Annotated in this window: 55 protein-coding genes (1 of these 55 running past the window's edge); 22 read left to right on the top strand and 33 right to left on the bottom strand. The window is 52.6% G+C overall.

All coding sequences use genetic code 11. The features are described from left to right. Positions 1–55: the end of a flavin reductase family protein gene (locus GKC03_03060; GenBank protein ID NYT11517.1), read on the top strand. The gene continues 485 nt to the left of window position 1, outside the view; the window shows 55 of its 540 coding nt (coding positions 486–540); its start codon lies off the left edge, out of view; its stop codon occupies positions 53–55. Here the strand turns inward: GKC03_03060 and GKC03_03055 are convergent. After that, positions 49–522, bottom strand: a complete 474-nt coding sequence (locus GKC03_03055; protein ID NYT11516.1) for a hypothetical protein — start codon at positions 520–522, stop codon at positions 49–51. The genes GKC03_03060 and GKC03_03055 overlap by 7 nt on opposite strands. 98 nt (positions 523–620) lie before the next feature. On the opposite strand from GKC03_03055, the gene GKC03_03050 reads away from it, so the two are divergent. Then, a complete protein-coding gene (locus GKC03_03050) occupies positions 621–1,157 on the top strand; it encodes a flavin reductase family protein (GenBank protein NYT11515.1) in 537 nt (178 codons plus the stop codon). After that, positions 1,154–2,221, top strand: a complete 1,068-nt coding sequence (locus tag GKC03_03045) for a pyridoxal phosphate-dependent aminotransferase (protein ID NYT11514.1) — start codon at positions 1,154–1,156, stop codon at positions 2,219–2,221. The genes GKC03_03050 and GKC03_03045 overlap by 4 nt, the downstream gene beginning before the upstream one ends. Here the strand turns inward: GKC03_03045 and pheA are convergent. The 21 genes from pheA to GKC03_02940 form a co-directional block, all read right to left on the bottom strand. Next, entirely contained in the window at positions 2,209–3,051 is an 843-nt protein-coding gene (pheA, locus tag GKC03_03040; protein NYT11513.1) for a prephenate dehydratase, read from the bottom strand. The two genes, GKC03_03045 and pheA, sit on opposite strands and share 13 nt — an antisense overlap. Continuing rightward, a complete protein-coding gene (locus GKC03_03035; GenBank protein NYT11512.1) occupies positions 3,044–4,420 on the bottom strand; it encodes an aspartate kinase in 1,377 nt (458 codons plus the stop codon). The genes pheA and GKC03_03035 overlap by 8 nt, the downstream gene beginning before the upstream one ends. Further along, the gene (locus tag GKC03_03030) at positions 4,417–5,076 is read right to left on the bottom strand and encodes a histidinol phosphate phosphatase domain-containing protein (protein ID NYT11511.1); all 660 of its coding nucleotides are present in this window, start codon (positions 5,074–5,076) and stop codon (positions 4,417–4,419) included. The genes GKC03_03035 and GKC03_03030 overlap by 4 nt, the downstream gene beginning before the upstream one ends. Next, the gene (locus tag GKC03_03025; GenBank protein NYT11510.1) at positions 5,073–5,675 is read right to left on the bottom strand and encodes a bifunctional phosphoribosyl-AMP cyclohydrolase/phosphoribosyl-ATP diphosphatase HisIE; all 603 of its coding nucleotides are present in this window, start codon (positions 5,673–5,675) and stop codon (positions 5,073–5,075) included. The genes GKC03_03030 and GKC03_03025 overlap by 4 nt, the downstream gene beginning before the upstream one ends. Beyond that, positions 5,672–6,427 (bottom strand): imidazole glycerol phosphate synthase subunit HisF, encoded by a 756-nt coding sequence (gene hisF, locus GKC03_03020; GenBank protein ID NYT11509.1) that lies wholly within the window; start codon positions 6,425–6,427, stop codon positions 5,672–5,674. The genes GKC03_03025 and hisF overlap by 4 nt, the downstream gene beginning before the upstream one ends. Before the next feature lies 1 nt (position 6,428). After that, positions 6,429–6,977, bottom strand: coding sequence for an imidazoleglycerol-phosphate dehydratase (locus GKC03_03015; protein ID NYT11508.1), 549 nt, complete (start codon positions 6,975–6,977; stop codon positions 6,429–6,431). Then, positions 6,974–7,684, bottom strand: a complete 711-nt coding sequence (gene hisA / locus GKC03_03010; protein ID NYT11507.1) for a 1-(5-phosphoribosyl)-5-[(5-phosphoribosylamino)methylideneamino]imidazole-4-carboxamide isomerase — start codon at positions 7,682–7,684, stop codon at positions 6,974–6,976. Before hisA ends, GKC03_03015 begins: the two co-directional genes overlap by 4 nt. Beyond that, the gene (hisH, locus tag GKC03_03005) at positions 7,681–8,280 is read right to left on the bottom strand and encodes an imidazole glycerol phosphate synthase subunit HisH (GenBank protein ID NYT11506.1); all 600 of its coding nucleotides are present in this window, start codon (positions 8,278–8,280) and stop codon (positions 7,681–7,683) included. Before hisH ends, hisA begins: the two co-directional genes overlap by 4 nt. Continuing rightward, positions 8,271–9,308: a histidinol-phosphate transaminase gene (gene hisC, locus GKC03_03000; protein ID NYT11505.1), complete on the bottom strand. Its 1,038-nt coding sequence runs from the start codon at positions 9,306–9,308 to the stop codon at positions 8,271–8,273. The genes hisH and hisC overlap by 10 nt, the downstream gene beginning before the upstream one ends. A gap of 27 nt (positions 9,309–9,335) precedes the next feature. After that, entirely contained in the window at positions 9,336–10,199 is an 864-nt protein-coding gene (locus tag GKC03_02995) for an ATP phosphoribosyltransferase (protein NYT11504.1), read from the bottom strand. A 565-nt stretch (positions 10,200–10,764) separates the two neighbouring features. After that, positions 10,765–11,499 (bottom strand): UPF0280 family protein, encoded by a 735-nt coding sequence (locus GKC03_02990; protein NYT11503.1) that lies wholly within the window; start codon positions 11,497–11,499, stop codon positions 10,765–10,767. Position 11,500: 1 nt separating this feature from the next. Next, positions 11,501–11,908, bottom strand: a complete 408-nt coding sequence (locus GKC03_02985) for a 4Fe-4S dicluster domain-containing protein (protein ID NYT11502.1) — start codon at positions 11,906–11,908, stop codon at positions 11,501–11,503. Beyond that, on the bottom strand, positions 11,905–13,017 hold the full coding sequence (locus GKC03_02980; GenBank protein NYT11501.1) for a hypothetical protein: 1,113 nt from the start codon (positions 13,015–13,017) through the stop codon (positions 11,905–11,907). Before GKC03_02980 ends, GKC03_02985 begins: the two co-directional genes overlap by 4 nt. A 58-nt stretch (positions 13,018–13,075) precedes the next feature. After that, positions 13,076–14,140 carry an aspartate-semialdehyde dehydrogenase gene (asd, locus tag GKC03_02975; protein NYT11500.1) on the bottom strand — a complete coding sequence of 355 codons (1,065 nt, stop codon included), beginning with the start codon at positions 14,138–14,140 and terminating at the stop codon, positions 13,076–13,078. Continuing rightward, a complete protein-coding gene (locus GKC03_02970; GenBank protein ID NYT11499.1) occupies positions 14,137–15,213 on the bottom strand; it encodes a prephenate dehydrogenase/arogenate dehydrogenase family protein in 1,077 nt (358 codons plus the stop codon). Before GKC03_02970 ends, asd begins: the two co-directional genes overlap by 4 nt. Continuing rightward, positions 15,206–16,282: a chorismate synthase gene (gene aroC, locus GKC03_02965; protein NYT11498.1), complete on the bottom strand. Its 1,077-nt coding sequence runs from the start codon at positions 16,280–16,282 to the stop codon at positions 15,206–15,208. The genes GKC03_02970 and aroC overlap by 8 nt, the downstream gene beginning before the upstream one ends. Then, positions 16,279–17,547, bottom strand: a complete 1,269-nt coding sequence (gene aroA / locus GKC03_02960) for a 3-phosphoshikimate 1-carboxyvinyltransferase (GenBank protein ID NYT11497.1) — start codon at positions 17,545–17,547, stop codon at positions 16,279–16,281. The genes aroC and aroA overlap by 4 nt, the downstream gene beginning before the upstream one ends. After that, a complete protein-coding gene (locus GKC03_02955) occupies positions 17,544–18,386 on the bottom strand; it encodes a shikimate kinase (GenBank protein ID NYT11496.1) in 843 nt (280 codons plus the stop codon). The genes aroA and GKC03_02955 overlap by 4 nt, the downstream gene beginning before the upstream one ends. Then, complete coding sequence (gene aroE, locus GKC03_02950; GenBank protein ID NYT11495.1) at positions 18,383–19,825, bottom strand: shikimate dehydrogenase; 1,443 nt, start codon at positions 19,823–19,825, stop codon at positions 18,383–18,385. The genes GKC03_02955 and aroE overlap by 4 nt, the downstream gene beginning before the upstream one ends. Then, the gene (locus GKC03_02945) at positions 19,822–20,844 is read right to left on the bottom strand and encodes a 3-dehydroquinate synthase (protein ID NYT11494.1); all 1,023 of its coding nucleotides are present in this window, start codon (positions 20,842–20,844) and stop codon (positions 19,822–19,824) included. The genes aroE and GKC03_02945 overlap by 4 nt, the downstream gene beginning before the upstream one ends. Positions 20,845–20,863: 19 nt before the next feature. Beyond that, a complete protein-coding gene (locus GKC03_02940) occupies positions 20,864–21,634 on the bottom strand; it encodes a class I fructose-bisphosphate aldolase family protein (GenBank protein ID NYT11493.1) in 771 nt (256 codons plus the stop codon). A gap of 277 nt (positions 21,635–21,911) precedes the next feature. On the opposite strand from GKC03_02940, the gene GKC03_02935 reads away from it, so the two are divergent. Beyond that, positions 21,912–22,409, top strand: a complete 498-nt coding sequence (locus GKC03_02935; protein ID NYT11492.1) for a hypothetical protein — start codon at positions 21,912–21,914, stop codon at positions 22,407–22,409. A gap of 10 nt (positions 22,410–22,419) precedes the next feature. Beyond that, positions 22,420–23,328 (top strand): DMT family transporter, encoded by a 909-nt coding sequence (locus GKC03_02930; protein NYT11491.1) that lies wholly within the window; start codon positions 22,420–22,422, stop codon positions 23,326–23,328. Here the strand turns inward: GKC03_02930 and carB are convergent. After that, a complete protein-coding gene (gene carB / locus GKC03_02925) occupies positions 23,279–26,506 on the bottom strand; it encodes a carbamoyl-phosphate synthase large subunit (GenBank protein ID NYT11490.1) in 3,228 nt (1,075 codons plus the stop codon). The genes GKC03_02930 and carB overlap by 50 nt on opposite strands. Further along, a complete protein-coding gene (carA, locus tag GKC03_02920) occupies positions 26,503–27,582 on the bottom strand; it encodes a glutamine-hydrolyzing carbamoyl-phosphate synthase small subunit (protein ID NYT11489.1) in 1,080 nt (359 codons plus the stop codon). The genes carB and carA overlap by 4 nt, the downstream gene beginning before the upstream one ends. A 186-nt stretch (positions 27,583–27,768) precedes the next feature. On the opposite strand from carA, the gene GKC03_02915 reads away from it, so the two are divergent. The 5 genes from GKC03_02915 to GKC03_02895 all read left to right on the top strand — a co-directional run bounded on the left by GKC03_02915 (position 27,769) and on the right by GKC03_02895 (position 33,343). Further along, positions 27,769–28,806 carry an mRNA surveillance protein pelota gene (locus GKC03_02915; protein ID NYT11488.1) on the top strand — a complete coding sequence of 346 codons (1,038 nt, stop codon included), beginning with the start codon at positions 27,769–27,771 and terminating at the stop codon, positions 28,804–28,806. Positions 28,807–29,190: 384 nt separating this feature from the next. Beyond that, entirely contained in the window at positions 29,191–30,381 is a 1,191-nt protein-coding gene (gene nifV, locus GKC03_02910) for a homocitrate synthase (protein ID NYT11487.1), read from the top strand. A gap of 4 nt (positions 30,382–30,385) precedes the next feature. After that, positions 30,386–31,639 (top strand): 3-isopropylmalate dehydratase large subunit, encoded by a 1,254-nt coding sequence (locus tag GKC03_02905; protein ID NYT11486.1) that lies wholly within the window; start codon positions 30,386–30,388, stop codon positions 31,637–31,639. Beyond that, a complete protein-coding gene (locus GKC03_02900; protein NYT11485.1) occupies positions 31,636–32,130 on the top strand; it encodes a 3-isopropylmalate dehydratase small subunit in 495 nt (164 codons plus the stop codon). The genes GKC03_02905 and GKC03_02900 overlap by 4 nt, the downstream gene beginning before the upstream one ends. Positions 32,131–32,143: 13 nt before the next feature. Then, a complete protein-coding gene (locus tag GKC03_02895; protein NYT11484.1) occupies positions 32,144–33,343 on the top strand; it encodes an isocitrate/isopropylmalate dehydrogenase family protein in 1,200 nt (399 codons plus the stop codon). A 98-nt stretch (positions 33,344–33,441) separates the two neighbouring features. Here the strand turns inward: GKC03_02895 and GKC03_02890 are convergent, their stop codons facing one another. Beyond that, a complete protein-coding gene (locus GKC03_02890; protein NYT11483.1) occupies positions 33,442–34,440 on the bottom strand; it encodes a phosphate uptake regulator PhoU in 999 nt (332 codons plus the stop codon). 257 nt (positions 34,441–34,697) lie between these two features. On the opposite strand from GKC03_02890, the gene GKC03_02885 reads away from it, so the two are divergent. The 6 genes from GKC03_02885 (at position 34,698) to GKC03_02860 (ending at position 39,434) form a co-directional block, all read left to right on the top strand. Further along, positions 34,698–35,597, top strand: a complete 900-nt coding sequence (locus GKC03_02885; protein ID NYT11482.1) for a phosphate ABC transporter substrate-binding protein — start codon at positions 34,698–34,700, stop codon at positions 35,595–35,597. A gap of 197 nt (positions 35,598–35,794) precedes the next feature. Beyond that, positions 35,795–36,661: a phosphate ABC transporter permease subunit PstC gene (gene pstC / locus GKC03_02880; GenBank protein NYT11481.1), complete on the top strand. Its 867-nt coding sequence runs from the start codon at positions 35,795–35,797 to the stop codon at positions 36,659–36,661. Continuing rightward, a complete protein-coding gene (gene pstA / locus GKC03_02875; GenBank protein ID NYT11480.1) occupies positions 36,658–37,524 on the top strand; it encodes a phosphate ABC transporter permease PstA in 867 nt (288 codons plus the stop codon). Before pstC ends, pstA begins: the two co-directional genes overlap by 4 nt. A gap of 3 nt (positions 37,525–37,527) precedes the next feature. Then, positions 37,528–38,283 (top strand): phosphate ABC transporter ATP-binding protein, encoded by a 756-nt coding sequence (locus GKC03_02870; GenBank protein ID NYT11479.1) that lies wholly within the window; start codon positions 37,528–37,530, stop codon positions 38,281–38,283. Then, a complete protein-coding gene (gene phoU, locus GKC03_02865) occupies positions 38,284–38,985 on the top strand; it encodes a phosphate signaling complex protein PhoU (protein ID NYT11478.1) in 702 nt (233 codons plus the stop codon). Between the two features lie 308 nt (positions 38,986–39,293). Next, positions 39,294–39,434, top strand: coding sequence for a hypothetical protein (locus GKC03_02860; GenBank protein NYT11477.1), 141 nt, complete (start codon positions 39,294–39,296; stop codon positions 39,432–39,434). Between the two features lie 148 nt (positions 39,435–39,582). On the opposite strand, the gene GKC03_02855 is transcribed toward GKC03_02860, so the two are convergent. From GKC03_02855 to GKC03_02835, 5 genes are all read right to left on the bottom strand, one after another. Further along, complete coding sequence (locus GKC03_02855) at positions 39,583–40,257, bottom strand: NAD(P)H-dependent oxidoreductase (GenBank protein NYT11476.1); 675 nt, start codon at positions 40,255–40,257, stop codon at positions 39,583–39,585. After that, on the bottom strand, positions 40,254–40,814 hold the full coding sequence (locus tag GKC03_02850; GenBank protein NYT11475.1) for a flavodoxin family protein: 561 nt from the start codon (positions 40,812–40,814) through the stop codon (positions 40,254–40,256). Before GKC03_02850 ends, GKC03_02855 begins: the two co-directional genes overlap by 4 nt. Before the next feature lie 118 nt (positions 40,815–40,932). Next, the gene (locus tag GKC03_02845; protein NYT11474.1) at positions 40,933–42,567 is read right to left on the bottom strand and encodes a phosphoenolpyruvate carboxykinase (GTP); all 1,635 of its coding nucleotides are present in this window, start codon (positions 42,565–42,567) and stop codon (positions 40,933–40,935) included. Between the two features lie 224 nt (positions 42,568–42,791). Next, a complete protein-coding gene (locus tag GKC03_02840; protein NYT11473.1) occupies positions 42,792–43,892 on the bottom strand; it encodes a radical SAM protein in 1,101 nt (366 codons plus the stop codon). A 45-nt stretch (positions 43,893–43,937) separates the two neighbouring features. Continuing rightward, positions 43,938–44,123, bottom strand: coding sequence for a hypothetical protein (locus GKC03_02835; protein ID NYT11472.1), 186 nt, complete (start codon positions 44,121–44,123; stop codon positions 43,938–43,940). 302 nt (positions 44,124–44,425) lie between these two features. Between GKC03_02835 and GKC03_02830 the strand changes: the two genes are divergently transcribed. Beyond that, positions 44,426–44,755 (top strand): hypothetical protein, encoded by a 330-nt coding sequence (locus GKC03_02830; GenBank protein ID NYT11471.1) that lies wholly within the window; start codon positions 44,426–44,428, stop codon positions 44,753–44,755. A gap of 126 nt (positions 44,756–44,881) precedes the next feature. Here GKC03_02830 and GKC03_02825 read toward each other — a convergent pair whose 3' ends face one another. Both GKC03_02825 and GKC03_02820 read right to left on the bottom strand, forming a co-directional pair. After that, positions 44,882–46,066, bottom strand: a complete 1,185-nt coding sequence (locus tag GKC03_02825) for a citrate (Si)-synthase (GenBank protein ID NYT11470.1) — start codon at positions 46,064–46,066, stop codon at positions 44,882–44,884. Between the two features lie 81 nt (positions 46,067–46,147). Continuing rightward, on the bottom strand, positions 46,148–47,281 hold the full coding sequence (locus GKC03_02820) for a zinc ribbon domain-containing protein (GenBank protein NYT11469.1): 1,134 nt from the start codon (positions 47,279–47,281) through the stop codon (positions 46,148–46,150). A 656-nt stretch (positions 47,282–47,937) separates the two neighbouring features. Here GKC03_02820 and GKC03_02815 point away from each other — a divergent pair. The 3 genes from GKC03_02815 (at position 47,938) to GKC03_02805 (ending at position 52,036) form a co-directional block, all read left to right on the top strand. Then, positions 47,938–48,387, top strand: a complete 450-nt coding sequence (locus tag GKC03_02815) for a CBS domain-containing protein (protein ID NYT11468.1) — start codon at positions 47,938–47,940, stop codon at positions 48,385–48,387. Positions 48,388–48,392: 5 nt separating this feature from the next. Further along, positions 48,393–49,913 (top strand): metallophosphoesterase, encoded by a 1,521-nt coding sequence (locus tag GKC03_02810; GenBank protein NYT11467.1) that lies wholly within the window; start codon positions 48,393–48,395, stop codon positions 49,911–49,913. 206 nt (positions 49,914–50,119) lie between these two features. Then, positions 50,120–52,036, top strand: coding sequence for a cation-translocating P-type ATPase (locus GKC03_02805; protein NYT11466.1), 1,917 nt, complete (start codon positions 50,120–50,122; stop codon positions 52,034–52,036). Here GKC03_02805 and GKC03_02800 read toward each other — a convergent pair. Next, the gene (locus GKC03_02800) at positions 51,992–52,600 is read right to left on the bottom strand and encodes a hypothetical protein (protein NYT11465.1); all 609 of its coding nucleotides are present in this window, start codon (positions 52,598–52,600) and stop codon (positions 51,992–51,994) included. The genes GKC03_02805 and GKC03_02800 overlap by 45 nt on opposite strands. Positions 52,601–52,750: 150 nt before the next feature. On the opposite strand from GKC03_02800, the gene GKC03_02795 reads away from it, so the two are divergent. Further along, the gene (locus GKC03_02795) at positions 52,751–54,796 is read left to right on the top strand and encodes a 4Fe-4S dicluster domain-containing protein (protein NYT11464.1); all 2,046 of its coding nucleotides are present in this window, start codon (positions 52,751–52,753) and stop codon (positions 54,794–54,796) included. Between the two features lie 325 nt (positions 54,797–55,121). Continuing rightward, the gene (locus GKC03_02790; GenBank protein ID NYT11463.1) at positions 55,122–57,500 is read left to right on the top strand and encodes a hypothetical protein; all 2,379 of its coding nucleotides are present in this window, start codon (positions 55,122–55,124) and stop codon (positions 57,498–57,500) included. The last annotated feature ends 171 nt before the right edge of the window (positions 57,501–57,671 follow it).

Genomic DNA, 57,671 nt, shown 5'->3' with positions numbered 1-57,671 from the left:
GGGAGGCGAGTACTGGTCACTTGGAGAGGTCATCGAGAGCACTATCAATTACTGATCGCTCGTCCTTTTCGCACTTTCCTTTTTCTTCGCCTTCTCCTTTTTCTTAGTGCTGTAAAGGAGAAGTGGGTATGCCGTCACAGAACCAACAACACCCATAGCCAGGGTTTCCGGAGCATCGTCCTTGAGATGTCCAACCGGATCTTCCTTTGGGTCTATTCGGTCCACATGTACGGCGTAGTAATCCCCCATATCATGCATGTGCAACCTCCCCTTTCGGTATGAAGCCTTGCTTCCCTCGTGAGGGATGGCAATAATGGCTTTGTTCCAGCCGATTAGGGGTTCTTCGATCTCACCTTTATAGATGAATATTTCCTCACCTGGCTTAAGGTTCTTTGCTCTCTCCTCAATGACCCCCATTGGATCCACCAAACATCTGTCAATCTCAGTCCATGTGAGATAAATGTATCCATTCGAAATCGAGTCCGTTTCTCGATTGAACACCTGAAAAACATCGAAGTCCATTACTCTAGAACATATTTCGTAGCAATTCAGCGAAATAGCAAATTATTCGTTTCTTACAGATGTTAGAACAGAAAGAATTTTGAATGGTTCAATTTATCATGAATTGGGATTTCATGGGACAGAAAAACGAGGTCAATCCAGTTGAAGGCATCAAGAAGTTCCCTTCATTTCCGGTGGTACTAGCAGCCGTTGGGGGAGAGGACAAGAATGTCATCACCCTCGGTCTTATGCATGTCTTCTCGTTCCGACCCACCATCATAGGTGTAGGTATTTCGCCTTCAAGGTACAGCCACGAACTGTTCCATTGTTCACCAGACTTTACGGTCAATGTACCCACGAAGGACCTGGTTGAGGAGGCGATTTTCTGCGGGGTAAGTTCGGGCAGGAACACAGACAAGTTCCTAGAATCCGGATTGTCCATACAAGAAGGGGTAGAAGTGACCTCGCCCATAATCCTGGAGTGTCCTGTCAACTTCGAGTGCAGAAAAACCGATGTCGTGGACATTGGGGACCATACCTGGTTCTTTGGGGAAGTTGTTCACGCTTGGGTAGACGCTGATTATGACCGGGAGAGGCTGCTCATGTACTGGGGCGGCGACTTCAGGACGGTGGGGGACATCATCCGGAGGAGATGATGAGGTTCGAACCTCTTGGACTCGAGGAATGGTTCCACAAGTGGAGAGGGGTGGGTACCAACCTGGATGTGAGCGGGGCTCCCGCACCATATGATGATTTCCACCCAGAATTCGAGGAAGGATCGGACCTGGTGGAATTAGAGGAGGAGCTAGTAGAGTTGCTCTCCCGCCTTTACGGTGTGGGAACCGAAAGGATAGCCCTCACCTTCGGTGCTCAAAACGCCAATTCGCTGGTGCTCATGACCCAGCTGAACGAGGATGACATGATAGCGGCAGAGCACCCCATATACGAACCGATGCTGAAAGTAGCGCAGCAGGTATGCCGTATACGAAACCTGCCTCGGACGCTGGAGAACCAGTACCGGCCTACCATGGATCAGCTTAACGATGTTCTCACCAGCGGGTCGAGAATGGTGATGATTACAAACCTCCACAATCCTAGCGGCGCTGCCCTCGATGATGAGGAATTGAAAGCCATCCTGAACGTCGCAGAGGATAAAGGAGCGATGGTGCTCTGTGATGAGATTTACCGGGAAATGTGTTACTCCCAGCCACCCAGGGGTGCATTCGAGCTTGGAGAGAATGCGATAGTAACCAACGGTATGACCAAGCTCTATGGATTAGGTGACCTGCGTGTGGGTTGGGTCATAGGCCCGGAGGATGTGGCTAGGGAAGTTGAGCTGTGCAGGCTGGCCATCTTATCTCACCTGCCAGCCTACTCACTGGCCGTCACGATCCAGGCTTTGGAGAGGAGACAGTGGTTCAGGGACAGAATGCTTTCAATAGCCCAAGAGAATCTGGAAGTCCTTAGTGATTGGGCAAGGATTGAGACGCGCGTAACCTTCATGATGCCCGAAGGGGGGTTCATGTTTCTCCTTCCCCTGCCGAAAGGGGTCGATGACATCGAGTTCAGCGAGTTCCTGTTAAGGGATCTTGATACCGCGGTGTGCCCTGGAAGATACTTTGGAGTTGAAGGCCAGATAAGGGTAACTTTCTCCTGTCCTCCAGAGGAGTTTGCCAGGGGATTACGAAACATATCATTGGCTCTGAATCACTTCTCATAGGGGCGTTCAGCACCCTTGTAGGAGCCGAGCACCTTGACGAACGCAGCCCTTCTTACCAGATCTGCCAGCGCCTTGCTGATCGTCTCGTCATCAGCATGTCCATCGATGTCAACGAAGAAGACGTATTCCCAGAAACGATCCCTCCGGGGTCGGGACTCCAGTTTGGTCATGTTCACGCCGCGCTCCGCGAAAGCACCAAGGCAATGGTGAAGGGCTCCAGGAAGATCTTTTGTGGCGAAAATGAGCGAGGTCTTGCCCCCTTCCTCCAGGAACGAGGCCCTTTTCTCCAGAACAAAGAATCTAGTGTAGTTGCGATCGCTGTCCTGGATCCCCTCCCTGAGAACCTCCATATCATATGCGGAGGCAGCTCTGCTGCTAGCCACCGCAACTTCATCCTTCTGTCCCCGTTCCTTGAGCTGCTTAACAGCCCCGGCGGTATCATATGCTGGTATCTTCTCCCAATTGGGATGTTTCTCTAAGAAGTTGCGACACTGGGCCAGCGCCTGCGGGTGGCTGTATACTTTCCTGATATCCCCCTGTGATGTACCCGGGTGTCCGATGAGGCAGTGGACAACCTGGATGATCTCCTCTCCCACCACGGTGAGGTCATTGTCAAGAAGCAGAGCATTCACCTGACTCACGCTTCCTTCCAAGGTGTTCTCCACCGGGACAATTCCGAAATCGACCTCGCCTCGGGCAACCCGGTTGAAGACCTCGTTGAACTCAGCGCATGGGACTGGTTCGACCCCATTGCCGAAGTATCGGTAGGCGGCATCCTCACTGAAGGCGCCTGGAACGCCCTGGAATGCCACGGTCACCTTTTCACTCATGATCATCACCGAAGAATTCGGAATGGATTGCTAGAGTCGCCTCATCAATATCTTTCTTCTTCACGATAAAGCAGTAGGCTACCATGGATGCACCGGCTGAGATCATGCTAATGTTTACACCCTTCTCGGCCACAGAATTGCATACCCTGGCTGCCACTCCTTGACTGTATCCAATACCCTCTCCTACCACGCACACCAGTGCCATATCCTCGATTATCTCGAACCGATCAAGCACTCCTCGGGTCAGTGTTGAAAGGAAACCTCTCACTCTTTCAATATCATTGCTATCAATAAGAAGGGAAACGCAGGTCTGAGATGTGGCGGCGGAGTATATGTTGACCCTTAGGTCGCGGAGGACTCCGGATAGCTCGGCCATGACCCCGTACCTCGCCCCTATTCCCACGCCGTACGCCTTGATGATTACCATGTCCTCCATGCACGAGATGCTCTTTATGGTGTTCGGGATGTACTCTGCTCTGCCATGGATGACTGTACCTCCGCCTCCTGGTGCGAACACGTTCATCAGCCTGATCTTAATTCCCGCCTCTCTCGCAGGTTCTACAGTACGAGGGTGAAGGACCCTCGCTCCGAAATATGATAACTCGGCGGCCTCCTCATAGGACAGCTCCGCTATCGGAACGGCCTCTGGTATAACCCTTGGGTCAACGCTCATGAAGCCGTCAACATCCTTCCAGATCTCCACATCGTCCGCCTCGATGGCGTACCCGATTACGCTGGCGCTATAGTCAGTCCCGTTTCTCCCGAACACCGTGACGTGCCCGTCCTCGGTCACTCCGAAGAAACCGGTGACCACAGGAACCTCATTCTTCTCTATCATTGCCCTGATCTTTCTACCCACATTTTCCCGGGTGGCCGTCAGGTTCGCACTAGCGGAGCCATAGTGGCCGTCTGAAATGATTCCTATTTCATCTGCCATGATAGGAACCGCGTTAACACCCATGTCCTGGAGCATCGCGGAAACAAGTATCACGGAGAGCCTCTCCCCGAAGCTCTGGACCAAGTCCATGGTCCTGGGGGTGAGCTCCTCTAAGTAGCAGATCCCGTAGAGGACCCTCTCCAGCTTGACCAGCTTCTCCATCAACAGGGAGATGGTCTCCTGTTTGGTCCCCATGCTGGTGGAAATATCACGGAGAAGGGAGACGTGCTTATCCTTCAATTGTCGAAGGAATTCCTGGATATCCTGCTCCGAACGCATCTCCGAGACGAAGTTGATGAGCATGTCCGTCACTGATTGGACAGCGCTTACCACCACTACCTTTGGCTCTGGATCCGAGGTGACGATCTCGCCGACCCTGAGCATGGCCTCGGCGTCCTTCAAGGATGACCCACCGAACTTCATTATCTTCATCGGCCCCGGATCCTCCGCAGTATCTCTTGTGGATTGTCTATGACCGCCCGCTTCACTTCATTCTCGGATAGTCCTGCACCTTTGGCTACTAGCTCTGCCCTCTCCTGGGTTATGAGGTCGGAGTAGCTATGGGCGTCGGTATTCACGACCATTCCGGCTCCTACCTCGAGCGCCCGAAGCGCAACATGCCCATTGGTCAGGCAGTGTCCTCTCCTGGAGGAGATCTCAAGGGTAATACTGTTGTCCTTGGCAAGCTGTGCTTCCTCAATTGTGATGAGACCAGGATGTGCAAGGATATCGACCTCGGGGTTCTTCACAGCCATCAGGTTGGTCCCTGGTTCAGTGGGCTCTGCCAATGATTCCCCGTGGACCACCACAAGTTCCGCCCCCAATCTTCGGGCTCTGGAAACCAGGTCATCGATCCTGTTCGCCGGGACATGGGTTATCTCCACTCCAAGAACGGTCTCTATATCCCATGATTCAGCCAGTTGGCAGTCCTTGGCCGTCTCCTCGATCACCCTGTCGATGGTCGAGAGTGAGACATGGTCGGTGAACGCTATTCCCTTAATGCCCTTTACATCAGCCCTCCTGGCCAGTTCTATTGGAAGCAGGTCTCCATCGCTGAGCAGGGTGTGTGTATGAAGGTCGATTCTCATTTTCTTCTCTCCGATAACTTCTCGAATACTTTCTCCAGGGGAACGTCCTTGCCCTCAAGAAGCACAAGCAGGTGGTATATGAGGTCAGCGGTCTCCCAGGCTATCTCCTCTGGATTATCACCCTTGGCGGCGATGGCCAGCTCACCTGCCTCCTCTATGACCTTCTTCAGCATCTTATCCTCGTCCTTGAACAGCTTGCATGTGTAGCTGCCCTCGACTGGATTCTCCTTCCTGTCCTTTATGACCCTCATCAACTCAGGGACTATTGCAGCGGTGTCCTTGATATCCCCATATAGGATCTCGGCGAAACAGGAATGGCGTCCGGTGTGACACGCGTGTCCCGTTTGATCGACCCTCACCAGAAGGGTATCCTGGTCGCAGTCCGTCTGAATGGAGGCTATATCCTGGACATTACCAGAGGTCTCACCCTTCATCCACAGCTCCTCTCTTGAGCGCGACCAGAAGTGAGTCTTCCCGGTCTCCAGCATGAGGTCAAAAGCCTCCTGGTTGGTGTATGCATGCATAAGGACCTCGTTGGTGTGCATATCCTGGACGATAACTGGTATGAGACCCTTCTCATCGAATTCCAGCATGGTCATGGCCTAACCCTCACCCCTCTATCCTTGAGATACTCCTTGACCTCACCTACAGTGTGGGTGTCGTAGTGGAATATAGAAGCCGCCAGGGCGGCGTCCGCCCGGGTCCTGGCGAACACCTCGTAGATGTGTTCGATGCTCCCGCAGCCACCGGAGGCGATGACGGGTATGTTGACCTCGTCCGCGACCGCCGCCGTGAGATCGATGTCGTATCCGTTCTGGGTTCCGTCGGCATCCATTGATGTCAGCAGGATCTCCCCTGCTCCCAGGTCTTCCACACGGCCGGCCCATTCAACGGCATCTATTTCAGTGCGTCGGGTGCCTCCATGTGTCCAAACCTTCCAGGAGTCTCCCTCTCTCTTGCCATCTATGGCGATTACCACACACTGGCTGCCGAAGTCCTCAGCGCAGAGGGGAATGACCTCTGGCTCCGCGACCGCGAATGAGTTTATGGAAACCTTGTCGGCTCCCGCGTTCAAAGCATCCCTCATATCCTCTTTACTTCGGATACCGCCTCCCACAGCAAGGGGTACGAAAAGCTTCTCAGCGGTCCTCTCGACGACCTTGAGCATGGTCCCCCTCTTCTCCAGGGAGGCAGAGATGTCCAGGAAAACGATCTCGTCCGCTCCCTGTTTCTCGTACTCAACAGCCCTTTCAGCAGGATCGCCCACTCCCTTGAGGTTCTTGAACTTGATCCCCTTGACCACCTTGCCATCCTTCACATCCAGGCAAGGGATTATCCTTTTGGTTAGCATATTAATTTCTCCTGACTTCTGGGGCATCCTTAGTGCTGAGTAACTCATCCCTTGGAGCCAGGGCTTCTTTAAGGGCCAAGCCTAGAGCCTTGAATGTGGCCTCCACGACGTGATGTTCGTCGAAACCCCTCTCGTGGATGGTGTGAATAGTGATGCTCGAGGACATCGCGAAGCTCCTGAAGAAGTGGATATACAAAGCATCGGGACACTCCACGTCAACGTAGGGGCGATCGATAAGGTCCACTGCCACTGTGACCAGGGCGTCATCCATGGGAACCATGGCGTGTGAGATCCTCTGGATGGGCGTGTCACCCATAGCATCCCTGAGAGTCTTTCCCAGGACGATGGCCACGTCCTCGATCAAGTGGTGATCGTTGTCCCCAACCGCGCTGACGCTCAGGTCAAAGGACGCGTATTTGGCCAGCGTCTCTAGCATGTGTCTGAGGAACTGGTCCTCACACTCGATATCCGTTTCTCCCTTGCCGTCCAGGACGAGGGAGATATCAATGTTGGTCTCCCGGGTCCTTCTGCTCATCTCAGACTTCCTCATGGTCTTTCACCCCACAGTTGTTCTGGGTCCAGCTTTCCCGTGTAGAGGGCTATCCCGATTACCACGGCCTCTGCGCCCATTTCCTCCAAAGTCGACAGATCCTCCATGCTGGAGATGCCGCCAGAGGCGATCACTTGGAAGGGACACCTTCGGATGAAATCCGCAGTCTCCTGGGAGGCTATCCCTTCTGCCCTTCCCTCGACATCCACATTGGTGTGCAGTACCCCCGACAACGGGAGATCCTCGATCCTCTGGAACATCTCCTCCAGAGTGATGCCCGAGTCCTCCTGCCATCCCCGGACCTGGATCATTCCCCTCTTCACATCCAAGGCGAGTATTATCCTTCCGGGGTGTTCGTCGGAGTTCCTGGCCAGCCAAATAGGGTCCTTTATTGCCTTGGTTCCCACCACGATCGCGCGGGCACCAACCTCCAACAGGTCATCGACCAGCCGGTCGCTGCGTATTCCTCCGCCAACCTGGACAGGGATGGTAACATTCTCGATGATATCCTTAATGGATTCGATGTTGTTTCCCTTTCCAAGAGCTCCATCCAGATCTACCACATGGAGTCCAGGGGCTCCCATTGACTCCCATTTGAGGGCCATCTCCACTGGATCTGGCAGGACTATCTTCTCCGTTCCCGGAACACCGCCGACGAGCTGCACGACCTTGCCGTTCAGCATATCGACGGCAGGAAGTATTCTCACAGACAACCCCCCGCAAACTCCACGAAGTTGCTCAGGAACCTCAGCCCCGAGGTACTGCTCTTCTCTGGATGGAATTGGGTTCCAACGACATTTCTTTTTCTGAAGGCTGACGGAAATTCAACGTAGTAATCGGTGCTACCAACAACGACATCCTCATCAGGGTTGCCGTGGAACGAGTGAGCGAAGTAGAAGTACCTTGAATCTATCGAATCGAACAAAGGATCCTGCGAGCTCACATGGTTCCAGCCCATGTGCGGTACCTTCTCCGCATCCAGGCGTATGACCTCGCCCTTGAAGTAACCCAGTCCAGGTGAGTCACCCTCTTCGCTTCCCTCGAACAGTATCTGAGCTCCGATGCAAATGCCCAGACAGGGGGTGCCATTGCTCAGCATATCTACTATCTGGTCCCGGTACGGGATCAGTTTCTCCATCGTCTTGGAAAAGGCGCCCACCCCCGGAAACACGATGCACTCCGCGTTCAATATAGCGTCCATATCCCTTTCTACCCTGGGGTTGGAACCGCATAGCTCCAACGCCTTTCGGATGGAGTGGAGGTTACCCACGCCGTAATCGGCGATGGTGATGTTCACTGGCATCGGGAAAGTACCTCCTCTATCTTCTCGACAAGTAATTCGTTCAGCTCCTGAGTTCCAATGGTTGTTCTAATGCAGTCTTCCAGCATTCGTTTTGACCCGAAGTCCCTTATCAGCACTCCCCTTTCGGCTAAATCGCTCGTGAGCTTGCTGGATGAGATCGGAGATCGAGCCAGCATGAAGTTGGTCTCCGAAGGGAAGACTTCGAAACCCATCATAGTAAGGGATGAGGCCAGTTTGGGCCTCTGCTCGTTGACAGTCCCTACGATGCGGTCAACATACTCTCGTTCCCTGAGCGCTGCGATGGCCATTCTCTCGCTGACCCTGTTGAGCGAGTAGGGGATCTTCACCCTGTTCATGATGTCTGTAAGTTCCTCGCTGGCGATCAGGTATCCGACCCTCATCCCTGCCATTCCATACGCCTTTGAGAAGGTCCTGGTCACGATTAGGTTGTCGTACTTACTGACCAATGGGATGAATGACTCGCGGGCGAATTCCCCATAGGCTTCGTCCACCACCACGGGGCCGTCAAACTCGGTGACGACTCGCTCAACATCCTTTCGGCGGAAGGTGTTGGCCGTAGGGTTATTCGGGGTGCATAGGATGGCCACTTTCCCAGAGGCGGTAAGTATATCATCGGTGATCAGCTGGAAATTCGGTGAAAGGTCTACCTCCTCGACCCGTCCACCGTTCACCTTGACGAACCAGGAATGCAGGGCGTACGAAGGATATGGAGTCACCACCCCTTCTCCCCACTCCAGGAATGATTTGAAGATGACATCAAGCACCTCATCTGAACCGTTTCCAACTATCACCATATCCGGTCTGACGTCATAGAACTGGGCCAGCTCCTTCCGAAGGTCATCTGAGTATGGTTTCGGGTACTGGTTGATGTCCATATTGAGGCTTTCCTCAAGCACCTTGGCGGCCACAGGATTCGGCCCCAGCACATTCACGCTGGTATCCATTCTGACCACATTCTGGTACTTGGGGTTGTAGTACTGCTTAATATCCTTGAGGGTCGACCTCATCCATCTCTCGGGCAACCTTCTCACCCCCTAGGGGACCATGCGGTCAATGGGCATTATAAGGATGCCCGAGGCCCCCAGCTTCTTGAGCCTGGTGACGGATTCGTAGACCTTGTCCTTGTCCACGACCACATGGATGGCCACGCAGTCATCTCTACCCATGATATTCATTACCGTCGGTCCAGCTATGCCTGGAAGGAAGGATTTGATCTCCTCGAGAGCCTCTTTTGGCACGTCAGCCATCAGGTATTTCTTCCCCTCGGCGTCCGTCACGCTCTTGATGGCCTCTGTGAGTTCCCTTATCTCCTCTTCCTTGGCCTTCAGGCTCTCCTTGTTTGCGACCACGACTGCCCATGATTCCAGAATGGTGCCGATTTCTTTGAGCCTATTACCCTTGAGAGTGGAACCACTACTGACGAGATCGACAATGATGTCCGCCACCCCGATTCTCGGGGTGACCTCGGCCGCTCCAGAGACCGCTGTGATCTTCACCTTCTTCCCTTTGGATTCGAAGAATTCGTTCGTCATCTTAGGGAACGAGGTCGCTACCACAGTCCCGCTAGGCACGTCATCAACAGAATCTATACCAGATCCTTCCGGGGAGGCGACGGACAGCCTGCAATATCCATAGTTGAGGGTCTGGATGATCTCCATGTCTAGGCCGGATTCCATCACCAGATCTTTTCCGGTGATGCCAAGGTCAACCGCGCCGGTATGGACGAAGCGAACGATATCCTGAGCCCTGAGGAACATGATCTCGAAGTCCATGTTCTTCACGGGTGCGTAAAGCTTCCTCTCGCCACCGTTTTGGATGTCCAGCCCAGCTCTCTTGAGGATCTCGATGGATCGGTCGCTGAGCCTTCCCTTGTTCGGCACGGCCATTCTTATGGTCATCTGCTCACCTGTGGATGTGCTCCCAAACAGCTAATATATATTTATATATGTATGGACAGAACATCTGGTGAGTCCTGCTCTTCTGAACATTCTGTAGATCCCAGGCATATCGCTGGGAAATTCATATGGCTCTCACATTTATTCTTGGCAGTATCTGATCTAGGTCGTTCGGTCGAATCGATCGGGCAATTCGTTCGAAATCAATCGAGTCGATTACTGTCGAGCCATGCTAATGCTATCAGGGGTGGACCTATCTGTACGAGATCCACTGGTATCTCCTCCTCGTATTCCTTATAATTGATGCAATGTCTAGCTCGCTTGCATAAAATGAACACTTGAACATGTCGATCACGGGTTGATTCGAAATTGAAATAAGAAATTTCCTTTAATATATCATATTCTTGAAATAAGTCCATAAGATCAGTGTATGTGCGGAAAGGTGATTATCGGCCATCATCTCGATGGGTATACTTGGAATTTCCACATTGAACTTCTTGAATGACCCTTCCTCGAGCCAAGCGGAAATGTCAATCTCAAACATCAAACGAGGTGAGCTCAGTGACTATTACTCATCCACGTTGAGCACCTTTCTGGTAATCAGGTGCTCCCCGCTTTCCACTCTGACCAACTGGGGAAGGGATCCTTTCATGGCCAAATGCTCACCAGCAATGATGAGGGCCCCCTCCACACCGCTGATGGTGCAGACCCTATCCAAAGCCTTTCTTAGCGCCTCATCTGAACACTCTTCCACCCAGTTACCAAGGGCAGTGGCACATGCATCTGCGAGAAGCACATTCTTGCTCATCACGGTAGCGAGATCCGCCTTTCCGAAAGATATGGAGGGCCCCAAAGTCCTTGATGAGCTGCATATCCCATAGGGACAATCTCTGGGAACGCATTTGAAACCGAGGTTTGTGAAGCGATCACCACTGTAGATGCCGACCATCAATTCCTGTCCCAGCACCATGGCGATGTCCCCACCATTATCCACAACTGCCGTCTTTGCCCCAGCGCGGAACATGGCTTCGACAGCCTCTTGTGCCACGGCTCCGGCAACTGTAGCCATGGGCCCCACTCCTGCCTTCGCGGATGCGTCGCCCATCCTTCGTATAAGGGGGTGTTCGTCTTCATTGGATTCGTAGGGTTCGAGTGTATTCCCGAACAGAGGGTCGCGACGTATCTTGCGCAGAATGATCTCTCTGGTATCGAAAATACTCTGCTGTGCCAAAGGAAGATACTCTTTTTCAGCCAGGATGGTAACGGCAGTCTCGCCGATCTCGAAGTGCGTCCTCTCCAGCATCTCACCAGATCTCGAGCTTCATAGCGTTGGGGGAGCAGACATCGATGCAAAGGCCGCAGGCGATGCAGCGATCCTTGTGGAACTCTACCTTGTAAGTCTCCTTCAACATCTCGAATGCCTCGGCCGGACAAATGGAGATGCATGCCCCACAGCTCGTGCACCTATCCTCATCCTTGCTCACGTACTCGTTGAGTTCCTTCACCTCAACGCCAGATGACTCGAGATAGCCTACTCCCTTCTTTATCTGGGAGGGCTTGCCCTCGATCTCTATAACCAGCTTGCCGCCGCGTTCGTCCACTCCCGCCCTCAGGATGTTAAGCATCAGATCGAAGTCCTTCACCATCCTGAAGGTGATGGGCTCGTTCACTATGGAAGGGGTGAAGCTCATCAGGAACTTGCGCTTGGTCATATCTTCACCCCCTCTTTGGACCGGATCTCAAGAGGCTTTGAACTCTTCTCCGAGGGCAGGGCCTGCACGGGTTCCGAGAGCAAGAATGTCCCCTTCTCGATACTCTTCTTCAACTCGTTCGCAATCTGCCTTGCCTTGTAGTAGCTGGATAGTGAGGAGGTCTTCACATCCTTGCCGAAAAGCTCGATGTGACCGCTCCTTAGTTCGGCGTATGAAACCTCCGTCAGAACCTTCCTGCTCCTAGACTGGACGGAGTAATCGAAGACTGGAGCGAATATGTCCTCGTCTCTGATGGCCACCGATTCCATCATCTCCTCGTCAAGTATTGGAATGGGAACCCCAAGACCCACCGCTAGTGATATGCCGTATCCGTGGAGCGTCAGCGCCCTGATGTACTCGGTGCTCATCTTCTTGAGATCACCTATGACCGCGATCGACCTCGATGGTCTGGTTGGCACACCGTTCTTCACAGGTGCGGTGGTTGAGAACTGGGTACCCTCCCAGCTCACGTAGCCAACACCACCTCCCAAGAATATCCTGGTTCCTATCCCTATCGTGCGGCATTTGGGATCGTTCATCAGAGGAGACAATTGCCCGGCGCTGCTGAATGTCGCGTTGCCGTAGTTGGGAAGTAGCTTTCCCATGTATGTGAAGAGGATGCGGTCGGTGGAGTTCGTTGCCACCGCATAGTTCTGGTAAGCGTTCCTGGGATTGAACAGGTAGGCCTGGTTCATCATGTCCAAAGTGATCGAGGTCTCGATCTCTCTCCTCGGGTAGCAATCGGTGCCATAGGAGGTGGCCTTCAAGCTCAAGACCTCGCCGGAGATCAGATCCTCGATCACGTGAGCCCCGCCGTAATGCATGTTGTCCTCTTCCTTGAGCTCCGTAGCCCCAATGTAGGCGTCAACGGCCGCCACGCCTGTGTAGGCAGGCACACCGTTCAACCAGACCTTCTGCATCTTGATCGGAGGTTCAGAGTGGCCGAAGTTGAGGAACGCGCCCGATGAACACATAGCGCCAAAGGTTCCGGTGGTAACAACATCGACTTCCTTCGCTGCCTCCTTGGCGCCCCGGGACTCGACCAGGTCGATGACCTCCTCAGCGGTCATGACCACGGCTTCCCCCCTTTCGATCCTCTCGTTGATCTCCTGGTAGGTCTTCAATCAATCACCTCAGGTAACCCTTCTCAACGGCGAGCTCCGCATTGAGGATCGAACCTCCTGCTCCGCCTCTAAGGGTGTTGTGAGAAAGTGCGAATGCCTTGAAATACATATCTTTCTTACGCAATCGTCCCACGGTTACCGCCATTCCTCTCGCTCTCTTGGGTTCCCCCGCGAAAGCGTCAAGGACCGGCTGCGGGCGATCCGGCTCGTCACGGACTATGATGGGGTCTATGGGAGCAGTAGGCAGCTCAAGGTGCTGGGGCTCCGCCCTGAACTCGGAAAGCGCGGAGGCGACCTCCGCTACCTCTGGATCTTTCTCGAAGGTCATGGTCAGCGATTCCAGGTGGCCATCTATGACCGGGACCCTGGCACAGTTGGCCAGCATGTCGAATTCGGCGAATCGCACTTTTTCATCCTCAAGAGTGCCCAGCATCTTAAGGATCTCCATCTCCATCTTCTCTTCCTCGCTCTTGATGTACGGTAGGACATTCCCGATAATGTCTAGCGATGGAACTCCTGGATATCCCGCACCCGATAGGGCCTGGTAAGTTGAGACGCAAACCAACCTCAGGCCGAAGGCATCGTGCAATGCCTTTAGCGGAAGTGCGATGCCCGTGGTGGAGCAGTTCGCGTTGGTGACAATGAAACCTCCGTTGTCGTATGTCCCCTGGTAGCGTACCACCTCAAGATGGTCAGGGTTGACCTCAGGTATCAGCAGGGGCACATCATCCCTCATGCGGTGGGAGGATGCGTTGGAGAAGACCGCTACGCCCTCTTCGGCGAGGTCATGCTCAATGTCCTTGGCGATTTCCGCTGGAAGTCCGGAGAAGGCGATCCGGCAGGATCCAGCGATCTTCTTGATATCTATCTGCTTGATCTCCGTGTTCAGTGTTTCTTGATCGAACTCGTAGTCCTTTACCTTGAGCACCTGGGAGACCCTCTTTCCATCCGATCTCTCTGAGGCATAGAGCCCGTTGATCTCGAAGAACGGGTGCCCTTCCAGGAGCTGTATGAATCTCTGACCGATCATTCCGGTCGCACCTAGAACTGCAACTTGCACATTACTCACTCAATCCCTCCGAAGTATACCCTTCCATCTTCCATGATCTTGATGAATGATTCCCTGTCTCCATCAACCGCTGATTCCATTATCCTGTCCACGGCATCACCAAGGAGTTCAAGCGCCCTGCTTGCATGGGGATTCCGATTCTGTATGTCGAAATAGAGCTCAGGGTTCTCGAACGCCACGTCCCTGGAGGTATCCATCTGCTTCCTGAATGTGGTAGACGCAGCCCTTTCCAGAGTCTGGTGATCGAAACCAGATCCGGCCAGTGCCTTGAAGAAGGCCAGGCTCACCGCGTGACTCAACCCGAGAACGAACGACATCAACTCGTCGTGCCTTTCAACCTCGACCTCCAGCATCAGGGCTCCCGTCCCCTCGAATAGTTCCTTTCCCACAATGACGGCCTCACGTGAGCCGCAATCGCATACGAGCACATTCCGGTCATAGAGCGAAACCGCATCGGGACCGAACATAGGGTGAACGCTACACACCTTGATTCCCTGGGATGCTGATTCCCTTAGCAAAGGAATAATAGGTGATTTGATGGAGGCTATGTCGAAGATCACCCCTTGGGGCTGAAGCTCAAAGATCTCCAGCAGGACCTCCGCCATCTTTGACATTGGGGTAGCCACCACTATCACATCGGATTTATCGATGCCCTCCTGGAGCGAGGGTGCCCTATCGAAATCGGTCTTTCCATCTGGGTCGAGGACCATGACCTCGTGTCCTCTTGAATGGAAATAACTGCTCAGCCAGGTGCCCATCTTTCCGGCACCGCCTACCACCAGGATGCTTTTGGACTCTGAAGGTTTCATGATCTGGCTCTGAACCTCAACGGCATCTTTGATGGTCACCCGGGCAAGATCCACCGCGGTTCTCTCTCCTATCCCTAGCCCTCTGGCAAGGTCTAGGTATCTCTCCACAACCTTCTCCTCGACCTCCAGGTTCCTAATGGGAATATTATTTGAGAGTTTGTAATGACCGATCGCACGGGCTATCTCCTCCCTCCTGGCCATGATCTCCATGATCTTGCGATCGGCAGATGCTATCCTTTCCCTGAGCAAGGATAGCTCATCCAATGAAACCACCCCTCAAGCATAGGTCAGCGAGTACAATGGCCACGACAGCCTCGACAACCACCACGGCTCTTGGAACAATGCATGGATCATGCCTTCCCTCAATCCTAAGACTGGTTTCCCTCATGGTAGTCAGGTCAACGCTGTTTTGCTCCTTGGCTATTGAGGCAGTGGGCTTGAAAGCCACCCTGATCATGAGCGGCATTCCGGTGGACAGTCCACCCAGTACCCCTCCATGATGGTTGGTCACCGTGATTACCTGCCCCTCGAGGACCGCGTATGGGTCGTTGTGCTCCGAACCCCTCATTATTGTCGCCCGGAAGCCAGATCCGAACTCCACTCCCCTCACGCCCGGAATGGAGAACAGCATCTTCGATATCTCTCCCTCCAATGTGTCGAAGAAGGGCTCGCCCACTCCCACGGGCAGGCCATCGCATTGACACTGGATGGAGCCACCCACGCTGTCGTCGTCCTCCGCGGCGGAGAGGATCTCATCCCTCATCAATTCGGCCATCTCTGCCGAAGCAGCTCTTATCGAGTTCCGTCGACTCTCTTCCAGGACATGCTGAAAGTCGTGGGCATCATCGTCCACCACTTTCCCTATAGATTGGGTATAAGCTGCCACTTCGATCGCTAAAGTCGATAGGAGAGCCTTGGCAACGGTCCCTGCCACCACCAGAGGGGCTGTCATCCTTCCCGAGAATTGTCCACCGCCCCTGATGTCGTGCGCTTCCCCGTACCTCATGATCGCTGGGAAATCAGCGTGACCTGGTCTGGGAATCCTCTTGAATTTGATATACTTCGAGCTGTCCACGTCTCGATTGGCGATTGTAATGGTGATGGGTGTGCCAGTGCTCACAGAGTCGACCACCCCAGAAATGATGCTAATGGTATCCTCCTCCCTTCTCGCCGTGCCTATACCAGGCTCTGGCCTTCGCAGTGAGAGGTCGCTCTCCATGTCCTCCCTCTGGATCTGGATCCCTGGTGGACATCCGTCTACCGTGCAGCCCACTGCTGGCCCGTGACTGCTCCCGAAAAGGGTTATCCTGAATGCGGTTCCGATGGTGTTCATTCCATCACCTCGATCCTCGCCCCGAGCGTGACCATGTCCTGAACGAAGCTGGGGTAGGAGACAGCATAGCAGTCGCCATCTCCGATGATGGTCTCTCCCTCGGCAACCAGGGCCGCTACCGAGGCAGCCATCAATATTCTGTGGTCACCGTGAGGGTCGATGATGGCCCCCCTAAGCCTGTTAGGACCTTCCACGATGCAACCATCTTCTCGCTCTTCAACCTTTGCTCCCATCTTCCTAAGCATATCAACAGTTGTACGGATTCTGTCACTTTCCTTGTGACGAAGATGGCTTGCGTTGCAAAGTACTGACCTTCCTGTTGAACAAGCTGCGAGAACCGCAACAACGGGGAACAGATCCGGACAGCTCGAAAGGTCAACTTCCTGACCATGCAGGTCTGAGGGGCAGACCTCGATCTCCCTCTCCCTTCGCTTCACTATGGCGCCAAAGCTCTCCAGGATGTCCAGGATGGCCTTGTCTCCCTGCTTGGTCTTCTCGGTCAATCCGGTGACCGTTACCCTTCCCCGCAGCGCTGCGGTGACCAGGGGAAAGGCCGCTGAGGAGAAATCCCCGGGAACCTCTAAAGTCGCTGGCATGTATATTTGACCACCCGACACTTTGAAACCCTCTTCGGTGATCTCAACTTCACCTCCGAACTGCTCCATCAGCTCCACGGTGATGTCCACGTATGGGGACGAGATCAAAGGAGAAGTGAGCACTATCTCGGTGTCCACATCCTTAAGTGGGGAGCATATCAGAAGAGAGGATATGAACTGGGAGCTGACGTCTCCTCTGATGTGAGCCCGCCTCCCGTAGTTGGGTCCCCTGACCATCAGGGGGGCCCTACCTTCAGCCTGAGTCGGGATGCAGGTCACCCCCATCTCCTGTAGCGCATCGATAAGAGGGCCCATGGGCCTTCTCCGGATGCTGCTGTCTCCAGTGAGCACTGTGGTGCAGGGCAGGAGTGACGCCACGCCTGTGAGCAGCCGTATAGTGGTTCCCGAGTTGCCCGCGTCCACAGGGTCATCTGGGCATTCCATGTGACCCCCCTTGATCCGGCAGGTATCTCCCTTCACCAGGACCTTGGCCCCGAACTGTCTCACCGCGTTAAGAGTGGAAAGAGTGTCGTCACTGAGGAGCACCCTTTTCAGAACCGAGGTCCCGTGTGCCATCATCGCTAGGATCATGACCCGGTGGGAATAGCTCTTGGAAGGCGAGGCTGGAATAGCCCCTTCAACATCTCCTGGCATCACCCTCAGTCTCAAGCAGGATCCCCCTGATATAGTTCCACCACCCTCAAATCCCAGGAATCGAGGTCTGCGAGCAGCTCATCAACTACATCCTCTTTCACCAATATGGCTGTTGCTGGGCCTGTTCCCGAGACGCCAGCTGCGAGAGCCCCTTTGTGCATTGCCTCCATAGCAAGTTCCTGGTCAAGGCCCAAAGCGGCCGAGAAGCATATTCCGTTCAGGGTCATTGCCCAGAAGTAATCACCTTCCATGGCGAGATCCAGCGCCGTCTTGGCTATTGGAGCCATTGATTTTATCCGATCCAGGGGTAGATTTCGCTTCCTGATCTTGAAGTCCGGGACGTGAAGGAGGACCTTGATGTCATCAGGTAAAATGTCCCTCTTGAGAATAATCTCACGGTCATTGTCGGTTACAACAACGCCTCCAAGAAGAGAGGCGGTCGCGTCATCGAAGGCACCTGTAACCGACACACCAGCCTCCACGGCGCTCTTGGTCCCTATCTTCACCGCTTCCAACGGATCAAGCTCAATCTCCAGGGCATTAAGCGTGGCCAGGACGATGGCGTTGGCCGCGGCACTGCTGCTCTTCAAACCTCTGGAGATTGGGATGTTAGACCTAGTTCTGATTACGGCTCCCAAATACTCATTAGGTGCGAACAGAGAGAGAACATTCTCGAAGCATCTTATCGCAAGCGAGGGATTCTCGTTCTCCTCCATTACGATCTCTATCTCTCCATCTGGTATGAGCTCTACCTCCGCACTCGTGTGCAGATCGATTCCAAAGGCGGCCCCTTTGCCAAGAGCTATGGCGTTGACTATGGTGGCCGCTCCGTGACAGATAGCCTCGCCCTTCATTCCAATTCTTCCCTTATTGCTCTAGCCATGACCTCGTAGGGAGGTGACAATCCAGTCCAGACTTCAAAAGCAGAGAGTGCCTGATAGATTAACATTTCGATTCCTGATCTGGTGAGGGCACCCTTTCTCTCTGCCTCCACCAGGAACTTAGTTTTGGGTGGATTGTAAATGGTGTCCATCACGAACTGACCCTCATGGAAAATTCCTGGATCAATGGGCAGCTCGTCAGGGAATCCCTTCATTCCCAGGGGTGTGCAGTTGATCACGATGTCAAATTCCGCTCTCAACGCCTCCTCCTCCGAGAGAACATCTGTTCCCGGGAACTGCTCTGCCAGTTTTTCAGCTCTCTCCTTGGACCTGTTCACGACCGACAACGAGGCCTCGCCTTCAGCCAGGAAGGCGCAGCAGGCTTTGGCTACGCCTCCAGCCCCCAGAACGAGAGCCCTTTTTCCCTCGGGTGATATCCCAGCGCCAGAAAAGGTGCCAGCCACTCCATCGATATCCGTGTTTAGGCCTACCAGCCGTCCATCCTGATTCACGACTGTGTTGACGGCACCGGCCCTCCTTGCCGTGTCATCAACTTCGTCCAGAAGTGGGATGATGGCCTCTTTGTGGGGTATGGTCACATTGATTCCCCTTATCCTCAACTCCCTCATTATTTCCAGCAGCTTATCCAGCTCACCTGAATCAGCTGGAAATCTCAGGTAACTTCCACTTATCCCCAGGTGCTCGAAGGCAGCTTGATGCAGTTCGGGCGAAAGGGAGTGAGAGAGCGGATAGCCAGTTATTCCAGTTATCATTCCTCGTGACAGCTCCCGAAGGGTCTTGAGATCCAGTTGACCCGGAGCCGCCTCCTTACCCAATTCAAGGGATGCGTAAGTAAAGGAGCATCCCAGTTCGCAGGTCCTTATCCTGGTGATCGCTCCCAACTCACCCATTCCGATAAGGATGAAATCCTTACTCCTTTCCATCAGGACTCTGGATGCCACCAATATGGCATGCAGGTCCGATATGGAATCCACCATGAAAGCTCCCTTCACCAGATCACAGTCTTCCATCTCCAACAGGTCCAGAATCTCCTTGACCGAAGCTCCGGGATCGAAACGGTGGGTGGAACAGATAATCCTAGCACCCCGTCCTCTGAGATTGGAGTGCATTTGAGAATCAATTTCCAGGTCGATAAGGTCGAAGTGCTCCACCGCTCTCTCGAAGAAGGCCAATCTTTGCTCCAGGGTTCCAGTGAAACGCCCGCCCTCCTCCTCAGTTCTCAAAGTGGCAATGGTGGGCACTCCCAGCTCCTCAAATGGTGATAGATCTTCGGAGATGCTGTCCATCAGGTCGAATCTGATCTCGACCAGATCTGCTAGCCGCCTTTCGGCCTCTCTTGCGGCTCTGATGGCGGCCTCGATGTCCGCCTCGACGATAGAAGCGCAGATCATTTCTCCCTAATGGTCTCCTGGATGGCGGTGCCGAAATGTCGGCCCCCCTCCTCCAGCCTCACCAGGACCTCTTGGCCCACCTGAAGGTCTGATATGGATACCGCGCCTTCTGAGGTGGAGAGCCTGATGGTCTCCGCGTTCTGCACAATGGTGGAGTAACTGCGTCCTTTCACCTCTGCCTCGATGAGCAGCAGAGGCCTCATCTCCACCTTTGATCGACCCACAACAACCGATCTTGACCTTCCTTCAGGGTCGACGGCAAGGACCTCGTCTCCGCTTCCTATCTCACTCAAGTATCTGGTCTTTCCCCCGGGGGTAAGGATGTAGGCGTGCACCGCTCCGGCGTTCACCCTGAACGGCCTTGCCGCGACGTACTCGCTCTCCACACTTTCTGAAGCAATGAGAAAAAGACAGGAGGATTGCGATCCCACCAACATCCCCTCCCCGATTCTCAGCAAGGAGCAGGAGTCCACGCAGACCCTGTCTCCCATTGTCAGGGGTTTGATCCGCGTCACCTTTGCCGGTTGCAGGTCGACCGTTCCTCCTTCTATGGTCTCGGGGAGAAAATCTTTGAGTTCGCCAGGTTTGCATTCGATGACTATCCCATCGACCCCTACCTCGAGGGTCTCGGAGAATAGCCTCGCCTCCTGAGGAGAGGTGGCGACCGCCAGCAACTTGGTGTTCGAGTTCTGGAAATCCGCTATCAGATTCTCAAGCGGTATCACCTTCCAGTCATTGGCCTTCACCACGATATTCTTCACCTTTCCCTTCAAAGAAGAGGCCTTGTCCAGGTCTTCGGATGATGAGATCCCGACTATCTGACCGATCTTCTCTCCATCCAGGAGGATATCTTGACCGCTCACTACGAAGGCGTCATACCTCCCCAACCTAGTCAGTTCTTCATCACCCTCTCTGATGAGGATGTCAACGAATCCGCTCTCCAGGGCGGAAGAGACTATTCTCTTCCTTTCCTCATAGGTCTCGGGGATATCAGCCCTCACCAGGAGCAGCTTCCCCATTCCAGCTTTTTTCATCTTATCACTTGATGAACTTAATGGCCTCGTCCACCTCCGCCCCGCTGATCACGACGCTGGAGACGGCCTTGGTTATTCCTGTTATGTTCCTATGCTGGAATATATTTCTTCCTATGGACACGCCTCTTCCCCCTACCTCTATCGAGTCCTTGACCATCTGTAGGAGCTTCTCATCAGAATCGATCTTGGGACCACCAGCTATGACCACCGGTGCGAGAGCACCCTTGACCACCTCTTTGAAAGTGTCAGGATCGCCCGTGTAGTTGGTCTTCACCAGGTCTGCACCGAGCTCCGCGGCAACACGGGCACAGTGCTTTACCACGTCGACATCGAAGGGGTTCTTGATGTTCGGTCCACGCGGATAGATCATCACCAGGAGAGGCATGCCCCATTCGTTGCACTTCCTGGAGATTTTACCCATGTCGGCCAGCATCTGGACGTCGGTGTCCGAGCCAATGTTGACGTGGATGGACACGGCGTCTGCTCCCATCTTGATAGCTTCCTCCACAGTGGTGACTATCACCTTGGCGTTGGGATCGGGCGCAAGCGATGTGCTCGCCGACAGGTGGACGATGAGTCCGATGTCCTTTCCAAAAGTGCGGTGACCATAGGGGACAATGCCCTTGTGCTCCACGACCGCTGTAGCGCCACCTAGGGAGATGGCGTCGATCGTGCTCTTGATGTCGATTATGCCTTCTATAGGCCCCATTGATATCCCGTGGTCCAGGGGCACGATTACTGCATTACCGGAGTTCCGGTCCATTATGCGTTCCATTCGCACGCTTTTTCCGAGCACACGATCACCTCTATGTATGCTAGACAATATCTAGCACGTATATAACGCTTTTCTGTTAATGTGAACGAAATGGATTTCAATGCTTACACTCGACCTGTTCACGATAACCTTGGCTCCCATTCCTTAGTGTTTCAGGATTACTTTCCAGCATTCTTGAAAGTTTCAAGCTTGATATAATCATTCACAAAGGTATTCTATTGAACTCTGTTGAACATATTCGGGAAATCATTTATCCAATGAGACTGATAGGTGGTGCATGAATAAGCGTATGGAGCACTTCGAGCGCTTTCCATCCCAGGAGAAAGTGGCAAGGCTCCTTCTAAAACATGGTCTTAGGGTTCACGATGGAAGAGCCTGGTGTGGAGAGATAGAGCTCAGTGACACTGCCCTGGGTAGGGCTGCGGACGTGGACCGCAGGGTAGTCAAGGCCGCCCTGGAGACCATCGAGTCCGATCCTCGGTTGCTCGATCTGTTCTCGAACCTACGTTCGACTCCACTGTTCTCGGAGGTGGCCTCCCTTCTTGGCGGGAGCTCCATAGAGATCATCCCGGATGATGCCCAGACTCCCGGAATCCTCGCTGATGTAGCGGGAGTAATGGCAGATGCTGGCATAAGCATCCGGCAGGCCATGGTCGATGATCCGGAGATGAGCGAGGAGCCCAGATTGTACGTCATCACCGAGAGCCCCGTACCGCCTGAAATGCTTCCGATGATAAAAGGATGCAGGGGTGTCAAGAGCATCCTTATCCACTGAAAGGGATCTGATGCCCAAAGACCGGAACGAGATTCCACCCTCAATCCCCTACGTGGGTATCGCTGTGGCGATTGTGGGTGTGTCTTTCGCCTCCATCTTCATACGGTGGAGTGAATCTCCCCCCCTGGTCATAGCGGCCTACAGGATGCTCCTGGTCTCGATAATACTCCTTCCATTAGCAACTTTGACATCCAAGAATGAGATCCGTACGATGTCACGGCGGGACATGGCCATACTCCTGCTGATAGGTGCGATACTTGCTGCACACTTCTTCGCATACATATCTGCCGTCAAGATGACCACCGTGGCTAGTGCTATCCTTCTGGCCACATGTCACCCCGTTATCGTTGGGATAATCTCCATCCTTGTCCTCAAGGATACCAAGAAGGCCGTTGGAATCGGCATACTGGCTGGTATGAGCGGTCTGGTCATAATAACCCTGGGGGATATCGGAGGAGGAAATATAGATGGTGACATCCTGGCTCTGATCAGCGGGGTTTTCTTCTCAGCCTATCTCCTGCTGGGGAGGGTGCTGAGGCAGAGGATTTCCATCATAACTTATGTGTTCGTGGTGTTCTCTTCCTGTGCCCTCGTCCTGCTGGGAGCGGCCTTTATCACCGGTCAAGTGATGTGGCCAATGCCCGCCAGGGAACTGCTGATATTCCTAGGACTGGCGGTTATCTCGACCATAATGGGCCACTTGCTCTTCAACTTCTCCCTGAGGTATCTCAGCGCCTCGGTGATCTCCGTATCCTACTTAGGAGAGCCAGTGGGAGCGATTCTACTGGCCGCAATGCTTCTGGACGAGATACCATCTGTCTACGTGCTTGTCGGAGGAATGATGATACTGGTGGGAATACTCCTCACGGCTAGGACCGAGAGGAATCAGAACGGCAGTGGTAATGGGCAAGGTCATTGACGCTGATGTCCCCTTTCCTGGCCCTCTTTATCGCTCCCACGGTCGCCCTTGCTCCCGGGATGGTGGTTATGAACGGTATCTCAAGCTCCACCGCCAGACGCCTCATCATGTAGCCGTCTCTCCTTGCACCAGATGACTCGGTGGGAGTGTTTATGATCAGGTGAATGTCTCCCCGCCTCATCAGACCCAAAGCGTCAGGTGGAACATTCTCACTAATCCTGTAGACGGTCGTGGTTTGAAGGCCGTTCTCCCTCAGGTAGGTCGAGGTTCCCTTAGTAGCGTAGATCTTGAATCCCATATCGAAAAGATCCTTGGCCACGGGCAGGATTGTCTCCTTATCACTGTCCGAGACGGTTATGTATACGCTCCCCTCCTTGGGCAGCTTGTTGCCTGCAGAGATCATGGCCTTGTAGACCGCAGCGTCGTAGTCGGTATCGATGCCCATGACCTCTCCAGTACTCTTCATCTCAGGTCCTAGGATGCTGTCTACACCAGGCAGCTTGAGGAAAGGGAAAACCGACGCTTTGACCGTCACATGGTTACAGTGAACCGTCCCAACCAACCCCATTTCTTTGAGGGTGCGGCCCAGCATTACCTTGGTGGCCACTTTAGCCAGCGGAATACCTATGGCCTTTGAAATGATGGGAATGGTCCTGCTAGCCCTGGGATTCGCCTCCAGCATGTAGACATCCCCTTCCTTCACGGCCAGCTGGAGGTTCATCAGCCCCTTGATCCTAAGAGCCCTTGCTACTTGGATGGTGATCTCCTCTATCCTCTTGATGATGCTCTTCGGAACTGTTTGAGGAGGCAATATCATGGTAGCGTCTCCAGAATGAACGCCCGCCTCCTCTATGTGCTCCAGAATGCCTCCGATGAACACGTCCTCCCCATCAGCCACGACATCCACGTCGATTTCAATCGCATGCGACAGGTACTTGTCAACCAGGATGGGATGCTGTCTTGAGACCTTGACCGCGGAGGCCACATACGTCTCCAGCTCTTTCTCGTTGTACACGATCTCCATCGCTCTGCCCCCCAGCACGTAGGAAGGGCGGACAAGAACCGGATATCCAATGCGGGCGGCGATGTCCTTCACCTCTTCGAATGAGTGTCCAGTTCCTGCATCTGGTTGCTTGATGTCCAGTTTCTTCATCATGGCGGAGAATAGCTTCCTATCTTCGGCCACATCCATGTCCGATGGAGCAGTGCCTAGGACCCTGGTCCTGGTACCTTTCAGCGCTTCCTCCAGGTCAATAGCCAGGTTGACCGCGGTCTGGCCTCCGAATTGAAGGATCACCCCATCGGCATCCTCCTTCTCTATCACGTTCAGGACATCCTCCAGGGTAAGAGGTTCGAAGTACAGCCGGTCGGATATGTCGTAATCAGTGCTCACCGTCTCGGGGTTGTTGTTGATGATGACGGCATCCACTGTCTCCTCCTGGAGTGCCATGACTCCGTGAACGCAGCAGTAGTCGAACTCAATGCCCTGTCCTATCCGGATCGGGCCTCCTCCTACGATCACCACCTTCCTGTTTTCCGATGATTTACACTCACAGGTGGTCTCGTATGTGGAGTAGAAGTAGGGGGTCTCAGCCTTGAACTCGGCGGCACAGGTATCCACCATCTTGAATGTTGGCCAGATTCCCATATCGTTGCGGAGGTCTCTGACCTTCATATCTTTCATGCCGGTAAAGGATCCGATCAGCTCATCAGAGAAGCCCATGCGCTTCGCTTTCCTCAGCAAGTTGAAATCAAGTTCATTCGACTCCTTCAGCTGTTCCTCCATGCGAATGATGTTCTGGATCTTGACGATGAAGAAAGGATCCCATTTGGTCTTAGCGGCGATCTCCTCGATAGACATGCCTCTCCTGAGCGCCTCAGCCATGACGAAAAGGCGGAGATCTGTCGCGTTCACGAGCTCTTCTTCGATATCCTCATCGCTCCAGTTCTCAGCTTCCAGCCCTAACCTGTCGATCTCCAGTGACCGTACGGCCTTGAGAATACCCTCCTCTATGGTTCGCCCAATGGCCATTACCTCCCCAGTGCTCTTCATCTGGGTGGTTATCTTTCTATCCACCGTCCTGAACTTATCGAAGGGCCATCTGGGCAACTTCAGAACCACGTAATCTATTGTGGGCTCGAACGCCGCGTATGTTATCCCGGTTATCCTGTTGGGGATCTCATCGAGCGTCTTGCCTACCGCAATCTTCGCAGCTACCCGAGCGATAGGATATCCAGTCGCCTTTGATGCCAGAGCTGATGATCTAGAGACCCTGGGATTCACCTCGATGACCCTGTAATCTTTGGTCTCTGGATTGAAAGCGAATTGGATATTACATCCTCCTTCGATCTTGAGGGCCCTGATGATCTTGATGGCCGCCGTCCTGAGCCGCTGGTGATCCTTGTCGTTGAGTGTTTGCGCTGGGGCGATGACAATACTCTCACCGGTGTGAATTCCCATGGCATCGAGGTTTTCCATGCTGCAGATGATTATGCAGTTGTCATTCGCATCCCGCATGACCTCGTATTCGTACTCCTTCCAACCAAGTACACTTTCCTCGATGAGCACCTGGTGGATACGGGAATAGATCAACCCCCTTCCAGCAATCGGGATCAGCTCTTCCTCGTCGAAAGCCACCCCTCCTCCCGTTCCTCCCAAGGTATAGGCGGGCCTGATCAGGACAGGATATCCTCCCAACTCTTCCACAGCCCTTATCGCCTCCTCAACGGTGTTGCAGGTCAGACTCTGGGGGATGGGCTCACCAATCTCAAGCATCTTCTTCCTGAACAGCTCGCGGTCCTCGGAGAGCGCGATTGCCTCTGGCTGCGTGCCAAGAAGGCTTACCCCTAACTCATCAAGGGTACCGTCCTCCGCCAGCTCAGAGCAGATATTAAGAGCGGTTTGGCCGCCCATTCCAGAGAGTATCCCGTCAACTTTCTCCTTCTTGATTATCTCCTTTACCGAGGAGAGCTGAAGAGGTTCGATGTAGACGACATCGGCCATCTCGAGGTCTGTCTGTATCGTTGCAGGGTTCGAGTTCACTAGGACCGTCTGATATCCTTCTTCTCTGAGAGATTGGCATGCCTGGGATCCGGAGAAATCGAACTCTGCCGCCTGACCGATCACTATTGGGCCTGAGCCGATCACCATGAGCTTGTTGTACTCCTTCTTGCTCATTGATGTCCCTCCACCAATCTCACGAAATCATCGAAGAGAAATGCGGTGTCACCTGGACCAGGAGAGACCTCAGGATGATACTGCGAGGTGAAGATGGGCAGTTCCTTGTGTTTCATTCCCTCCACGGTGTTGTCGTTGACATTGAACTGATTAGCAGCGATTTCCGATTCATCAAGGGATTCCGCCTTTACAGCGTATCCGTGGTTCTGCGAGGTAATGAACACCCGTCCATTGAGCTTGACGGGTTGATTTGCCCCACGGTGCCCGAACTTCATCTTATACGTCTCTCCTCCGAAAGCTAGTGCCATCAGCTGGTTGCCCATGCAGATGCCCATCATAGGATAATCCTCTTTCAAAGCCCTCATGGTCCTAACTACTGTATCCTTTAGATCTGGGTGAGAGGGATCCCCAGGACCATTGGAGACCACGATGCCGTGTATCTCCTCATTCCTGAAGAAACCGGGAGGTGTATCATAGGGTAATTGGATGACCGAGAATCTCTTTCTCAATTCCCTGATGATATTCGCCTTCACACCACAGTCTATCAGGGCAATGGTGTCGGCCCCCTCTTTTTCGTACCTTATTATCTCCTTGGTGGATACCTCACCTACCAGGTTCCTTTCTGAGGGATAGGGAACCCTTCTCACCTCTTCGAGCACGGATTCCACATCATCCTCGAAGGAGATCGCCCCCCTCAAAGTCCCATGCTCTCTTATGCCGATGATAAGTGATCGAGTGTCAACCTCAGATATCCCTGGCTTTCGATTTTCAAGAAGGAAATTATGGATCGTATCTCCAGAGTACATTTCACTTGGGATTGGACAGTTCTCTCTCACAACATACCCTTGTACCTGCACCTTGGGAGATTCGTAATCGTACCTATTCACTCCATAATTACCAATAAGTGGATATGACATGATAAGGATCTGGCCCCTATAGGATGGGTCGGTGAGACTCTCCTGATAGCCGGTCATGCCGGTGGTGAAGACGACCTCTCCGTAAGTCGTCTCCTCAAAACCAAAGCCAGTACCCTCCATAATCGTTCCATCCTCTAGGATCAGGAAGCACTGTGCCATCAGAAAGTTGAGGTAAAGGTAAGAGGTACTTAACTTTTTTTGACGATGGAGAACAACATGTTCCTCAATTGTCCGAGAAGGGACAATGAGCGTTGTGCGTATCTAGATTGAATGGCTCTTCACAGTTGGCGACCAGCTAGCCAAAGGTAAAAGCATTTATGTTGGGCAAGATGTTGCTGTCAGACAATGAGGGTTCTCCACCAGGACCGGAAGACGGGGGAGATAAAGGTGCAGGTAGACTCTCTCGATGATCTCTGGCACCTGTTCAATATCATCAGTGTGGGTGATATGGTCTTCGCGGTCACTTACCGCCGAGAGGAAGGAAAGGCCGACAAGATCCGCTCAGAGAGAGGAGAGAAGAGACGGATGCGTCTGGGACTGAGGGTCGAGAAGGTGGAGTTCCACGAGTTCGAAGATCGTCTTAGAATCCTCGGAGTTATAGAGGAAGGCCCCCAGGACCTGGGCTCATATCATACCTTTAACATGCAGGAAGGTGAGGTCATCTCCATCATCAAGGAGAGATGGACCGAGGCCCAGTTAAAGCGCGTAAAGAGGGCGGTGGAGGATGCCAAGCGTCCCAAGATCGTGTTCGTCTCTCTGGAGTATGACGAGGCGGCCATCGCTGTTCTCAGGCAGTTCGGGATTCAGGAATTGGCACATATCTTCGCACCCTCCTCTGGCAAGATGTACGAGAGCAAGGGGGAGGGCGACTATTACGACGAGATCGTGGGCAAGGTGGTCCAAATCTCTGGGGAGGGTGTGCCGGTCATCATACTGGGGCCAGGTTTCGCTAAGGAGACCCTAATCGCACGCGGTAAAGAGCGCTCTCCAGAGATCTTCGGAAGAGCAAGGGTCTTCCACACCGGCCAGGCGGGCATGGCCGGAATCAACGAGCTGATGAAGAAGGGGATCGGCGGTGACATCCTCGAAGATTCCCGTGTTGCAATGGAGGTTCAGCTTGTAGAGCAGGTCCTTTCCGAGATATCTAAGGATGGTTTGGTGGCCTACGGCACCAAAGAGGTAGAGAAGGCGGTGAAAATGGGGGCTGTGGACACACTGCTCATAATGGACAGCTTAGTCAGGCACAGGGACCTCGATGAGTTGATGCGGTCGGCCGAGGCTTCAGGGGGAAGGGTTGTCGTGGTCAGCGAGCATCACGATGCAGGCAGAGAACTGGAGTCCATAGGCGGCTATGCTGCCCTTCTTCGGTTCAAGGTGGAATAGCTCCTTCCATCCCTGATGGCCTTTTATTCAGTGAATTCGACAAGGACAATCTGGGTGTCATGCCTTAATTGACGAAATCCTGGCACTACCTGGCCGATCATGCAAGATGGTACTCAGAATCGATATTCCGAAATGCTTTTGTACGAATTGAATTATTCTATTACGAGGTTTCATTTCATCTTATATTGATAGTGTAGACCTTCCCTGAGTTCTATCTGTCTCAAGGGAGGCGACGAGCCTCGCCATATGTCTAGTTTAAATCGCAAAGTCCAGATATATTGACTCTTTAGGGGGGAGAATCGACCCCACCAAGGGTCTTCTGAACGCGATCATCAGAATCACGCAATAATAGTAGAAGGTCAGGTGAGAGGAAAGGGATTGAAAATGCAGAGTGAAGAGAGTGTTCATGAAAAGCTCAGCAAGTTCCCGCTGAACATATGCGATACAACGCTCCGTGATGGTGAGCAGGCAGCGGGAATAGTCTTTGCCAACCTCGAGAAGATCCGTATTGCCAAGCTCCTCGATGAGCTCGGCGTCCAGCAACTTGAGGTGGGCATTCCGGCCATGGGAGGTGATGAGAAGAAGTCCATCAAGCGCATCGCCAGCCTTGGTCTGGACTCCTCCATACTTGGCTGGAATCGCGCTTCGATCGAGGATATCTCTCACAGCATCGACTGCGATGTTGATGCGGTAGCGATATCCATGTCATCATCGGACATACACATCGAGCACAAGCTGCGTAAGAGTCGTGAGTGGGTACTTGAGCGCCTGGTTGAAGGTATCGAGTACGCCAAGGATCATGGGCTGTATGTCTCGGCAAACGCCGAGGACTCCAGTCGCGCGGACAAGGAGTTCCTGATCAAGTTCGCCCAGACCGCAAAGGGAGCTGGTGCCGACAGACTCAGGTACTGCGATACCCTGGGGATACTGGAACCCAGGCGTACCTTCGAGACCATCAAGGTACTGGTGGATTACGTCAAGATTCCTGTTGAGATGCACACACACAATGATTTTGGGATGGCGACTGCGAACGCCATCGCCGGCGTGAGGGGTGGTGCAACATTCATCAGCACCACTGTGCTGGGCATTGGAGAGCGCACTGGAAATTCTCCGCTTGAGGAGGTGGTAATGGCGGCCAAGCACCTCCTGAACGTGGATACTGGTATCGATACCAAGCGCTTCCGTGAGATCGCCGAGTATGTGGCTCGAGCATCCAATCGGGAAATCCCTGGATGGAAGCCAATTGTGGGCAGCAACTGCTTCGCTCATGAGGCGGGTATACACACGGACGGCGTGCTCAAGTTCCTCAGTAACTACGAGCCTTACTCACCAGAAGAGGTGGGTATGGATCGCAAGATAATCATAGGCAAGCATTCCGGCAGATCCACCATCAAGCAGGTGCTAGCCGATAGGGGAATAGATATTAACGATGAAGCCTCGACCGCCATACTTGAGATCGTTAGAAAGACCTCCGTCTCCCTGAAGAGGGCGCTTTCCGAGAATGAGCTCTTTTACATTTATCAGGACTGGAAGGAGGGAATGTTCGAGGCCCTTGAGGAGAATGTAGGTGGTTGATCATATGGGTACAATTTCGGAGGAGATTCTCTCCAATCACGTTAAGGAAGAAGTCTCTGCTGGCCAGATAGTGATATCTCCGGTGGACTTCATGATGAGTCAGGATGGAACTACCCCTCTTACTATTGTCGCTTTCGACAAGATGGAGGGGAAGGGATTCAACGATCCAGACCGCTACTGTGCGGTTATAGACCACAATGTCCCCTCGCCACTGGAGGGCGTATCGAACCTCCACGCCAAGATGCGTGACTTCGTTGGAAGTTACGGGGGAACGCTGTACGATATTGGTGATGGAGTGTGTCATCAGCTGGTTCCGGAGCAGGGTCATGCCCTACCCGGGGATGTGGTGATCGGAGCGGATAGTCACACCTGCACCTATGGTGCGATCAACTGCTTCTCGACTGGAGTGGGATCTACAGATCTGGCTGCCGCGTTGATAACCGGGCAGACATGGTTCAAGGTCCCTCAGACGATTAAGCTAGTTTACAACGGATCGCTTCCCAAGGGCGTCTTCTCGAAGGACGTGGCCCTTCATATGGTGGGCATGATCACCCACAGAGGGGCCACTTACAAGGCCTTGGAGATCCACGGCGAGGCGATTGACTCACTCTCCGTGGAGGGAAGGATGACGATATCCAATATGGCAGTCGAAACGGGAGCGAAGGTAGGCATAATGCGATACGATGAGAAGGTCGAGGCCTACGTTCGCCCCAGGGCCAAGAGACCTTATAAAGGGGTGGATCCCACGGAGGACGCCACTTACGAAAGGATAATCGAGAAGGACCTTTCCGATCTGCCACCGATGATCGCGAAGCCCCACGATGTCGATAACGTGGCGGAGATCGATGAATTGGTGGGCATGGACATCAACCAGGTGTTCATAGGGACATGCACCAACGGTCGCCTTGAGGATCTTACGGTAGCGGCAAACATACTGAAGGGCGAGAAGATTGCCAAAGGCGTGAGGTTCGTGGTATCGCCCTCATCCAGGGAGGTAATGCTGAACGCCATGGAGACTGGCGTGATGGATATCCTCGTAAAGGCGGGCGCGTGCATCACATCCGCTTCATGCGGTCCCTGTGTCGGAACCTGCAACGGCATTCCTTCCGATGATGAGGTGGTAATCTCCACTGCCAACAGGAACTTCAAGGGCAGGATGGGGAATAAGACCTCAGAGATATACCTGGCAAGTCCCGCGACGGCCGCATACTCCGCGATCAAGGGAAAGCTGGCCGATCCACGGGAGGTGGTGGCGTGAAGAACCTTTATGGAAAGGTACACAGGTTCGGTGACAACATCAACACCGACTACATCATCTCTGGAAAGTACAAGTTCAAGACACTTGACATGAACGAGCTGGCCCATCATGTAATGGAGGACATTCGCCCCGACTTCTACAATGAGGTGGAGAAGGGTGACTTCATCGTGGCCGGCGAGAACTTCGGAGGTGGCTCCAGCCGGGAGCAGGCTCCCCTGGTCATTCAGGCCGCCGGGGTGGGCGCCGTTTTGGCCAAATCCTTCGCCCGAATCTTCTTCAGGAATGCCATTAATGTTGGACTCCCCGTCGTAGAATGTGATACCTCCGATATCGAAGAGGGCGACGAGCTCAAGATCGATCTTGTAGGAGGCTGGGTGAAAAACGTGACAAAGGACAAGAAGATCCCCTCCACCCCGCTTCCAGAGGTTATGGTCCGCATTCTGAACGCCGGTGGACTGGCAGAATACCTGAAGAAGGAAGGCTCACTTTAAGGAGGAAGATATCATGGTTGATCATAGATTGGTTGAGAAAGGAAAGGAACATTTCGGTAGGATCATCGAGAGGCAGCTCGAGAGAGTTGACCAGATGAAGGCCGACAAGGGTTGGAAGGATTTCAAGAACCTTGACAAGATCGTGATAGGAATCGTGGGCGGTGACGGAATCGGCCCATACATATGCGCTCATGCCCAGAGGGTGCTGGAGTTTCTCCTCAAGGAGGACATCGAGAAAGGGAAGGTAGAGATTCGCACCATAGAGGGGATGACAATCGAGGATCGTGTTCGGGTCATGAAGGCCATCCCGGACGAGGTGGTCGAGGAGCTGAAAAAGTGTGATGTGATCCTGAAGGGACCGACCACTACACCCAAGAAGGGCGATCCTTGGCCCAACATCGAGAGCGCGAATGTTGCCATGAGGAAAGTGCTCGATCTATTCGCGAATGTACGACCGGTAAGGGTCCCAGAACAGGGTCTTGACTGGATCTTCTTCAGGGAGAACACCGAGGGCAGCTACATGCTTGGGAGCGAGGGGATAGATCTCTCCAGCGACATCGCCTTCGATTTCTGCGTTACCACCCGGCAAGGATCCGAGCGGATTATCAGGCTAGCCTTCGAGTACGCCAAACAGAACGGGTACTCCAAGGTGACCGTCGTGACCAAGGCAAATGTGGTAAAGGCTACCGATGGCTTATTCCTGGAGGTGGCCGAAGAGGTGGCCAAAGACTATCCGGACATTGAGTGGGATGATTGGTTCATCGATATCATGACCGCCAAGCTCATCGACGAGAACCGCCGTCGTCAGTTCCAGGTAATGGTCCTTCCAAACCTATATGGCGATATCATCACCGACGAAGCGGCCCAGATCCAGGGAGGCGTTGGGACTGCGGGAGCGGCCAATATTGGGAAGCAATACGCCATGTTCGAGGCGATTCACGGATCCGCACCCAGGATGGTGGACGAAGGAAGGGCACAGTACGCTGACCCCTCCTCGGTCATCAAGGGCGGAGCGCTTCTGCTCAGTCACGTTGGCTACCAGGAGGAGGCGAATAAGCTTGAGATGGCACTGGATATATGTTGTCAGCTCGAGAGAAAGATGATCCTCACTGGTCGTTCGAATGGAGCCACCGGTTCAGAATTCGCCAACTACATCATGGATACGATACAGGATCCTGGACTCGAAGAGAAGTGGAACAGCTTCAAAGCCTAGGACAGGACCCAAACAACTTCCATATTTCCCCTTTTTTTCAATGATTTTCAATGCAATCGGATCAGATCTGATCTTGTTTTGATGTTGAGGATCTGGTCCTAGTCCTTGTTTATCGTGAGGTTGATGGCGGTCTCCGCGATATCGATTGAGTACATGGCAGTTCTGAGAATGCTGTCCAATATAGTGTTCTCATTGAGGCTCGTGCATCCCTTGATGTCCCCCCCAGGCTTCAGCAGCTCGCAGTCCTCAACCAGCTTGCTCCCCTCATCTATGACCAGGTTCGCCTCATCGATATCCCTCTTGAAAAGAGATTCCACAGCATTATCCAGTATTTTGACCGCCCTCTCGCTGAGTCCTCTCAGGTTCTTCCGCATTTTGTCGTCCCCCTCATCATGGGGCATCAGCGAAGTGCGGGCAATCTTCTCAGCGTGGTCCCCTATTCTCTCGATGAGCCTTGCAGCCAGCATAAGGTTCATCCCCTCGAAGACATCCACGCCGATCTTCTCGCTTATCCTGCGGTCCTTGAGGATGAGGTTGTACTGTTTCACCACCATAAGGTAAAGCCTATCAACATCCAGGTCTCGGTCTATGACATCCCTTGCAAGGCTATCATCATTCTCTTCAAATGCCGTGATAGCATCCCTGTGCATAGAATTGACTAGCAGGTGCATCCTCCTGACGCACTTGCGTTGAGGAAGCTCTGCCGGGTCGGATAGATCGAGAAGGACAATGGAGTTACTGGTCTCTTCAATTACCTCTGGTCCAATGACCAGTCTTGAGAATTCCTTGATCTCCCTCTTTAGTTCGTAATCCAGCCTTGCTGTCGATCGAACCTCGATGATGTCGTAACCCGCAAGGTAAGCGGCAATGAGTTTCCTCATGAGGTGCTGCCCCACTTCATCCTTGTCGACATTCACTATCTTGCGAACCTGCTCGTCCCTTTCACCAATGACACTATTCAAAGACAAGGATCCGTCACGAAGTACGTTTACCTCGAGAGGATCTCCCTGTTTGAGACCCTGCTCTTGCACCCATCTCTTTGGAAGCGAGACTGTCATTGTTGATACACCGGTCTTCTGGATCTTGCGGATCTCCATTTCACTCGACCTCCCTATGATATTCAGGAAATCAAGTATGTATTCAAATGCATATATTTATAGTATATATTCGAAAGGATATGAATATGCTCATGAATATACAAATTAGGTAATGTAAATATAACTTCTTTGTTTATCACTTCATCACACATGCATCTGAGTAAAAGAGATGTTTTTAAAGGACACATTTGCGACCAAGTATCTTGGATTGTTGCTAAATCATACCCACATCGAAACGACACATGGGGAAGGGATCGATGAGCAAAATCCGAACTCTGATGATTGTATTGATCATACTCTTCTCAGCTATCGGTTTCTTCATAATTCTCGTTGGAGGTGCCGGAACCAACAGTGTCAGCCAGAAAGGGTCTGACACGCTCCTCGAACTCATGCAGAACTCCGCTGAACGGTTCACGAATGAGAACCCAGATATCGGTATCCAGATAACCGGTGGAGGAACCGGGACAGGCATCGCCGCGCTCATCTCGGGCCAGGTAGATGTGGCTCAAGCCTCCAGAGAGATCAAACAGTCCGAGTTGGACCAGGCTTTTTCCGTAGGTGTGGACCCATTGATGTTCCGTGTGGCGATCGACGGGATCGCTATTATTGTGAACGGAAACAACCCATTTGCTGGTCTGACGGTTGAGGAATTGAAAGGCATATACAATGGTACCTACACCAACTGGGATCAGCTTGGAGGTCCCAATCTCAGAATTGTAGCCTATGGAAGGCAGTCCACCTCTGGAACATATGGTTACTTCCAGGATGAGATACTCCAAAATGAGGACTACCGTCTTGATATGCAGCAGATATCAGGAAACGCTGCCATCGTCGACGCTGTAAGACTGGACAGTGGAGGCATCGGCTATGTCGGCATCGGCTATGTCGGTTCCTCATCCGATATCAAGATGATCGGCCTTGCCTCTGAGGAAGGAGGACCGTATTACTCACCTCTGGATCCTGATGCTGTGTATTCCGGGGATTACGTCCTTTCAAGGTTCCTGTTCCTCTACACTGATGGCATACCCTCTGGTTCTGTGTATCAATGGATCTCATGGATACTTTCCCCAGAAGGTCAGGCTGTCGTAGAGGAGCTCGGTTTCTATCCGCTTGGACAAGAAGTGCTTGAAGAGGAGTTGGCGAAACTTGAAGGCTGATTCTGAGGATAGAATCATAGGGTCGCCAAGTCCCCCGTTCCCTCCATTCCATTCAGATCCTTGTGCCCATCACAAGGACCCACATGGATCATTGTTCTATCATTCGATCAAGGGATTGATGCTCCATGAATAAGGAGTCACCATGTCCGATCAAGCCCATGGAGAGATTCATCAACATTGTCTTTTCCTTCCGAGATATGGAACAGTGGATCAAATTCGCTCTGTTCTGTGCGGGAGTAGTCTCCATAGTGACACTCGCTTTGGTCCTGATATTTCTGATATACAGCTCACTTCCCGCATTCGTTGAAATCGGACCGCTCAAGATGCTCACCGGGACCGTATGGAATCCCACTTCACCGTCCAATCCTCAATATGGGATGCTGCCACTGATCTGGGGCACGTTCATAGTGAGTCTGATGGCTTCCTTCATAGCCATACCCATAGGTATGGGTTGTACCCTGTATATCCATGAAATCGCCCATCCCAGGATCAGAGGCTTTCTCAAACCCATCATTGAGATTCTAGCCGGCATCCCCTCTGTGATCTATGGTTTCTTCGCACTCGTTATCTTGGCAGACTGGATCGATCTGCTATTCGATTCCACCACCAGGCTCAATGCCCTCAACGGATCGATAATGCTTGCGGTGATGATGATCCCCATAATGGTCTCGCTCTCCGAGGACGCTCTCAACTCCGTGCCCAGGGAGATTAAGGAGGCATCATACGCACTAGGCGCAACAAGATGGGAGACGTTAAAGGGGGTCATGATACCCTCCGCCCTTTCGGGAATAATCGCTGCCATCGTACTCTCGCTAGGCAGGGCAATCGGTGAGACCATGACTGTACTTATGGCCACGGGCAACACGGCGGTCATCACCCTGAATCCGCTTCACTCGGTCGAGACCATGACAGCCGTTATCGCCATCGAGATGGGTGAGGTCTCGCAATTCGCCATACACTACAATACTCTATTCGCTGTAGGGGTGGTTCTGTTCGTCATCACTTTCATCGTCAACATTCTAGCGGACTGGGTCAACGCGAAGTTCGTGGAGGTGTACCGATGAGCGGCAATCTGGCGCGCAGGAGACGGAAGGAGAAGACGCTTTTCATGCTCTTTCGGATTTGCGGAGCCTTAGTTGTGCTGGCCCTTGTCGTGCTTCTATTCTACATGTTCAGCGGAGGCATAAGCATGATCAGCTGGGATTTCCTCACCCAGTTTCCTCGCGACGGAATGAAGGAGGGAGGCATATATCCCGCCATAGTGGGGACTTTATACCTCATGTCCATCGTGCTTTTCGTCTCTATACCTATTGGGGTACTCTCTGCCGTATACCTTGTCGAGTATCAACCATCTAGGACCTTCTCGAAAATCTGGAGGACCGCCCTGCATAATCTAGCCGGAGTTCCTTCCGTAGTATATGGTCTGTTGGGAGTAGGCCTTTTCGTTTACTTCTTGAACTTTGGGCTCAGTCTGCTAGCAGCGGGATTGACGTTGAGCCTTCTCGTCCTTCCTTTGGTGATCGCCGCGGCAAGAGAGGCAATCCAGGCAGTCCCTGACTCACTTAGGGAGGCATCATTGGCCCTTGGAGCCACTAAATGGCAAACAATACGGCATCACATCCTCCCGTACTCCATTTCGGGAATCATGACTGGAGTCATACTATCCCTCTCAAGGGCAGCGGGAGACACCGCACCGATCCTTCTCACGGGAGCTTGGTTCTACATGAGTTCACTTCCAAGCTCTGTCTTTGACAAGTTCATGGCTCTTCCCTATCACATATTCACGATGTCAACACAGATGGCTGATCTGGAATTAGGGAAGCAAATCGCTTACGGAACCGCTGTGGTGCTTTTAATGATAATACTAGGAATGAATCTTTTTGCGATCATAATTAGGAAAAAATACAGAGAGAAATACAGGTGGTAACGAATGGATACTAAGATTGATGTGCGCGACCTCAGCGTCTGGTTCGATGAAAATCAGGCTCTCAAGGACGTCAACCTCAAGATCAAAGAGAATATGATCACCGCTATCATCGGCCCCTCCGGCTGCGGCAAGTCCACCTTTGTACGTAGCATAAACCGCATGAATGATACGATTTCCAAATGCATAACGGAGGGGAACATCCTTGTGGATGGAAAGGACATCTTCGACAAGGATGTGGATGTCGTTGATATTAGGAAGAGGATCGGAATGGTCTTTCAGAAACCCAATCCTTTCCCCAAGTCCATTTTCGATAACATCACGTATGGTCCCAAGATACACGGGGTCAGGGACAAGAAGGAACTGTCTGACATTGTAGAATGGAGTCTGAAGCGGGCCGCTCTGTGGGATGAGGTCAAGGAGCGATTGAATAAGTCTGCCTACAGCCTCTCAGGCGGTCAGCAGCAGAGATTATGCATTGCCAGGACTTTGGCGATAAAACCCGAGATCGTGCTCTTTGACGAACCCTGCTCTGCCCTGGACCCAATAGCCACAGCGAAGATAGAAGACCTGCTGATAGATCTTAAGAAAGACTATACCGTGGTCATAGTAACGCATAGCATGCAGCAGGCAGCAAGGGTCGCAGACAAGACAGCTTTCTTTTACTTAGGAAAACTGATAGAGTACGGGAACACCAAGAGGCTCTTTGAGAATCCCAAGGAAGATCTCACGGAACAATATATCACCGGGAGGATGGGTTGAATGACATCGAGGAGAGTTTTCACCGAGGAACTCGAGAAGCTGGATTACGAGGTCGCTCAGATGGCCCGTCTGGCGGTCGAGGCCATCGAGAAAGGAGTTAGAGCTTTCGTGAAAATGGACAAGGACCTCATGAATGAGGTGGAACAGCTTGACGTTGAGATCTACTGCTGGGACATCCGTATCGAGAAACATTGCTTGGATGTGATCGCTCTCCATGCTCCCGTTGCTAGTGACCTCAGAACAGTCTCCACATGCTTGAAGATCATCACTGATCTCAATCGAATAGGTCGCTATGCGCTCGACATTGCAGAGTTCACGGAGAACTTCCACGATCAAACACACTTCAAGAAGCTGGTCTCCATTCCATTCATGGGGGAGAAGGTGGTGGCCATGGTCACGCAGGCGGTCGAGAGCTACGTTCACCGCAATGCCGAGGAAGCCCAAGAACTATACGATAAGGACGACGAGGTGGATCATCTCTGGGAGAGTATCCTCCGAGAGACGTTATCCTACATGATGGAGGATCCCAGGAAGACAACCCTTGGGACATACTACATTCTGGTGGCTAGATACCTGGAAAGGATCGCAGATCACTCGGTGAATATCGGAGAGAGGGTGGCGTACATGGTCACAGGAAAGCGGTTGAAGGCCAGGGACTGGACCCAGATATGTGCTGAACCTGATGATCAGTCCGGAAAATGAAGAACCCATGAGGCATTCGATCTAATCATTCAATATCTAACTATTAACACCATAAAGACTTAGAGTTGGATCCAAAGAAGCGCCTCCGCGAGTTCATCAACAAGATATGTTGGGAGGAGTTCAAGCAGGGCGTCCTGATGAATTGAAGTTGCTGGGAAAGACTTCTTCAACTCGCTTCTTACTCTAGTACCATCAACTCCATTCGATTCTCAGATGGCCATCTCAATTCAAAATCTATAAGTAGAATGCACTATTTGTTTTAACACGGAGAATAAAAATCTCCGGAGGGATGCTAAATCACTGCCATCATGGAGGTGCAGGTAGATCGAGAGGAGCTTTCGGATGAATCCTGCCCGTTCTGTGGAGCGAGAACCGAGAAGCTTTTTCAGGACGAAGAACTAGTGGCAGAGCGCTGCATACAATGCGCATATGCCAACTGGATGTCTTGAGCTCTTCCTCCCAGCAATAGGAAGGTCTTCCTATCACTCGCACCAAGGTCGAAAACCGATGGCCTGCCCGAATTGATAACTTGTTTGCTATAAATACAGGTCATAGGGGGGACGTCGATCCAGCTTCCAGATCTAGGATCGTAGGGTACTAATCATCGGCATACGGACGAGCATTCAGCTCATTCTCAACCCCGTTCTCCTTCGCTTGCTTCTTCCACCATCTGTTACCCACTCTTATGAATATCCATTTGGGGGCGACGGGAAGGGCCATCCTCTCCTCAGATTCCTTCGGTATCGGCTCTCCCATGGCTAGAGATTGGGCGGCCATCTTCAGGGACTTGATAATGTTACGAGTAACACCACCAGTTTCTTCCAATGGTCTACTGGCAATGGCCATTCCACCCCCTAGAGAAAGACCACCTCTCCATTCAAGATTCGCCCTTGAGGCGAAGTTTCTGCATATGGATATCGCGGTTCCATTATGGTGTACCTCGGGAAATCCGCAATTCACTATCGGAATGAATCCTTTCTTATCGGTTGAACCGGAGCGGTGTTCTGAGATGATTTGGAGAAGTTTGATGTCCATAGCGGGAAGGCTGTCGACATAAAGCGGGAAGGCTAGGACAATGAGCTCTGTAATATCGATCTCCCTAAGCATATCTTTGATCCTCCCCTCAGACCCAAGCATGTCCTTGACCATCATGGTGGTTGTCTCAACCCCATTTTCGCTAAGTTTCTTCATGAGAAAAGATCCTAACGAGTAAGAATTGCTCCCATTCCCCTTGGGACTCCCTACTAAAAGAAGGGCTTTCTTGATGGTCATTCGACTACCCCCACATTCCTGAGAGGTTTCACAAGATTCTCTTGTCTCGATTCTGCGGTATTGGTTCTGACAATTACTGCTGATGAGAATCTGGGTGCGTGCATGTTCATCGCGTTTCGGGCAACCAATTCCCTGAATGTCCTCTCTTCTGGCTCGCTGTGATAATCAATTATTCCTATGCCAGTTAATGAAGGGTATCGATCATATCGCTTTCCGTGGTGGATCTCACCATTGACCTTCACGAAGAATGGATGGACATTGGATATCATGCGGTCAACCGCCTTCTTCAGATGATACGAGTATCCGCCGAAGACTATCGGTGTCAAATAGATGAGCAGATCACTGGATATCATCTTCCGGGTGATCTCCCTTGAGATATCATCAGTCACGCAAATCCCAGGGGTCTCTATCCAGCACCGAAAACATCCCATGCATCCGGCTATTTCCATATCTCCCAGTTCAAGGATGTCTATCTCCCAATCCTCTTCTCCCAAAGCTTTCGAGAGAAACTCGGCGATCTCCTTCAACAGCACGTCGTCAGGTTCGCCTCCATTCATGATCAGGGCTTTCAGGTTCCCACCTCGTGACTTGTGTGTTTCAATGAAGAACAAGTAAATTATCTTTCCTGAGGCAATGGTGAAATCAGTTCTTGAATAATGTCTGATAAAGAGGGATTCACTCAGTGTACGAATCCAATATGTCCTTATTGAGATTCTTGAACCTCAACATGTAATCCACTCTCTCTTTTCTGAGTTGTCTGACCATCTTCTCCACCTCTTCCTTCTCGTAGAATCTGAGAGGGTCCAAACGGTCCAGATCCGCTCCTTCGACACTTCTGGGAACCATGGTCTCGAAGTTGGGTTCACCTATCCAGTCTATGGTCTCCCTGCATATTCCCCGGATGATGCTCGCCATCTCGGATATCTCAACTCTGGTGACCTTCCTAATCATCTTCTTTGTGCCATCAGGAAGTCTCTCCATTATCTCACCAACGCCACCAGTGTTCAACTGGTAGCATTCTACCTTTTCCTTGGTCTCCATCAGAAAGTCATAGAACCAGTTGCCCTCAGTCGACTCGTCACCGATGATGAATGGGTTGGTTCCCACTACCCTGACGGAATCTCCTGCCCTTTTGGGATCCCCCCCGGTTGACTCGATCGATTCTCCCAACATGAAGGCACCAGCTGCCTGGGCCGGAGTAAGCCTGGTCGCAATAGGCAGAACGGTGTTCCTCCTGGTGATGAAGGCCACGATTAGCTTGTCCATCTCCTTCAGTGATGGAAGGTTGATCTTGGGGCTCATGCTGTCTCCAAGGTCGCGTCTCTGGATAATTCCTCTACCGTTTCCAGTGAGGGTCTCGTCTTGGAAGTACACCTTTCCCTGATAATCCACAAGCACGTTCTCGAAGAGCGCGTCCTTCTGACTCGCCGCGTGGTACAGGAGGGGTTGGTCATCAAGTGTGAGACCGTCGGTCTTGATGAAGTAACCCCGCTCACTGCCGAGGGCCGAGCCGTCCTTGTGAAGGAATACAACATCATCCTGAACGATCTCAACGCCCTCCCCTTCGCCATCTAGATCATGATTGTGGCAGGAGTGCGTTGTTTTACCCGTGGCGGTCAGACCGAAAATGATCATTCCAATCCTTCTGAGCTTGCCATCTCTGCCCATGGCTCGTATCATCTTTGAGCCTGCGTGAAGGCCCAGCATCCCCCTCTTCTTGGCCTCCCACATGGCCATTCGAAGGAACCCCTTCTTCACCTCCCCATAGTAATCGCTACCGAGCACCAATGTTAGCCGCTCATCGGGGAACACCAGGATCTGCCTATCCTTCTCCTGCCACTCAGGTATGTCGATCAGGGTCATCTCTGGACCCGGTGTGTCACTTCGCTCGAAAAGGGTCTGGGCCGCCATGTACGCAAGCCTGCAGCATTCCTTCTTGTATCTGGAGAGGAACATGGTGCAATGGGGGGTGAACTCCGAATTATCACCCATTGTGAGTCTCAGTTGATATAGGGGAGCCTTCTCCAGGTATCTCCGTACTTTTTCAAGGGTCTTTGGAAGTTTCCGGAGGATGGATTCCTGGTCGGAATTGAGTTTCTTCTGGGGTATCTCCCCCTCACCAATGTAGACGGTAAGTCCCGCCGATCGGTTCTTGACGCAAGAAGCGAAAGCATGGTTGCCAAACTCTGTGACTTGGGCATACTGCTCGGCCTCCCTCCTAAGATCAGAATGATTAGGTATTGTGACATTCGGCATACTGGGCAGGTTATTGATGGTCTCGATCAGTTCCTGGAGTTCAGCAGGCTTCAATGAATGGCCTCCACAGATATTATCAATCCATTGGCCGCAGGGTTGTACCCTGGCCAACCCCCTTCGGAAATTCCTTAAATAAACATTGCCTAGCAAATCTGTCCCGTAATGGTCAATGTACAAAAATGGTAGATGATATCCGAAGCATTCCATTATGATATCGTAGGTTTAATTACGAATTTCGGACAATACTAATGACGGATGAATATATCAGACACGCAAAATCACCGTAACAGCCATTCATTACCTATCTTGACATTCTCCATTCCGGCCTCTAATGCCGCGTTGAAGCACGCCTCCGCCTGACTCCTCGAGGTGGTGGGAAGATCGTTCATCAAGTAGGCAGGGTGGAATGCAAGAAGAGAATAAGGGATCGTAGGATCGATTTCTGCAAGGTAGTTGGAGATCAAGGTGATCTCATCCTCGTTCACGTAACCCGGAACCATGAGCGTCGAGACCACCAGCAAAGGCACTTCCCTTCTTTTATCAGTCATCTCACCAAGGATTTTCAGGTTCTCCAGTGTTTGACTATTGCTCCTTCCACACAGTGCCCTGTGCATTCGATCGTCAAACGCCTTTAGGTCGATCTTGACACACCCCCCTGTCTCTAAGGCTATTTCACCTATTCTCAATGCCCATTTTGAGGACATTGACCCATTGGTCTCCCAACACATCCTTCTGATCCCCTTCACTTCTCTGGAAAGCTCGGCCACAGATATTGAATGCTGAATGAAAGGAGTGGGATCTCCACCAAAGAAACAGATGCAAGAGGTCATTGGACTGACCATACGTGCTATTGATTCTGAAGACATTCTTGGTTGGAGGGAGCTCGTCATCTCTCGAAAATGCCAGTTCTGGCAGAAGAGGCAGTCGAATGTGCAGGCTCCGTAGAATACGGCCAGGTTCACGAATCTCCTCTCTGGTCCTGGAGTGTGCGAGTACCTCGGGAATCCGACTTCGCTTCCTCCTGGACATACCCAATCCGCCACGCAATTAGTGGGGTGTGGATCATCATATGCAGTGACCAGAGCTTCTTGGTTAGGCAGACCCAACACCTCATCATTCTTGGCCCACCTCACTCCACAGTAACCAGTTTCTCCAGTAGGTATCGAGCAACCATTTCCGCACTGGCCGCATGGAATGCCTTTCCCTGGAGGGGACTCGAGAAGGCCGAATCGTCTCCTACTCTTGTTATGCACCAGCTCTGCAATCGCTCTAGCCTTCTCCTCTTGAAGCAAGCACTCCCTACATACGCCCAGCTCTAAGGATATCTCCATTCGCTCAGAACCGCAAAGTCGGCAGGTCGAGAATGCTTTGCTTCTCATCGATATACTTACTGGGTCGACTCAACTATAAAACCTGTTTGGCCACTAGAAATTGTCCTTCAAGCAATTCCAGATAACTTCGCTGACCCACCCGAACTCCTGAATGATCCCTTCCTCTGATCCAGACTTCTGATAAGGATCATTGAAGCATACCGTGACCGTGAAGTCGAAGTCCCGACCATCGGACAAATCATGGTTCTTGGACAGGCGTTTGAAGATGTCGATGTCCATCTAGTCCATCGTCATTAATGCATAGGCGTTGACCTTTCTGAGCTCCGTGCCTATGCTTTCTCTCTTGTACTTACCCCTCTTTCAGTCGTTCATTAATACTTCCGCTTTCTGGAAACTGGCTGAGTTATGAGCGAAGATTAATAGGACTCTCTTCTCGACATCGGACATCTTGATTAAAACTGGAATCCTATCACGAATATTGTACTCGAGATTCCGTTAAGAAAGATGTTTATCAACAACTCTATATATCAACGGGTCAATAATTCTTCTTACCAAACGGAGTAAAGGGGGGTTTAATCAGTATGGGTATCACATCAGATGTGGTCGAGGAGACACCTTATGAGGAGATAATCGAGCCAACCTGTCCTAGCTGTCGCCAGTCAGTACCCTGGGAAGTAGACGTTTGCCCTCACTGTGGATATCAGTTCAAAGGCAAGGTCATACTGAAGGAAGCACCCAAGGCCGTAGCGAAAAGGAGAAGAAAGGGCAAGAAGGGCACCGTAGTGGCAGCCGCATCTGTCATCGCAATGGGGATTCTTGTGTTTCTTTCAATGGAATACTGGCCTCCTGCGGCGCTCATATTGCTGCTAGCAATCGTGGTCATGGTAGTGATGGCAGCTGCGCCCGAGTGAAATCGACGGGACCCTAAGAGGCAGCAGATTCAAGTATTCCTTTCAAGCCTCTACTTAGCTTGAGCTCTGGGTCGTTGATTTCCGTCCCAGATAATCGGTTGATTGTTTATGGGGCGATCGAGATATTTATTTCCTATCATCAATGGGGATATATCTTCGCCCAGTATCACCGTGGTAGTGTCCGATGTAGGTAGCGGAAGGACGGTAGAGTACAGGTTTGACGGGAGGTGTAGGATACTTCTCTTCCAAGAAGTGAGCTACCCATCCTGTGGTACGAGCAACTGCGAATACAGGGGTGAACAGAACCGATGGAATGCCAAGCGAGTAGTAGAGCGCACCACTGTAGAGGTCGATATTAGGGTATAGTGACAGGCCCTTCCTTTCCAGGATCTGCTGATGAGAGATATCGGCTATCATCCTGCTCATTTCCAGCCACTTCCCTCCTTTGTCGGGAAGATCATCGAGCATAGTCCTGATGATCCGAGCCCTAGGGTCCATGGTCCTGTAGACGGCGTGCCCCATGCCGGCGATTCTCACACCCTTTTCGAGGGCTTCGTTGACCCAGGCTTCCACCTTCTCAAGCTCCCCGATATTCATTAGATTGAGCATGACCTTTTCATTAGCACCACCATGGAGTTCTCCTGACAGGGAACCAATAGCGCCCGAAACCGCAGCGAAGATGTCAGCTCCCGTGGAAGCGATCACCCTTGCAGTGAATGTGGAAGCGTTGAAGGTGTGTTCTGCGTGCAGCACCATAGAGGCATCGAATACTCTGGCCATCTCAGGTTCCGGTTTCTCTCCATTGAGCATGTACAGGAAGCTCGCGGCGTGCGAGAGCCCCTGATCCGGCTGCACAATTTCCAATCCATTCTTCATTCTGTACCAGGCTGCCACCAGTGATGGCATCTTAGCGATTATGGATGTCCCTTGCTGCAAGTCAAGCTCTCTCGTTCCCTTTTCCTTGTAGAGTATCAGGTCCCCCATGACGGCTACAGCTGACTGAAGGACATCTATCGTCCAGGCGCTTTTTGGATAGTTCTCAAGCATGGATAGAAGCTTTCCCGGGAGTTTCCTCCTTTCCGCGAGAGTTCTTGAGAAGGTTTCAAGCTCCTTCCTGTTGGGCATCTTCTGGTGGACCAGCAAGTAGGCGACCTCCTCGAAGTTCGATTTCGTTGCGAGATCTTCTATGTTGTATCCGCGGTAGAAGAGCTGTCCCCTTTCACCGTCAACCATGCTAACCCTAGTGGTCGCAGCGCTCACGCCCCTGAGCCCTGTGTTCTCTAGATCGTAACCCTCTTCCAAAGCCAGCATTCCTCCTGTTCAATTCTCATTCCTGTTCTCCATATGATTGTTTTGCGAAGACGGCTGGATTCTTCACTCGTTCCCTGAAAATCAAACCTGAATGATCTGCACGGTCACATACTGATAGTCATCCGGGATGTCTCCAACCATCCATCCTTCTCCAGTGGTCTCACAGTAATAATAGTTTCGTCCGTCGTACTCGTAGTAGGCGCCCTGAATGCCATTTCCCCCCGCAACGCCCGCAGCCATATGCTCTGGATTATTCGCCGGCAATATCAACAGCACGGCATCTGTGTTAATGGGATCGGCCTGGATGAGCGTTGCGAAAAGCACGCTGGTGTCTTCGCAGTCTCCCCCTTCGTCCACAAGGGTTTCGATGGGATACCTTGGATATTCATCATATCCAGTGGTTACGCTGTCAGAGGTGTACTCCAGGCTCTGAACGAAGGCAAGGGTGAAGCTCACCAGCTGAAATGAGGACCACCCCTCGTTGTCCGCGCAGTCCTTCAATTCCTGGGCAAGAGATTCGATGTAATCATTGTCCTCGGTCATGTACGACGCGTAGTCATAGGTTCGAACTTGGTCCTTATAGTAGTAATATTGACTGGCCGGTATCATCATGTCCCATGTCCAGGAGCGCCCTTCAAATTGCCACTCGTAGTGTCTATTCAGGGTAGAGGTGCCCACGAAGAATACACATGTCTCGGACCAGTCCGACCAGCTATCACCAACCTTTGCCCGGACCGACCATTCATAGATCCCATCCTCGATGTATGAGATGGAATCGAAGCTGTTGGATAGCAACTCCCCGCCAATAACTAGGATGTCACCTTCCTCCAAAATGGCGATCTCGTACCCCTGGGCCTTTGAGACCGCTGTCCAGGTGAAGGTTGGGTAGTGGCTGTCAACCGTCGCCCCATCGGCTGGGTTGATCAGAGTGGGAACTCCATTTCCAAATGGAATATCTGGAAGGAATATCACCACAGCGGCGATGATCAATATTGCAGCAATGAGGATCGCCCCGAAAGCAGCTCCTGTCCTCTTTCTTCTCGGAGGTGCGTATGGTGAAGGTGCTTGAGGAGGTATTTCTGGGTAGGCGGTATATGTTTCCTGGGTCTCCTGAGGTTCGTAAGTTTGTTGGTATGTCTGCAGGCCGTTCCCGCAGGTGATGCAGAAAATAGCCCAATCCTCGTTTGCGGAACCGCATGATGGACAATACCTCATGATGAAACCTCTCATCAAGATGCAGTACGAGATATAAGTAATCGTCATCAATAAAAAATATTCGGAGGGATGCCAGCCTCTGATACTGACTGATCAATTTCAGAATGAACCGCTCACGAAGACCGCAAAGATGTCAGAGAAAAGGGACGCAATCCAGGTCGATGCCACGAAATGTAGAAACTCATCATATATCTCCTCCTGAGCTCGGTGATTATGAGGCGGAGAAGAGAGCGTGAAGGACGATCTCTGAGAGGATCAACACGCTTGTCACCTCATGTCCGCGGATGCCTGGAACACATTATCGAGGAGGCCGAAGGCCACTGGTTCTTACCCTTGAGACATCAGATCTTAGGCCGTATGATCCATGATGATCCGCGCGGTGATCCATGTGGTTAATGACAGAGCGATCATGAGTCCGTGGAGCACTCCCACCAAGTTGGAGGCTGGAATACTCCACTTGGTCCTGACGCCTAGAAGCTTCACCATGCTGTTCTTGATGAACGCGACCGAATCCTGACTGGATTCCGTTCTGATCGCTTATCGCACTTCCTAGCAAAGGTACTTGATTCTGATTCATCACACAACATTTTATCGCCTGGATGTGCATTCAATAAATGAAATAAGGGAATGATCAGAAATGAACCTCAAGATTCTGCATGCCAGGGAGGTTTGGTGAAATGCTACACAGCCATTCGATGGGAAAGATGATGAACGAGCCGATAAGGAACATGGTGACCAAGAGGCTCATTGGGGTAATAGCCGGAACTCCAATCAGGGTGGGGGTACAGAGGATGGTCGAGTTCGACATCAGCTTCTTGGTGATAACCAGGGATGGAAAGATCGTGGGCTTCATGACCGACTCTGACATTAAGCGAGCAGTTGCGGATGGAGTTACCATGGATGCCCCGGTGGAAGAAATCATGACCCCCGATCCGATATCTGTGGACATCAACACCACTGTGAGGGAAGCATTGGACACAATGTCCCGGAAGAGGGTGACCAGGCTGGTGGTGACCAATGACGGAGAGGTCGAGGGCATAGTTACCCTACGAGACCTTGAGGACATTAGCAGGCAGAAGATCGAGACATTCATCTCTAGGGAGTAGAGATCATGCGCATCCTTCATATCTCGGACACCCACGTGGGCTCCGAGGCCCACTTCAACGAGCCCTCTTTGGTGACGATCATCGAGGAGATCATGAATGGGGATTTCGACGTCGTAATACATACAGGCGATGTCACCCAAACCGGGATGCTGAGTGAGTATGAGAAAGCGAGGGATCTGTTCTCGGGTCTGAAGACTCCCGTCATATTCATGCCAGGCAATCACGACGCTAGAGCGGGGGGCCTGGAACTTTTCGAGAAGTATATCGGCCCACCCAACGGGATCCGAGAGATCGGGGATGCTTTAATAATCTATGTCAACAGCGCCTTCGAGGACGGTAACGAGGGCAGGGTGGGGATGGTCAAATTCAACATGATAAAGGACGCCCTGAACGAGTACAGCGACAAGCGCGTAAAGGTCCTGGCCATGCACCATCATATCATTCCAGTACCTCTCAGTGGAAGGGAGAGGAATATACTGCTGAACGCGGGGGACATCCTGGATCTGGTCATCAAGGGCGATGTGGACCTCGTGCTGTCAGGGCATCGACATTATCCCAATCTCTACAGGATAGAGAACACGGTGTTCATCAACGCCGGTACAGTGTCCGGTACCAAGACACGTTACGGGGATGTCAACTCGATGAACATCATAGAGGTTGGCGAGGATGGGCAGAGGATAGTTACCCGGAGGATTGGAAGGAGGGACGAGATCGCCTCCTTGCCAAGGAAGGATAAGAGGGTGTACTCCTACTTCGGGAAGAGGGTGTTCAGGGTAGTACACATGTCCAATACCTTCATCTCAGACACCAACGCCTTCCTCGAGGTCCAGTTCAAGAATGCAATGGCCAAGATATGCGAGCTATCGCCAGATATCATAGTGCACTGCGGCGGCATCGTGCGGGAGGGCATCCCCCTCTATTACGACAAGGCATTCGAGCTGTTCTCGGAGTGTGAGATCCCGATCGTATTCTCACCCGCAGGAAGGGACATCAACTACCTCGGATACCATCTGTTCCAGACTTATTTTGGACCCTTCGAGCAGGAGTTCTCCAACGGGGAGATTCTTTTCCTTGGTCTGTACTCCCCTCAGTACGACTCCCTTTCGGGGTCGATTGGGGCCTTCGAGCGAAGGAACCTGGAGGAGAGGTTGAATAAGGCAAAGGAGCGGACCAAGGTCGTGTTCTTGCACCATAATGTGTTGCCAGTGCCTCACAGCAGGGAGAAGGGTTTGCTGGAGGACAGCGGGGATGTCCTCAAGACATTGGTCGATTCCGGGGTCGATCTCGTTCTGACGGGGACGTCCTCGCATGCCAACGCCGCCATGGTCAACGATGCCATAGTGGTAAACGCTAACTCACTGAGCAGCCCCTATCAGAGGAGCCTGTTCGGTAACTCGTTCAACCTGATAGACATCTACGAGGGGGCGATAGCGATATCAGAGGTGAACAGCCTGTGGGGCAACCGCAGGCTGCTGGGCATCTGGGACAGGCGAAGGGCGCCGGCACCGTTCGACAGGTCATCCTAGACTGCAAAGGTACCTGGTGGATCTTCCCGAGTGCCCGATCATAATCCTCCGTATGAACGGCTCCATTCTCCGGTCTGATACTTGTGGTGAATCCACCAGCAATGACCGAATCGGCAGATGCCTGGATGCCATTTTCCTATGGAACCAGGGTCGCGGTATGATCGTAGCAAGCATCAATAGAGATGCGTGTCATTTATCAGACTGATATGGTCACTGGATCCGAGGATCAGAGGCATGCTTCCCCCGGTCACAAGAGGTTGGAATGGATATCCTACCCCATCATCAGGTACCCCCTCATGGGGGGAGTCATCGCCGCGGTGACGTTCACAATTCATCTTCTGACCGATATTCCCTCTTGGGTGACCATCCCACCCTACATCGTCTCTATGCTCCTGGGCGGTTATCATTGGGGCTGGGAGGCGTTCGAGGTCCTGATCGAGGAGAGGAGAGTGAACATCGGGATCCTGATGCTGTTCGCCCTCATCGGTTCCGCGGCCGTAGGGCTCTGGGAGGAGGCCGCCTTCCTGGCCGTCCTGTACGGTGCGGCCGAGGGAGTGGAGGAGGCCACCTACACCAGGACCAGGGAATCGATAAGGGACCTGCTCGATCTGGTCCCCAGGACCGCGACGGTTCTGGATGGTGGCAGGGAGAGGGAGGTTCCGGCGGAGGAGCTCCATGTCGGCGACATCGTGGTGATACTACCGGGAGAGTACCTGGTCTCCGACGGGATCATAGTCAACGGGAGGACCAGCATCAACGAGTCTCCAGTGACTGGCGAGTCCATCCCGGTCCAGAAGGGCGAGGGTCAGGAGGTCTTCGCTGGAACCGTGAACCAGGAAGGATCCATCGAGGTCAGGGTGACCAGGGAGTTCGAGGACAACACCATCTCCCGCATCATCCATCTTGTCGAGGAGGCCCAGGAGGTCAAGGGCAGGTCCCAGCAGTTCATCGAACGCTTCGGGAGGGTGTACACCCCTCTCATCCTTCTAATCGCAGGTCTTTTGGTCGTTTTCCCCTTCATGCTGGGTTGGGAGATCGACGATTGGGTGGAGAGGTCCGTGATATTCCTGGTGGCCTCTGCGCCATGCGCACTGGTCATGTCCACCCCGGTGGCCATCGCCGCGGGAATCGGCCGTTCTGGGAGAAGCGGTGTGCTCATCAAGGGAGGGGTGCACCTGGAGAACCTTGGAAAGGTGAGCTGCGTCGCGTTCGACAAGACCGGGACCATCACCACCGGTTATCCGATGGTGACCGATGTGGTGCCGATCTCGAGGGAGGAGCGGGAGGTGCTTCAGCTGGCTGCCAGTGCCGAGCGGAGGTCCCAGCACCCTCTGGCAAGAGCCCTTCTCGAGCGGGCCAGACTCGACAAGGTGGAACTGTTGGAAGGCTCCGACCACGTCTCTCTGATAGGGTTTGGAGTCAGGGCGTCCATAGGAAGTGACGAGATCTATGTCGGGCAGCCTTCCATATTCAACGAGATGGAAACCCCCTTGCCCGACCCTCAGATACTCGATTCCTTGGAGAGAGAGGGAAAGGCAGCCGTCCTGGTCGGGACTGCAAAGAATGTTCTCGGAATCATCGCCTTCCGGGACGAGCCGAGAACGGACTGCAGGTCCGCGGTCGAGGAGCTGAATGTGCTGGGCATAAGAACGGTGATGCTCACAGGAGACAACCGCATCGCGGCATCCTCCATTGCCGATATGGTGGGGATCGATGTTGTGAGGGCTGAGCTGACACCCGAGCAAAAGATAGAGGCCATCAGAGAGCTGAAGGAGGAATGCGGCATCGTGGCAATGGTGGGCGATGGCATCAACGACGCTCCAGCCCTAGCGGAGTCATCAGTGGGGATAGCCATGGGAGCGGCGGGTACCGATGCCGCCATCCAAGCCTCGGACGTGGCGCTGATGTCCGATGACATATCCAGGGTACCATACGCGGTGAGGATGGGAAGGAGGGCCCGCATCATAGGCAGGCAGAACATAGCATTCTCGATAATCGTGCTGGCCATCCTGATCCCCTCAGCGCTACTGGGAGTTCTCTCTGTGGCGACCGCCGTCATCTTCCACGAGGCTTCCGAGTTAATCGCGGTCGCCAACGGTGTGCGGGCGGGAAGAGATCCCTAGGTTCCCGCTCTGGAGCAGCCAATCGATGTCGTTCTGACGCTCCTCCTCGGATTCAAAAAGATCCAATAGGTCCATTAGTACTAGTCCAAACTCGATGAAGGCGTTACCTTTGGCCGTTATGATATTTCCATCCACCACCAAGGGCTCATCAACATAGATAGCTCCATCGAAGGAGGGGTGCGATTGATCATCTAAGCCATGGGTTATCCTCTTCCCTTTCAGCACCCCTGCAAGTGCGAGGAACTCCGGTCCCCCACATATGGCTCCTAGAAGTTTTCCTTTCCTGTCCAATGATCTGATGTGATGGAATAACAGCTCCACATTCTCGCCATCGATACTCTTAATATATTTCCCAGGAGTCCCTCCCGGTATTATTAGGAGGTCTGCATCACCTGGAATGGCCTCTGATATGGTGAGGTCGGGTGTGACCGTGAACTTAGATTCGCTGATGAACTTCCTATCCTCCAACCCAATCGTGACAATATTCTGCTTGTTCATCCAGGATAGCGCCACGGTCACCTCGAAATCGCAGAATTTATCATAGATCAGCACTTGTATGTCCATATCTTCACAATATGGTAATCAGAATCTGTGTATATCCAAGCTTTTAATCCTCGATTCAATCTCCAAAGTCGCTTGTCTCATATCTCCATAATTAATTTGTAAATCTAAGTGTCTATGAAGCTCTGCCATAAACTTGTTGTGTGATGTCACATGAACGACTCAGCCGATTTAGAAGGGCGCCTCAGAAAGAAGGTTCTCAAGGCCATTGAGAACCCTTCCTATTTCGAAGGAATGAGATCCGCCTTCAGGAACGATGTTTTGAACCAGGAACGAATCGCTCCAATGATCGAGGGATTGGAGCAACGCAAGGAGATGGCCAGGAGAGCCAGGGAGCTGTGCATGAACGATCCCTCCTATGTCAAAAAGGCGATAGAGCGACTCGAGGAGAACGGCATAAGGGTGATCGTGGCAAGGGATGCCCAGGAAGCAAGAGAGCTGGTCCTCGAGGAGCTGGAAGGCGAGACCCTCCTGGTGAAGTCAAAGTCGAATGTGACCAAGGAGATCGGCCTCACGCCCTACCTCGAGAGCATGGGGATCGAGGTAATCGAGACCGATGCAGGCGACAGGATAGTCCAGCTCTCAGGACAGAAGCCAGTCCACCCCACCGGTCCCGCGGCCAATTTCACTCGATACGAGGTCGCCTCCATCCTCGAGAATCACCTGGGTAAAAAGGTAGATCCAGACCCGAAATCCCTCACAATGGCCATCCGGGAGGAGATAGCCGATTACATTTCCCGAGCTAAGATCGGCCTTACCGGGGCGAACTTCATCGCCGCGGAGGAGGGGGCGATGGTCATCGTTCACAACGAGGGCAACATCTCCCTTTGCGCCCGAAGGCCAACCAAACATATAGTGGTCTCCGCAATGGAGAAGGTGGTTCCAAACCTAGTGGAGGCGATGAACCTGGTGAAGCTGCAGGTCTTCTACGGGACGGCCAGCCTCACCAGCTCCTTCGTGGATGTGATCGCCGCCCCAAGCAGGACGGCCGACATAGAGAAGCAGCTGTTCTACGGAATGCACGGCCCCAAGGAGATAGTGTTGATCCTAGTCGATAGTGGTCGTTCGATCATAGAGGACAGGGAGGTCATGTACTGCATCAACTGCGGTGCCTGCCTGCTCCAGTGCCCTGTGTATGACATCATGGGCAGTGATTTTGGGGGACACGCCTACCTTGGCGGCAGAGGGGTTTGCTTCTCGGCCGAGCTTGACGGCCTGGAGGAGGGCGTGGAGGGCGGATTGACCTTCTGCACGAACTGCGGTTTGTGCAAAGAGATCTGTCCGGTAAAGGTCGATACGCCTAGGATGATGAGATCTCTTAGGAAGAGGGCCAATGAAAACGGCGTTCTACCGCTATCTGGACACGAGGAGTTGATAGGGAACATATCAAACAACGGTAATCCATGGGCCGAACCACAGAACAGAAGGAAGGAATGGGCTTCGGACCTGGATCTACCAAAGAGCGGGGAAGTCCTCTATTTCGCAGGTTGCTATTCCTCATACCATGCCAACGACATTCTCTTGGCTACCATTGATATTCTGAGAAAGGCTGGAGTCGATGTGGCCTATTTGGGCGAAGATGAGTGGTGCTGCGGGTCCCCCGTACCCAAGCTTGGGGCGGAGGATCTCTTCGAGGAAACGGCCAGAAAGAACTGGGAGCTGTGGAAATCAAGAGGTGTCAGGAAGATAATCACCAGCTGTCCAGGATGCTTCAACGCAATATCCTCGTACCGCGAGTTCATCGATGACTTCGACATCGAGGTGGAGCATATCTCCCAGACGTTGTCCAATCTCATCGAGGACGGAACGATCGAGCTGGAAGGTGAGGATATTTCTGTCACGTATCACGACCCTTGTGACCTGGGGCGGCACCGTGGGGAGTATGAAGCCCCACGGAAGGTGCTGCGATCGATTCCAGGCCTTGAGTTGCGGGAGATGGAGTTCATCAAGGAAAGGGGCATTTGCTGCGGCGCCGGCTCGGGAGTGAAGAAGGCTCATCCAGACCTTGCTTGTGCGATCGCACGAAAACGTCTTGATTCCGCTGAATCCACAGGTGCTGATTATCTGGTCACGGCCTGTCCATTCTGCAGGAAGAACTTAGAAGACGCAAGGGAAGAGGATGACATCGTCGTGATGGACCTCGCGGTCCTTGTCCAGGATTTGCTCAAGAGAGGCAAGATCGAGGATGTATCTCGCTAAGAACAGATCATGTCCGCTCAAGGGCCATTTTGTTCAAGTTTTCTTCCCCATGAACCGACTTCTACAAGTGGGAAATATTATTCCAGAATTACAACGCTTCCCCAATCCAGTATCCTAAGTATCTTGGTCTCACTTATACTTCATTCTCCACCAAGGAAAGTGAAGCGACGAAGTATCGTAGGTCGGCCATCGAAAGATATGAATAGACCAAGTTCAAGAGATACATATTATCCGGCCTGGATAAGAATTTCTTAGGCTCCAGGCAGGAGGTAATGAACAAGAAAGTCCGATTGGAATATCGATAATTGAATTAGAGGTTAATAGAATGTCAAGCATGAAGAAAGGATTGATAATTTGCGCTGGTTTCATGCTAGCGCTCACAGCTTTCATGGCTGCACCTGCTATTGCTTGTGAACCTCACGATCACATTGATCGTGCCGTGGTGCCTACCGGGGATATTCCAGACGTTCTTGATTTCGATGGGAACCTGACCGCCTGGATCGAACAGGAGGTCGATACGGCCACGGGAACGAGCTATATGCTCTATGAGAACCATGGCGGTTTTTGGGCGGATGCGGAAAAAGCTCCCGGGAGTGATGGAGTAGGTAATCCTGCTCCCGATAACCCCGGCGATGAAGATGACCTTGCCTGCTGGGCAGCCACTGACTCCAACATGCTGGAATGGACCGGTTGGGGATTCGTAGGCGGAATGGAAGGCACCGATGACTTCTTCCAGTACTACGTGGACCACACCACCGACTACGGGAGTCTGGTCCAATACGGATTGCAGTGGTGGTTCAACGGCAACCTCCCGACGCACACCGGTGACTGGTCGGTCGAGGATGTTGCAGGTGGTGATTTCTGGTCCGCCTCGTACGCATGGACCGATTACACCGAGCAATCTGCTGGAGCGGCCGATGTCCTGCCCGATATCAAGAGCTGGCTTGAAGATGGATATGCGGTGGGCCTTGGAATATATCCTAGAACTGGACCAGGAGGTCATGCCATCACCTGCTGGGGTGTCAACTTCGATACGGCCAAGAATCCAGTGACCGAGCCCGAGGATTACTACCTAGGGGTGTGGGTATCCGATTCTGACAGCCATAAGAATCAGGTAGATCCGGATGATTACCTGAGATACTACGAGGTCGATTGGGATCCCATTTGGAACCGCTGGTACATGCCCAACTACGGATCTGGATGGAACATCAGCGCTGTCACTGCACTTCACCCGTTCCCGGGGGAGAGCCGTCCCGTTGCTGATGCCGGAGGTCCTTACGTTGTGAATGAGGGAACCGTCATCAACTTCAACGGAGGCGGTACCACCGACGACGACTCGGTCCTGTATCGTTGGGACTTCGATGGAGACGGTGATTGGGACACCTCGTGGGCATCCAGTTCGACCGCGAACCACGTATGGGATGATGATTACTCCGGAGATGTCTACCTGGAGGTCTTCGACGGAAGGCTGAGAGACATGGACATCACCACCGTGACAGTCAACAACGTCGCTCCTTCCATTACGGTCGTGGGGGATACAATCGTTGAGGATGGCATCGCCACCGTCAGCGGCACGATCTCCGACCCGGGTACTCTGGACGACTTCGCCATGGTGGTAGACTGGAAGGATGGAAGCGTTGTCACATATACTTACAGCGCCGGAACGACGACCTTCAGCGAGACACATCAGTACCTTGACGACGATCCCACTGGAACACCCTGGGATAACTACAACGTCGCTCTCACATTGGAGGATGACGACGGAGGCTCCACCTCCACGACGACGACGGTGACCGTGATCAATGTTGCTCCCATCATCACAGCCTTGGGGGACACGATTGACGAGAACGGAGTTGCCACGGTAAGCGGAACCCTGTTGGATCCAGGGACCTTGGACACATTCACGATCACAATAGACTGGGGCGAAGGACCAGTCGTGAGCTATTCCTATCCCGCTGGAACGACAACCTTCAGCGAGACCCACCAGTATCTGGATGACAACCCGACCGGCACCATGTCGGACACCTACATCATCCTCGTAGGGGTTGTCGATGACGATACCAGCGCTGGATCCACTTCCACATCGGTCATCGTGAACAATGTGGATCCCGTCACATCCATCGACTCCATGGGCCAACCCAACCCGGAGTTCATATTGCCCATCGTACACACCCTTGACTTCCTGGGCAGTTTCACGGATGTTGGGACCCAGGATACCCACTCTGCGGTCTGGGATTGGGGTGATATGACATCGGATGCAGGCACGGTCGTGGAGTCCGGAGGATCTGGAACGGTCACTGGTTCCCATGTTTATGTGGTTCCTGGTACCTTCACTGTGAACCTGACCGTGGTCGATGATGATGGTGGATCATCCTTCGATACCTTCGACGTGGTCGTCGTGGACGCTCACGGTGCTCTGGACATCATGAATGATTACATTCAGAGCCTGGATGATGGTCTTTTCGACCACACGCCCGATAGATTGAAGAACGCTTTCAGCAACAAGATCGACGCTCTTCACAACATGGTTGATGCGGGAGCATACGAAGGCGCGATCACCAAGTTGCAGCACGACCTCCTATGGAAGGTCGACGGTTCGTTGGGCGGTAACCCAGGGAATGACTGGATCAATGATCCTACCGTGCAGGCTGAAATCGCGATGAAGATCAACGATATATGCGCGTATTTGGCCACATTCCTCTGAGTTGAGGCAGCATGAATAATGGGGGGAAACCCCCAATTATCAATTTCTACTTAGCATTTCATGGCGCAGGAAATCGTAATGATTCAGACGACTTTCGCGATTTTCCATTAATGAAAACTTATTTCCCGACCCGTGTCCATTTGATATTCGGGAAGTGTGGTGAACCTTCCA

This window comes from Methanomassiliicoccales archaeon (genome assembly GCA_013415695.1).
Lineage (GTDB): Archaea > Thermoplasmatota > Thermoplasmata > Methanomassiliicoccales > JAAEEP01 > JAAEEP01.
The sequence above is the reverse complement of the archived record's forward strand: the minus strand, read 5'-3'. Positions and strand labels throughout refer to the sequence as shown.

Bases quoted from the DNA above. Each gene is read 5' to 3' on its own strand.
- GKC03_03055 (NYT11516.1), bottom strand. From the start codon at position 522: ATGGACTTCGATGTTTTTCAGGTGTTCAATCGAGAAACGGACTCGATT.
- GKC03_03050 (NYT11515.1), top strand. From the start codon at position 621: ATGAATTGGGATTTCATGGGACAGAAAAACGAGGTCAATCCAGTTGAA.
- GKC03_03045 (NYT11514.1), top strand. From the start codon at position 1,154: ATGATGAGGTTCGAACCTCTTGGACTCGAGGAATGGTTCCACAAGTGG.
- pheA (NYT11513.1), bottom strand. From the start codon at position 3,051: ATGAGTGAAAAGGTGACCGTGGCATTCCAGGGCGTTCCAGGCGCCTTC.
- GKC03_03035 (NYT11512.1), bottom strand. From the start codon at position 4,420: ATGAAGATAATGAAGTTCGGTGGGTCATCCTTGAAGGACGCCGAGGCC.
- GKC03_03030 (NYT11511.1), bottom strand. From the start codon at position 5,076: ATGAGAATCGACCTTCATACACACACCCTGCTCAGCGATGGAGACCTG.
- GKC03_03025 (NYT11510.1), bottom strand. From the start codon at position 5,675: ATGACCATGCTGGAATTCGATGAGAAGGGTCTCATACCAGTTATCGTC.
- hisF (NYT11509.1), bottom strand. From the start codon at position 6,427: ATGCTAACCAAAAGGATAATCCCTTGCCTGGATGTGAAGGATGGCAAG.
- GKC03_03015 (NYT11508.1), bottom strand. From the start codon at position 6,977: ATGAGGAAGTCTGAGATGAGCAGAAGGACCCGGGAGACCAACATTGAT.
- hisH (NYT11506.1), bottom strand. From the start codon at position 8,280: ATGCCAGTGAACATCACCATCGCCGATTACGGCGTGGGTAACCTCCAC.
- hisC (NYT11505.1), bottom strand. From the start codon at position 9,308: ATGAGGTCGACCCTCAAGGATATTAAGCAGTACTACAACCCCAAGTAC.
- GKC03_02995 (NYT11504.1), bottom strand. From the start codon at position 10,199: ATGACCATAAGAATGGCCGTGCCGAACAAGGGAAGGCTCAGCGACCGA.
- GKC03_02990 (NYT11503.1), bottom strand. From the start codon at position 11,499: ATGCTGGAGAGGACGCACTTCGAGATCGGCGAGACTGCCGTTACCATC.
- GKC03_02985 (NYT11502.1), bottom strand. From the start codon at position 11,908: ATGACCAAGCGCAAGTTCCTGATGAGCTTCACCCCTTCCATAGTGAAC.
- GKC03_02980 (NYT11501.1), bottom strand. From the start codon at position 13,017: ATGACCGCTGAGGAGGTCATCGACCTGGTCGAGTCCCGGGGCGCCAAG.
- aroC (NYT11498.1), bottom strand. From the start codon at position 16,282: ATGAACACCATCGGAACCGCATTCAGGATAACCCTTTTCGGGAGCAGT.
- GKC03_02955 (NYT11496.1), bottom strand. From the start codon at position 18,386: ATGAAGGGCGAGGCTATCTGTCACGGAGCGGCCACCATAGTCAACGCC.
- aroE (NYT11495.1), bottom strand. From the start codon at position 19,825: ATGATCTGCGCTTCTATCGTCGAGGCGGACATCGAGGCCGCCATCAGA.
- GKC03_02945 (NYT11494.1), bottom strand. From the start codon at position 20,844: ATGGGGAAGCTGCTCCTGGTGAGGGCTGATATCCCCGAGACCTATGAG.
- GKC03_02940 (NYT11493.1), bottom strand. From the start codon at position 21,634: ATGGAACGCATAATGGACCGGAACTCCGGTAATGCAGTAATCGTGCCC.
- GKC03_02935 (NYT11492.1), top strand. From the start codon at position 21,912: ATGAATAAGCGTATGGAGCACTTCGAGCGCTTTCCATCCCAGGAGAAA.
- GKC03_02930 (NYT11491.1), top strand. From the start codon at position 22,420: ATGCCCAAAGACCGGAACGAGATTCCACCCTCAATCCCCTACGTGGGT.
- carB (NYT11490.1), bottom strand. From the start codon at position 26,506: ATGAGCAAGAAGGAGTACAACAAGCTCATGGTGATCGGCTCAGGCCCA.
- carA (NYT11489.1), bottom strand. From the start codon at position 27,582: ATGGCACAGTGCTTCCTGATCCTAGAGGATGGAACGATTATGGAGGGT.
- GKC03_02915 (NYT11488.1), top strand. From the start codon at position 27,769: ATGAGGGTTCTCCACCAGGACCGGAAGACGGGGGAGATAAAGGTGCAG.
- nifV (NYT11487.1), top strand. From the start codon at position 29,191: ATGCAGAGTGAAGAGAGTGTTCATGAAAAGCTCAGCAAGTTCCCGCTG.
- GKC03_02905 (NYT11486.1), top strand. From the start codon at position 30,386: ATGGGTACAATTTCGGAGGAGATTCTCTCCAATCACGTTAAGGAAGAA.
- GKC03_02895 (NYT11484.1), top strand. From the start codon at position 32,144: ATGGTTGATCATAGATTGGTTGAGAAAGGAAAGGAACATTTCGGTAGG.
- GKC03_02890 (NYT11483.1), bottom strand. From the start codon at position 34,440: ATGGAGATCCGCAAGATCCAGAAGACCGGTGTATCAACAATGACAGTC.
- GKC03_02885 (NYT11482.1), top strand. From the start codon at position 34,698: ATGAGCAAAATCCGAACTCTGATGATTGTATTGATCATACTCTTCTCA.
- pstC (NYT11481.1), top strand. From the start codon at position 35,795: ATGGAACAGTGGATCAAATTCGCTCTGTTCTGTGCGGGAGTAGTCTCC.
- pstA (NYT11480.1), top strand. From the start codon at position 36,658: ATGAGCGGCAATCTGGCGCGCAGGAGACGGAAGGAGAAGACGCTTTTC.
- GKC03_02870 (NYT11479.1), top strand. From the start codon at position 37,528: ATGGATACTAAGATTGATGTGCGCGACCTCAGCGTCTGGTTCGATGAA.
- phoU (NYT11478.1), top strand. From the start codon at position 38,284: ATGACATCGAGGAGAGTTTTCACCGAGGAACTCGAGAAGCTGGATTAC.
- GKC03_02860 (NYT11477.1), top strand. From the start codon at position 39,294: ATGGAGGTGCAGGTAGATCGAGAGGAGCTTTCGGATGAATCCTGCCCG.
- GKC03_02855 (NYT11476.1), bottom strand. From the start codon at position 40,257: ATGACCATCAAGAAAGCCCTTCTTTTAGTAGGGAGTCCCAAGGGGAAT.
- GKC03_02850 (NYT11475.1), bottom strand. From the start codon at position 40,814: ATGAATGGAGGCGAACCTGACGACGTGCTGTTGAAGGAGATCGCCGAG.
- GKC03_02840 (NYT11473.1), bottom strand. From the start codon at position 43,892: ATGAGAAGCAAAGCATTCTCGACCTGCCGACTTTGCGGTTCTGAGCGA.
- GKC03_02835 (NYT11472.1), bottom strand. From the start codon at position 44,123: ATGGACATCGACATCTTCAAACGCCTGTCCAAGAACCATGATTTGTCC.
- GKC03_02830 (NYT11471.1), top strand. From the start codon at position 44,426: ATGGGTATCACATCAGATGTGGTCGAGGAGACACCTTATGAGGAGATA.
- GKC03_02825 (NYT11470.1), bottom strand. From the start codon at position 46,066: ATGCTGGCTTTGGAAGAGGGTTACGATCTAGAGAACACAGGGCTCAGG.
- GKC03_02820 (NYT11469.1), bottom strand. From the start codon at position 47,281: ATGAGGTATTGTCCATCATGCGGTTCCGCAAACGAGGATTGGGCTATT.
- GKC03_02815 (NYT11468.1), top strand. From the start codon at position 47,938: ATGCCAGGGAGGTTTGGTGAAATGCTACACAGCCATTCGATGGGAAAG.
- GKC03_02810 (NYT11467.1), top strand. From the start codon at position 48,393: ATGCGCATCCTTCATATCTCGGACACCCACGTGGGCTCCGAGGCCCAC.
- GKC03_02805 (NYT11466.1), top strand. From the start codon at position 50,120: ATGGTCACTGGATCCGAGGATCAGAGGCATGCTTCCCCCGGTCACAAG.
- GKC03_02800 (NYT11465.1), bottom strand. From the start codon at position 52,600: ATGGACATACAAGTGCTGATCTATGATAAATTCTGCGATTTCGAGGTG.
- GKC03_02795 (NYT11464.1), top strand. From the start codon at position 52,751: ATGAACGACTCAGCCGATTTAGAAGGGCGCCTCAGAAAGAAGGTTCTC.
- GKC03_02790 (NYT11463.1), top strand. From the start codon at position 55,122: ATGTCAAGCATGAAGAAAGGATTGATAATTTGCGCTGGTTTCATGCTA.